Here is a 57,671-nt window from a genome sequence, read left to right on the forward strand (position 1 = left end):
AATTGTAAAAATGGACTTGTAGAATGGGAATTGATAAGAAATAAGGAGCTATAATGTTTAAAAAAGAATGGCAAAGTATTTTCAAGAATAAGTTTATGTGGTTAGTGTTAATTGGAATTAGCTTAATTCCAGCACTTTATAATGTTATTTTCTTAAGCTCAATGTGGGATCCTTATGGCAATGTTGATAACTTACCTGTAGCAGTCGTTAATAATGATAAGTCCGTTGAATATAACGGCAAAACTTTATCAATTGGCAAATCATTGGTTTCTAACATGAAGAAAACGGCAGCATTGGATTATCATTTTGTTTCCAGCACTCAAGCCAAAGAAGGCATTGATAATGGTGATTATTATTTAGTAATTACGATTCCAAAGGATTTTTCTAAGAATGCCTCAACGCTATTGACGGATAGTCCAAAGGAAATGGTCGTCGATTATCAAACAACACAAGGGCGTAGCTTTACTGCTTCAAAAATTGCCCAAAATGCAGTGACTGAGCTTAAAACAAAGGTATCAACACAGGTCACCGATTTATATAGTACAGCACTGCTTGAACAATTTGGGACAGTTGGTGAAGGGATGCAAACTGCTGCAGACGGCACAAAAGAATTAAGCAGTGGTACAGTTCAGTTAAAGGATGGTAGTCAAGTCATTGCGACAAATCTTGATAAATTATCATCAAGTAGCCTGACCTTTGCAGAAGGTACGAAGACATTGGAGGTTGGGTTAGATACATACCTAGCAGGCGTTACAAAAGTCAATTCAGGCGCCACGCAAGTTGCAAATGGTACTGCTCAATTAGCTGAAAAAACACCTGCCTTGACAAGTGCCGCATCACAATTAGCAAGTGGCAGCTCAACATTAAATAGCGGCTTGTCTCAATATACAGCTGGCGTAAGTTCATTAGCAACAAGCTTACAAAATTTATCTAATACTGTTTCTAGTGACAATGTGCAAGAATTACAAGCTGGATTAACTAAATTACAAGCAGGGATTGATAATTTAAATGCTAGTGTATCTACAGGAGATACCTCAAAAGGCATAGCCAGCTTGCAGGCGACACTTGCCTTGATGACTAATTTGGCAAATCAAATGCAACAGGAAGTTGATAAAATTTCAACGATTAATTATCCTGCATTAGCTACATCGGCAGTTCAGAATTTGGAATCGTCTTCAGCTTACATTAATGCAAGTGATGAAGCTAAAGCAGCGATGGTTCAAGCGGTTAATGATTCCATCAATTCACAAGCAGCTACAGACCAAAGTAATGAAGAAATAAAATCATCACTGACGGGAGAAATCAATGGCTTAAAAGCTTATATTACAGGCGTGACAAATGGTTTGAGCAATCTTACGGTTGGCCTTCAGCAAGGCACTACTGCCTTAAATGATGGTGCTAAAGTTGCGCTACCCGGTGCAAATCAATTCATTACTCAAGTTCAAACGGCTTCAACAGCACTTACAGCAGGTGCAAATCAATTAAATATAAATTCTAGTCAATTGACTGATGGTTCAAGCAGCTTAGCCAGTGGTTTATCACAGCTTAATCAACAAGTGCCAGCTTTAGCATCGGGAATTAATCAATTAAACTCAGGCGCGAGTCAGGTTGCTGATGGTACTCAACAATTAGTAATTAATGGGCCAACGTTAAAATCTGGTGTTAGCCAGCTCACTTCAGGTGCTTCTCAAATTTCGAGTGGGGCAAGTCAATTGTCTGACGGTGAAAATGAAGTAGTGACTAATTTAGGTAAGGTTGAAAGTGGTTTAAGTGTACTAAACACTAAATTGACCGATGGCGCTGATAAGATTAGCACGGTTAATACTTCTACTGACTCAGCCAAGGCGATTGCTGAACCGGTTAAAGCTGATCATACCGATAATGATAAATTAGCGAACAACGGTACTGGGATGGCACCTTATATGATGTCGGTTGCCTTATTTGTCGGAATGATTACCTCTTGTATGATTTTCGATGTTTATAAGCCTAAAAAACAACCAACCTCCGGTATTGCATGGTGGACAAGTAAGATTTCCGTACTTGCGCTAGTTTCACTTGTACAGTCACTTTTAGTATATGGTGTTGTTGTTGGTATTCTCGGCTTACAACCAGTCTCACATCTTGGCGTGTTAGTGTTACTTGTCTTGCAATCACTCGCCTATATGTCCATGATTGCCTTCTTTACAGTTGCACTTGGCAAGATTGGTGCGTTCTTAATGCTAATCTTTATGATTTTACAATTAGGTGGCTCAGGCGGCACATACCCAACGATTTTATCGAATAACTTCTTTATTTCAATCCATAAATTCTTACCAATGACTTATGGCGTTGATGGTTTAAGAGAAGCAATCTCAATTGGTGGTTCGATAGCAGGACCGATAGCCGTGTTTATTTTTATGATAATTGTATTCAGCTTATTACTGATTTCATATTATCATGTTAAAGCTAGAAGCTTTTCATTTTCGGATACACGCTTGGAGGACTCAATTCAATAATTCTGATTACTGCAAAATGTAAACAAGGTATACTTTTAAGGTATACCTTGTTTTTTTGACTCTACTATAAATTGGAAATTGGTCTGATAAATATTTCAGTTCATTCTTTATCGGTCTAATTTGGTATTGTTTTTTGAAACAATACCGATATCGCAACAAAGCGCGTTTTAAAAGCATGGAGTCAAGGTATTTATAAATTGAGCAAGGCTGTTAATCGATTGAATTAGCCAAGGTAAAGACTATATTTTTAAATAATAATTTAAATAAAAATCGTTATTTTTGTTTTATACTTTAATGATATAATTGAAATATTGAATGAGATGTCAGTTTGGGTGAAAGGTCGATGGTGATTCGTATGCTGGGCGATATTATTAAAATAATCCTAATTATTATTTTTACTGTTATCTTTATTTGGTCATCAAGCCTTATGTTTAAATTTTGGCAGGATATTGTTGAGAGAAATCATGATGAAGGTGACAAATGAATTTCATGATAATTTCTGTAAATATTTTCAAAATCAAGCTATTTTCCATAAATATTTGAAAAATAAATTGTGAAAATGATAAAAATTTGTTATAATTGTACAGCTAGAGACTAAATTTTTAGGAGAAATTATTTTGAAATTAAGAGAAGATATTAGAAATGTTGCAATCATTGCCCACGTTGACCACGGTAAAACGACATTGGTGGACGAATTATTAAAGCAATCTGAAACATTAGATGGTCATACTCAATTAAATGAACGTGCGATGGATTCAAATGCCTTAGAGCAAGAGCGTGGTATCACGATTTTGGCTAAAAATACGGCAGTAAAATATAATGGCACTCAAATTAATATTATGGATACCCCTGGTCACGCGGACTTTGGTGGCGAAGTAGAACGTATCATGAAAATGGTTGACGGTGTTGTTTTAGTTGTTGATGCTTATGAAGGTACAATGCCGCAAACGCGTTTTGTATTGAAAAAGGCACTAGAACAAAATTTGGTGCCAATCGTGGTGGTGAATAAAATTGATAAGCCGTCAGCACGTCCGGAGCATGTTGTCGATGAGGTTTTAGAATTATTCATCGAATTAGGTGCAGATGACGATCAATTAGACTTTCCAGTGATTTATGCATCAGCAATCAATGGTACATCAAGCTTATCTGATGATCCAGCGAGTCAAGAAAGTACAATGAATTATGTTTTTGATACAATCATCGAGCATATTCCAGCACCAGTTGATAATTCTGATGAACCTTTACAATTCCAAGTATCATTACTTGATTATAATGATTACGTGGGTCGTATCGGAATTGGTCGTGTTTTCCGCGGTACAATCAAGGTTGGTGACCAAGTAACCCTATCTAAGCTTGACGGTTCAACTAAAAATTTCCGTGTCACTAAATTATTTGGCTTCTTCGGTTTAACTAGGGTTGAAATTAATGAAGCAAAAGCTGGTGATTTAATCGCAGTTTCAGGTATGGAGGACATCTTTGTTGGAGAAACAATTACACCGACGGATGCTGTTGAGCCATTACCAATTCTTCATATTGATGAACCAACATTGCAAATGACTTTCTTAGTTAATAATTCACCATTTGCGGGTCGTGAGGGTAAATTTGTAACCTCTCGTAAAATTGAAGAGCGCTTGGAAGCTGAGCTGCAAACAGACGTTTCTTTACGTGTTGATCCAACTGATTCTCCAGATAAATGGACTGTCTCAGGACGTGGTGAGCTACATTTATCAATCCTGATTGAAACGATGCGTCGTGAGGGCTATGAATTACAAGTGTCTCGTCCAGAAGTAATTGTACGTGAAATTGATGGTAAAAAGACGGAACCCTTTGAACGCGTCCAAATTGATACACCAGAAGAATACCAAGGCTCAATTATTCAATCACTTTCTGAACGTAAGGGTGAAATGTTGGATATGGTCAATGTTGGTAATGGACAGGTTCGCTTAATCTTCCTTGTACCAGCTCGTGGTCTAATTGGTTATACGACTGAATTTATGTCAATGACACGTGGCTATGGTATTTTAAACCATACCTTTGATCAGTATTTACCTTTGATTAATGAAACAATTGGTGGCCGTCACCGTGGTGCACTTGTTTCAATCGATACTGGTAAAGCAACTACCTATTCAATCATGTCTGTTGAAGAACGTGGTACAGTCTTTGTCACACCAGGGACAGAGGTTTATGAGGGTATGATTGTCGGTGAAAATGCACGTGATAACGATTTGACTGTTAATATCACTAAAGCTAAGCAAATGACTAACGTCCGTTCTGCAAATAAGGACCAAACCTCAGTCATCAAGACACCTCGTCAGTTGACCTTAGAAGAGTCATTAGAATTCTTGAATGATGATGAATATATGGAAGTGACACCTGAAACGATTCGTTTAAGAAAACAGATTTTAAATAAAGCGGAACGTGAAAAAGCAACCAAGAAAAAGAAAAAAGATTAAAATTTCAATGATGAATTAATAATTTTATTGAATATATAGAGAGGGATGGGAATTTTCCTGTCCCTTTTTTAAAATTTTGAAATGAAAGCTCTAAAGAATGATTGACTTAAATCGGATATCATTTGCTTTAATATTTTTAATAATAAGGAGTTACAGATGACATTAATGGAAGAGGTAAATAAGCGTCGAACGTTTGCAATCATTTCCCATCCCGATGCAGGTAAGACAACGATTACTGAGCAACTATTACTTTTTGGCGGTGCAATTCGGCAAGCTGGAACAGTAAAAGGTAAGAAAACGGGGAATTTTGCTAAATCAGACTGGATGGAAATTGAAAAGCAGCGGGGAATCTCGGTGACAAGCTCGGTGATGCAATTTGATTATGAGGGCAAACGGGTAAATATACTAGATACCCCCGGACATGAGGATTTTTCTGAGGATACTTATCGTACCTTAATGGCAGTAGATGCTGCGGTTATGGTGATTGATAGTGCCAAGGGGATTGAAGCGCAAACTAAGAAATTATTTAAGGTTGTTAAGGAACGTGGTATTCCAGTTTTTACTTTTATCAATAAATTAGACCGGGATGGTCGTGAGCCGCTTGAGCTTTTGGAAGAACTAGAAGAAGTATTGGGAATTGAAAGCTATCCAATGAACTGGCCAATTGGTATGGGGAAAGGCTTGGTAGGCCTATATGATATTTATCATAAACAAATCGAACTTTATCGAGCTGAGGATAATCAAAAATTTCTGCCGTTAGATGAAAAGGGTCAGCTTGCAGAAAATCACCCTTTGACTCAAAATAGTTTTTATAGTCAAGTGATTGAAGAAGTGGAGCTTTTAACAGAAGCGGGAAATGAGTTTGATGAAGCTAAGATTGAAGCTGGGGAATTAACACCTGTATTTTTTGGCTCGGCCTTAACCAACTTTGGTGTCGAAACTTTTCTGAAAACCTTCTTGAAATTTGCACCAGTACCTCATGCGCATAAAACACAAGATGGTAGCGAAGTTTCGCCGTATGAAGCTGATTTTTCTGGCTTTATCTTTAAAATACAAGCCAATATGAATCCAGCACATCGCGATCGCATTGCATTTTTGCGAATTAGCTCTGGTGAATTTACCAAAGGAATGGATGTAAACTTAGAGCGAACAGGTAAAAAACTAAAGCTATCCAATGTCACTCAATTTATGGCAGAGCAACGAGAAAATGTGCAAAAAGCCGTGGCTGGTGATATTATTGGGATTTATGATACTGGCAATTTTCAAGTTGGCGATACAATTACCTCAGGTAAATTGAAAATCAGATATGAGGAGTTACCAACCTTTACACCTGAGATTTTCATGAAAGTCATTGCAAAAAATGTGATGAAGCAAAAAAGCTTTCATAAAGGGATTGAACAGCTTGTGCAGGAAGGCGCAATCCAGCTTTATACGAATTATCAAACAGGTGAATATATGCTTGGTGCAGTCGGTCAATTACAGTTTGAGGTTTTCCGATATCGGATGCTGAATGAATATAATTCTGAGGTTGTGATGACACCAATGGGCAGTAAGCAGGCGCGTTGGATTAATCCAGAGCAGTTAGATGAGCGGATGAGTAGCTCACGTAATATTTTGGCAAAGGATCGTTTTGGTGAGCCTTTATTCCTATTTGAAAATGAGTTTGCGATGCGCTGGTTCCATGACAAGTATCCAGAGGTTGAGTTAACCGCGAAGATGTAAGGACTGCTTTGAAATCGGATGATTGCTGAAATATTGTAAGCACTTAATAGTAATTAATTTTAAAAATAGCCAAGACCATAATCAAAGTTATGGTCTTTTTTTACTCTATGGTAGGTGATAAAAGTCACATTTTGTATACTTGATTCCATGTTATATTTGAAGTAAAAAAGGTTGGTAATGAGATGGATGAATTAAAAGAGGTTAAAATAAATAACCTTTTAGAGCCATATTTTTTCCAAAAATTAATTAAACTAGAAGAAGAGTTTTTAGCTTTCTTTGATGCTTATGATTATAGAAATAATCCCAAAATTACGAGTATAGTAGGAAAATATAAATTAATAGCTAGATATAGAAAAAATATCGCTCGAACTGATTCTTTAAAAAATGATGTACACCATTGTATCAAAGAAATCCATGATGCTGTTATAAGTGATGTAAAGGTAAAATTTTTAATTTGTAATAAAAAAAGCTTGATGATGAGAGATGGTCAAAGTATTGATAATGCAATTAGACTTTTAACAGCTGATGCCGAAATAATTGAAGAAGATATTTATAAGCAGGTTGATACGATTATTCATTATATGCTGAATAATGCGATTGAGTCGGCGTTAAAGAAAGCTATTTTTAGATGGCAGCTGAAATAAGCAATTGTGGGCAGGTGCTGGGCATATATTTTTCTTGCAATGAGTGCCATGACCATGGGTAATTAAGGGAAATTGAGCATAACCTCCATATGATAACATGAGTAATTCTGTTTGTATGGGTAAGGGGCATCGTTAAATCGAATATTTTGCTAGGATGAGCTTTTACTTATATTTGCAGCTGCTTGAACAATTTATTCTAGGTAATCAATCCTTTTTATAATTATTTGGAGGCTTTTTGTTTGCTTACTTTTGATAAGTGAACTATGATACTAATCATAGTAAGAAAAATTTAGGAGGCAGTAAAATGACAAAAATTAGTATCTTTGGTAAAGGTAATATGGGGACTGCTATTGGTGGCAATTTTGAAGCTGCTGGGCATCAGGTATCATATGTCCAATCTGATACACCCAAAAGTCAACTTGGAGAGGTTGTAGTTTTTGCAGTACCCTATTCAGCAATTGAATCGATAATTTCTCAATATAGTGATGAATTGTCTGGAAAAATTGTTATTGATATTAGTAACCCAGTTGATTTTAATACTTTTGATGATTTAGTTGTTCCAGCAGACAGCTCTGCTGCATCAATTATTGCAGAAGCTCTACCTAATTCCAGAGTGGTAAAGGGGTTTAATACAACTTTTGCCGCAACATTATTGACAAAAAAGGTTGCTGGCGAGCATCAGACAACGGTACTTTTGGCCAGTGATAGTCAAGAGGCTAAAGAAACATTAACCAAAATTCTTGCTGGCAGTGGCTTAGCAATTATTGATGCTGGTGCTCTAAAACGTGCTAGAGAGCTAGAAGCATTAGGCTTTTTACAAATTTCCTTAGCGGCAAGTGAAAAAATTACTTGGAATGGTGGTTTTGGTATCTTTGATTAATTATTAATCAATTTATCTTAAACATTATTATTATTTTTCGTTATTGCCAAAATATAAATTTTAAATGGTTGGTAAAATTAACTACAAAAAATGCATCACAGCGATTAAAGCCGTGCTGCATTTTTTATTTAGCTAAATTGTGTTTGATAAAGCTTGGCGTAAAATGATTGCTTATTTAATAGTGAATCGTGGGTACCCTTCTCAATAATGTCACCATGATTCATTACTAAAATCAAATCAGCATTTTTGATAGTTGAAAGACGATGTGCAATTACAAAGCTTGTTCGACCCTTCATTACCTTTGCAATGGCTGTTTGAATATCCTGTTCTGTTTTGGTGTCAATGCTTGAGGTTGCTTCATCTAAAATCATTACCTTGGGATCAGCAAGCACAGCTCTTGCGATTGTTAATAGCTGCTGTTCGCCTTGTGAAACAATGCCGTCATCACTTGAAATAATAGTGTCATAGCCTTGAGGGAGCTTACGAATAAAACTATCACATTGTGCGATTTTGGCAGCTTCAATAATATCCTTGCGCGTTGCATTGGCTTTGCCGTAGGCGATATTATCAGCAACTGTACCTTTAAATAACCATGTATCTTGTAGCACCATGCCAAAGCACTGACGTAAATCTTCTCTAGATAATTGATTAATATTAATACCATCAAAGCGTATTTGACCTGAATCAATTTCATAGAAGTGCATCAATAGGTTAACTAAGGTTGTTTTTCCAGCTCCCGTTGGACCAACAATCGCAATCATTTGATGCGGCTTTGCTTCAAAGCTGACATTTTTCATCAAAGGCTTATCCTTTTGATAGCCAAAGGAAACATTTGAAAAGGTGATTTCACCTTGTGGCTGTTTATCTAATTTTTTTAGATTTGGATAGATGGTATCCTCTTTTAAGTCCAAAATGGTATCAATACGTTCAATAGCTACTAAGGCACCCTGAAAGGCATTGACTATATATGAAGCATTACTAATTGGCTCTGAGATTTGGACGACATACTGTAAGAAGGCTTGGACAAGTCCAACCGTAATTAAGCCTTCAATTGCATATTGACCGCCTAGAAATGCAGCTAAAATAAAGGCAATCTGGTTAACGAAACGAATTGCAGGATAGATCGAAAAATTTATGAATTGTGAGCGCTGATTTGCTTTAAACTGTGCATCAATGTGCTTATCCATTTTTTCAATAAAATCAACCTCCTTACCAAAGGACTTAACTACCAAATTACCTGCAAGGGTTTCTTCGGTTGAATTGCTTAGTGTACTTAAGGTCATCATGTTATTGTGAAAAAGCTTTTGATTCCAGCTGGAGATAAAACCAGTTAACAGGCTACCAATTAATAGAATTGCAAAGACTAAAAAAGCCATTTTAATATTGATCATAAATAGAATAGCTATCCCTAAGATAATGATTAAGGCTGAATAGACAAATTGATTAAAGCCAGTAATAATTACTTCAGAAATTTTATCAACATCGGAGGTTGCTTTGCTGAGTAGCTCACCAACCTGATGATTATCATAAAATTTTAAAGGGAGCTTGGTCATTTTATCGGTTAATTTTTTTCTGAGTGAAAGTGTAACAGTCTCTCCGATTCTTGCCATTTGAAATTCTTGATAATAAACTAAGAGAAAATTAATCAAGGCAATTATTAAAATACTAATAATTGGTAAAAGAATTGTTGCTTGAATTGTTGACCATTTGTTAACGATACTTGCATCTTGCATAATTGCAATGACATCATCAATGACAATTGCCGAAATCCATGGAATGATGGCAAATAACAGAGTTGAAACAATGTTGGTCAGAATAGTTATAATAACGGGAATTTTATCTTCATTTAATAACGTTATAAAACTTACTATTGCTCGTTTGGTATCTTTCGGTTTTTCATAGCTTGTTTCTGTTACCTTTTGCTTTATTTTTTGGCGCTTCATTTTTTCACCTCCATCATGATGCCTTGTGTTTTAGCCAAATCCTGATAAAACTGATTAGTTGCTAATAAGCTTTCATGTGAACCACGTCCAACGATTTTACCATCATTTAGTACAATGATTTGATCTGCTGAGAGGATTGTGCTTAACCTTTGTGCAACAATAATCGTAATTTGCTTGGCTAAATAGGTCTTTAATTCAGAACGTAAAAGCGCATCCGTTGCATAGTCAAGTGCTGAAAAGCTATCGTCAAAAATATAGATACCAGCATTTTTGGCGAGTGCCCTTCCGATTGCTAAGCGTTGCTTTTGACCGCCAGAAAAATTTGTGCCGCCTTGAGTCACCTTAGTTTGAAATTTTTCAGGTAAGCCTTGGATGAAATCATTTGCTTGCGCAACCTTTGCCACCTTAATCATTTGTTCATTAGTTAAATCTGGACAACCAAATCGAAAATTATCCGAGATTGTACCGCTAAATAAAAATGCTCTCTGCGGCACATAGCTGATAACATGACGTAGTGTGTCAAGTGGCATATCACGAATATCAATGTCGTTAATCTTAATTGTACCTGCTTCAATATCATTTAAACGCAAGAGTGTTTTAACGACTGAGCTCTTTCCAGATCCAGTCCCACCAACAATTGCGATGGTCTCCCCAGCGTTTACCTTGAAGCTAATTGCGTCTAATATCTTTTTTTCTGCCCCACTATAGCGAAAATCAACATTATTAAAGCTTAGCTGTGTGATTGGTGTTATTTTTTCTGAAAGTGTTGCTGTAGGCATCATTTTGTCATGATCTGTTATTTCGCTTTTTGTTTCGATTACCTCTTGTATTCGATTAATTGAAGCGATGCCCTTTGGTACTTGGAAAAGAATTAGGGCAGACATAATCAATGTCGCAATGGTGGTTGTAGTGTATTCAATTAATGCTGTAATCGATCCAATTTCTAATACTTGATGAGCAACCAAGGACGAACCAATCCAAAGAATTAGCACCATTGCTAAATTCATTAAGCAAAAGGCCATTGGAGAGAGTAATGCAAAATGCTGATTAATCACGATATTATTTTGCGTATAGTCTTCAAAAGCGGTATCTACTCTTATTTTTTCTTTTTTGGAATTATCAAAGGCTCTAATTATCCGTACGCCAACAAAAAATTCACGTAAAACAAGGGTCATCTGATCCATTTTTGCTTGAATTTTTTGGATGTTTGGCAAAGATTGATTTAAAACATACCAGGTTGTTCCTAAGAAGATAAATATTGCCAGCAAAGGAATGATTGCCAAAACAGGATAAATATTTAATGTTAATAAGATGGCAATTAACGCCATGATTGGACTAGGTAAAATCATTTGTAAAAAGGTTAATAGAATTTGCTGGGCATTGACATTATCATTAGTAGTTCTAGTCACCAGTGAGGCAATACCAAAGTGATCAGTTTGATTGAGTGTTAATTTTTCAATCGTTCGGATCATTTTTTTACGGTTACTTTGCGCAAATTTTGATGAAAAATATGCCGAGAAATAGCTACCCAAAATACCAGCAATTGTCCCGATAATTAATATAATCAACATTTTGACAATAATCGTATTAAGCTGTTGATAGTTTTGTTTAAGAATGCCTTCGTTAATCAATTGTGAAACATAAAATGGAATGACTAACATTGCGAAGGTATTAATTGTAATAAATAAAATACTTAAAAATAATAATCCCTTGTTTTGTTTAATAAATTGTTTTAATAACTGCATGAATGTGCTGCCTCCGAATAATTTTAGCTTAGATTAAATTGTTAAGTGATCAAGCAATTTTTCATTAATTTTAATCAGCATTTTACGTTCCTCTGCTGTTAATTGGGCATAAGCTTGATATTCAAACTGATAAAGTGCCAAAAGAACTTTATCAGTGAAATTTTTGCCTGATTCAGTTAGCTTAACCATTTTTTGTCGCTTATTTTGTGCATCTTGCTCACGATATAAGTAGCCTTTTTTTTCTAAAGTATTGAGCATTGAATTGACAGTCTGCTTAGGCAATTGAAGTCGCTCTATAATTTGCTTTGGTGTGGTTTCTTCTCCTAGGTTAGAAATTACATATAGTGTCATCAATGAATTATTGGTCAAATGCTGCTTTTTTGCCCAATTTTCATAAACACTATTCATACCGAACCAAATGTGATAGCTTTTATCAATTGTTTCTTTTATATCCATATCAAGTATCCTTTCTGAATCTGGATTGGTCTTTTCTTTTAATTAAAAGCAAAATAGTCCGATATAGGACTATTTGATTCTAGCATATTGAAAATTTAAAATCAATCTTTGATTTTTACTTTATTAAGCTAAAATAAATAGGCATTGAAATCACTTCTTAAAGCGAAAATAAATTAAAAGCAAAATTGTAATATTAATAATTTGCATTGAGAATATTAGCATTAGCACTTAATTTATGTTAAAATTGTCTAGTCATTATTATAGAGTGCAGGTGATTATAAGCCTTTATAACTAATAAAGATTACTTATTTATAATGAATAAATAAGATTTGTTTTGATATAAATTTTTATGATTTAAATTAGATAGAATACTAGAGGAGATAAGTATGTACGACCAATTACAAGCTGTGGAAGATCGTTATGAAGAATTAGGGGAACTGCTGAGTGATCCTGAGGTGATTAGTGATACCAAGCGATTAATGGCTTTAACTAAAGAGGAAGCTAGCATCAGAGCAACCGTAACAACCTATCGTCGTTATAAGCAGGTGCTTGAAACAATTTCCGACTCAGAAGAATTATTATCAGAAAATTTAGATGCTGAGATGATTGAGTTAGCGAAAGAAGAGCTTAGTGATGCAAAGGCTGAAAAGCTTCAGCTGGAAGAGCAAATTAAAATTTTACTATTACCTAAGGATCCAAATGATGATAAGAATATTATTATGGAAATTCGGGGAGCTGCTGGTGGCGACGAGGCAGCATTATTTGCTGGTGATTTATTTGAAATGTATCAACGCTATGCAACGGCAGAGGGCTGGAAAACAGAGGTACTAGAAGCTAATATTACCGGTATTGGTGGTTACAAAGAAGTTATCATGATGATTACTGGTGATAATGTCTTTTCTAAATTAAAATATGAATCAGGCGCGCATCGCGTACAGCGTGTACCATCAACTGAATCGCAGGGGCGTGTGCATACCTCCACCGCAACTGTTGTTGTGATGCCAGAAGCAGAAGAGGTTGAAATTGAGATTGAAGACAAGGATTTAAGAATTGATATTTATCATGCCTCAGGTGCAGGTGGTCAGCATATTAATAAGACTGCTTCAGCCGTTCGTTTGACCCACTTACCGACAGGGATTGTGGTGGCAATGCAGGATGAAAGAAGTCAGTTGAAAAATCGTGAGAAGGCGATGAAGGTTTTACGGGCGCGCGTCTATGATCATTATGCAACAGCTGCCCAATCGGAATATGATGAAAATCGTAAAAGTGCGGTTGGGACAGGTGATCGCTCAGAGCGCATTCGTACCTATAATTTTCCGCAAAATCGAGTGACGGATCATCGAATTGGTTTGACAATTCAAAAGCTAGATCAAATCTTGGCGGGCAAGCTTGGTGAAATTATTGATGCTTTGATTGTTTATGATCAAACGAAGAAATTAGAAGCGCTTAATGGGTAATTTAAAGTGAAATATTACGAATTACTAAATGAGGGCTATCAGGTAGAGAGTCTGCTATTACATCATAAAAATTGGCAAAAAACTGATTTATTATTGAATCTTCAAAGCGAAGTGGATGAGGATTCACTTCGTTTTTTGGCTGAATCAAAGGGCTTACTTGCTGACGACTATCCCTTACAATATATTACGCACACGGTTCATTTTTTTGACTTATACTTATATGTTGATGAAAATGTTTTAATTCCGCGACCAGAAACGGAAGAATTGGTTGATTTAGTATTAAAGGATTTTGATGATAAGAAACGATGTGTTTTAGATATTGGCACTGGTAGCGGTGCAATCAGTCTAGCTTTAAAGGCTAATCGTCCAAAATGGCAGCTTACAGCAAGTGATATTTCTGAAAATGCATTGAAAATTACCAGAAAAAATGCAAAAAATCTCGATTTATCAATTGAAACAATTCAGAGTGATTTATTTGAAAAAATAGAAGGGAAATTTGATATTATTGTCAGCAATCCACCGTACATTAGCTTTGATGAGCTCGAATTGATGGATGCAAGTGTCATTAAATACGAGCCAGATTTAGCTTTATTTGCTGAAAATCAAGGCTTGGCAATTTATCAAGCAATTATTTTGCAAATGAAACCCCACTTAACCCCCCAAGCTTGCGTATACTTTGAAATTGGTTTTGCACAAGCTCATGCAGTGAGTGGGCTATTAAAGCGAGCTTTTCCAACGAGTGAAATTACGGTATTAAAGGATTTATTCGGCAAAGACCGAATGGTAAGGATGAAATTAGATGACTGAAATTTTAAAGGCAAATTCCGTAGGTATTGATAAAGCGGTTCGTTTTCTTAAGGCAGGTGAGCTAGTTGCTTTTCCAACAGAAACGGTTTATGGATTAGGTGCACCTGCGACTGATTCGGCAGCTGTCAGGGCAGTTTTTCAGGCAAAGGGACGCCCAAGTGACAATCCTTTGATTGTTCATGTTTCTAATTTATCAATGGTTGAGCGTTATGCAAAAAAAATCCCGAAAGTTTTCTATCAATTAGTAGAACAATTTTGGCCGGGTAGCTTAACCTTAATTCTGGAGGCCAAGAATTTACCTGATGAGGTCACTGCTGGTTTATCAACGGTTGCTTTTAGAATGCCTGATTCTCAATTAACCCTTAATCTAATAGAACAGCTTGGCACACCAATTGTTGGTCCATCTGCTAATACTTCTGGTAAGCCATCACCAACCAAGGCGGCTCACGTTTTTCATGATTTAGACGGTAAAATATCGGCAATTTTAGATGGTGGTAGCGCAAAGATTGGTGTGGAGTCAACGGTAGTTGATTTGACGGGCAAAACGCCCTTAATTTTACGACCGGGAAAAGTGACACTTTCTGATTTGAAAGTCATTTTACCTAAATTAGAATATGATAGACATCTGATTAGCGATGAGGAAATACCAAAGGCACCGGGGATGAAATATCAGCATTATTCGCCTAGCGTGTCAGTATTTATGGTAACAGGCGCTGAAATTTCAAGAATACCTGACCAAGCAGATTTAGCGATAGTGGCGGATGAAAGCTTCCTATCGAATTTTAGGCATGCCCATACTTTTGTCCTATCAAATAATCAGTCAATTGAAATGGCAACCCGTAATTTATATCAGGCCCTGCGTCAATTTGATCAGTCGGGCATTTCAGCAATTTTTGTTGAGGTTTATGCAGGTGAAAATGCAAGGGCCTATATGAATCGTTTGCAAAAGGCGAGTGGTGGTAAAAGCTTTACAGATTTTCATATCTAAAAATCGCAAATTATAAAAATATTTGTCATTTAAATTCATTATAAAGTTATCAATAGATAAAAAATGATGTGATAAAAGCTGATTAATGACATAGAAAGGGGCGCTAAAGCGCTCCTAGGTCGCTTATAAAAGTTTAGTTCAATTACATACCATGCCGACTAACTGCCTCAAATTTCAGAATGAAATTTGAGGCAGTTAGTCGGCATGGCAAAAAACGCCATTATAATTATTTTTGCTTATATTCACATTTCAAAACAAGCCGTTTACGCCCTTTTCCTAAATAGCTATGGTATTGAAAGCAAGCTAGCGGCAATGTACCTTAGCAGATTTTCCACTTAGGCGTTGACTGTTTGCTGCCATAATGTTACCTGTTAATTACGAATGTTAAACCAAGAGGACTGGACGTATGTCGTAGTCTTAGAATAGACAAAGTATACTTTCAAAGTATGCTTTTTTTGCGGTCTACAATGAATTGGGCTGATAAATATTTCGATCCATTCTTTATAGGTCTAATGTGGAATTGTTTATCGGAACAATCCCAGTTTCACAATAAAACTACAATATTCAAAGTAGCCTTGAGCAGCACAAAATGTGCTGGCGCACAATATAGACAAATGCTCGATTATATTTCGGACATTTCTTTACATTTTGGGACTGGACGTATGTCGCAGTCTTTTTTTATTTTTCTATTGAGCATATTGATTGCCAAAATGATAGTTATTTGCTATCACTCGTCAGCTCAATTACTATTATTCAACCATTTTATCAAGTGTTACACTTTATTTTAAGTTCGAACGGAAATTATAAAAAAATTAAGAAGCTTTTAAAAAATCAAATTAATTAGGTCTAAAGGGGAGTGTTGTTATGAAAAAAAGATTCATATCGGGATTAGCTACTGTTATTTTATTTTCTACTGCTGGTTGTGGTAGTTCAGAAAAAACTAGCTCAGCTGATACAGGCGAAAAGGAGGAGGTAGCAATCACTAATGTTAGCTATGATCCGACCAGGGAGCTTTATGAAGCCTATAATCAGGCGTTCCAAAAATACTGGCAGAAAAAAGAAAATCAGCAGGTGGAAATCACACAGTCCCACGGGGGGAGTGGAAAACAGGCAAATTCAGTTATTGAAGGTAATGAGGCCGATGTCGTGACCTTAGCTTTGGAACAAGATGTGACCAGTATTGAAGCAGCGGGCTTGATTGATGAGGGGTGGAAAAAGTCGTTTCCAGAAAATTCTTCGCCATACACCTCAACGATTGTTTTTCTAGTTCGCAAGGGCAATCCTAAGAATATTAAGGATTGGGATGATTTGACTAAGGAGGGGGTCGGCGTAATCACACCAAATCCTAAAACATCAGGTGGCGCGAGATGGAATTATTTAGCTGCATGGGCCTATGCCAATGAAAAATATGCTGGGTCAGAGGCTAAAAATATTGCCTTTGAAAAATCCTTGTATCAAAATGTTTTAGTTTTAGATTCAGGTGCTCGCGGGGCAACAACGACCTTTGTTGAAAATGGTCAGGGAGATGTATTAATTGCTTGGGAAAATGAAGCGTATCTATCACTAAAGGAGCATCCAGAGGATTATGAAATCATCACACCGAGTATTAGTATTAAAGCGGAGCCCTCAGTTGCAGTTGTCGATGAAATCGCTAAGGAACGTGGCACAGAAAAGGTTGCAAAGGCTTATTTAGAATATTTATATTCAGATGAGGGGCAAAGAATTGCGGCAGAAAATTACTATCGACCAACAAATAAAAAAATTGCTGAGGAATATGCAGATCAATTTGAAGCAATAAAGCTGGTACAAATTGATGATAAATTATTTGGTGGCTGGGCTAAGGTTCAAGAGAAGCATTTTAATGATGGTGGTATTTTTGATCAAATATATGCAAAATAGCTTGGAGGATAGGGGGACTAGATGCGATTTAGCCTAAAAAAAAATCGAGTTGTACCGGGCTTTGGTATTAGCCTTGGTATCACTATGACCATGATTAGCCTGATTATTTTAATTCCAATGATTTCTATTTTTTTACAAACCTCAAAAATTGGCATTGATGAATTTTGGCGAATTGCTATGAGTAAGCGAGTCGTATTGAGCTATTTATTAAGTGTAAAAACTGCTTTTTTTGCAGCATTGATTAATACCGTTTTTGGCTTGATTTTAGCATGGGTTTTGGTACGGTACAGCTTTTTTGGCAAACGTTTTATTGATGGTTTAGTAGAGCTACCCTTTGCTTTACCAACTGCCGTTGCAGGTATTTCCTTAGCCAATCTCTATTCAGATAAAGGGTTTATGGGACAGCTTTTATTACACTTTGGGATTAAGGTTTCTTATACAGAGCTCGGCATTCTAGTGGCAATGACCTTTGTTACAATTCCCTTTGTCGTTCGTGAGGTTCAGCCAGTGCTTGCAAAGCTAGATCCAATCTATGAGGAGGCAGCAAGTGTGATGGGAGCGACGCCATTTCAAATTTTTAGCCGAATTATTTTTCCAGAATTGAAATTCCCTCTGTTTATTGGCTTTAGTCTAGCCTTTGCTAGAAGTATGGGTGAATATGGTTCAGTCGTTTTTATTGCTGGCAATCAACCCTTTAAGACAGAAATTCCATCATTGCTAATTGCAAGTCAATTAAATGAGCACTCGTATTCAGGTGCCACTGCGATAGCTTTAGTATTGTTAATCTTCAGTTTTTTAGTAATGATTGTGATTAATTTAATTCAGCATCAAATGCAGCGATTTGTGAGGTGATTAGAAAATGAAGAATAAAACCTTTACTCAATATTTGCTCATTACGCTTGCAGTAATTTTTTTAGTAATAATGTTAATTTTACCTCTATTTTTCGTGATGACGAGTGCCTTAGGTAATGGATTTAATGCCTATCTAGCTGCTATTTCTGACGAGTATACCTTAAAGGCCTTAAAGCTGACTTTGGTAACAACTCTGATAACGATTATTGTCAATATTGTTTTTAGTCTGGCAGCAATTTGGCTATTGTTTAATTTTCAATTTAAAGGAAAAAGCTTATTAATCAGTATTATTGATATTCCTTTTGCGATTTCACCAATTGTAGTTGGTCTATTTTATGTTTTAACCTTTGGTAGAATCGGCTGGCTATTCCCTCTCGTTGATTTTTTAGGACTTAAAATTATCTTTGCTTTGCCTGCTGTAATTTTAGTGACCATTTTTGTTACGCTACCATTTATGACACGTGAGGTACTTCCTGTTTTGGAGGCTCGAGGTAATGAAGAAGAGCAAGCTGCAGCCATTTTTGGTGCATCGGCAAGCTATATTTATCGAAAAATTACGCTACCTCATATTAAATGGCCTCTGATCTACGGCTTAGTCTTAACTACTGCCCGTGCTTTAGGAGAATATGGCGCAGTTTCAATCGTCTCGGGCAATTTAAGAGGAAAAACGGTGACGGTTCCGTTACAGGTTGAGCTGCTTTATAACGAATATCAGTTTTCTGCTTCGTATGCTGTTGCCTCGATTTTGGTGATTATCGCAATTATTATTTTAATTATTCGTAATGTCGTCGAGCATAAAAGTCAACATTCAATGAAGTGAACAAAATAAAAAATAGGAGTTATTAATGTCAATCAATTTGCAAGAAATTAATCAAAGGGACAGTCAAGGCATTATTGAACAGCTTTTACAGCTAAAGCAGCGTTCAATATGTACGACAAATTTTAGACCATTTGAGGCAGTATTAATCCATAGCTTAGTCCAATATGAGCCTAAGCTACCGATTATCTGGATGGATAGTGGCTATAATACAAAGGAAACATATGTTTTTGCTGATAAATTAACGCAGAAGCTAAATTTGAATTTAACAATTTACCATCCACAAGTATCAAAGGCACATTATCAAGCCATCCACGGTGAACAGCTTCCGGTGATTGATACACCAGAGCATGATCAATTTACCCAGCTAGTAAAAATTGAGCCATTTGAACGTGCATTAACGGAGCAAAAGCCAGAAATTTGGTGGACAGCCTTGCGCGCTGAGGATTCGGCAGTTAGAGCCAATATGAAAAAGGTTGCAATTAATCAGGATGGCTTAATTAAGGCGGCACCATTACTAGAGTGGACTAGCCAAGACATGTGGCAATATTTACAAGCTCATGACTTACCAAATAATGACCACTATTTTGACCCAACTAAAGTGAATGAAAAACGAGAATGTGGATTGCATTTAAAGCATTAATTTAATAGCTAATTTATTAATTTTAACAGCTAGAAAGGGTGGCGTAATGTATGTTGAATTAAAGGGCGTCAATAAAAAATATGGTGACTATCCAGCAAGCCACGATATAAATTTTGGTGTAAAAAAAGGGCAGCTTGTTGCCCTATTAGGACCATCTGGAAGTGGTAAGACGACTATTTTACGCATGATTGCTGGACTCGAATCGGCCGATAGTGGTGATATTTTGATCAATGGAAAGCGCATCAATGATTTAACCGCAAGTAAGCGTGAAATTGGCTTTGTGTTTCAAAATTATGCGCTATTTCGTTACATGACCGTCTTTGAAAATATTGCCTTTGGCTTATCAGTTAAAAAATATTCTAAAAATGAAATTAAGGCAAGGGTTGCTGAATTAATTGAGCTGACTGGTCTTAGTGGCTTAGAAAAACGTTATCCAAGCCAGCTTTCTGGTGGACAAAAGCAAAGGGTCGCCTTTGCGAGAGCACTTGCACCTAAGCCACATGTTTTATTATTAGACGAGCCATTTGCAGCGGTTGATGCGAAGATTAGAAAAGAGCTTAGAACGTGGTTAAAAGCAGTGATTCAAAAGATTGGTATAACAAGTATTTTTGTAACTCATGATCATGAGGAGGCGATTGAGGTCGCTGACGAAATTATTGTGACAAACAAAGGTCGGGTGGTACAGCAGGCGACGCCATTGATAATCTATCAGCAGCCCAAAACGCCCTTTGTTGCGCAATTTATTGGTGAAAGCGACGTCATTAATAATATTAACCGATTAAAAGGCTTTGAGTCTGTTACTGAGGATGCTAAGGCGGTCGTCCGTCCAGAGTTTATTCAGCTTTTTAAAAGAGATGAGCTAGTGCAATACGAAGCCTCAGTTGAGTTAGGAATTGTTGAGTCAGTTAAATTTAGGGGCTCATTTTTAGAAATATCAGTAGCAGTAAAGGGGATACACTTGGTTACAAATCGTTCTTTAGAGAAGGCTATATTTGAATGTGGAGAAACTGTTCAGGTTTTTATCTATCGTCTTTATGTTTTTAATGAGACAGAGGCTTCTGTCATTGAAAATCCAAATACTCGCCTGTCTATCCTAGGTAGTGGTTTATAAAGTGTTGGACACGGTTGGTAGAAAAACAAATATATTAGTGCCATTGGTAGCTAATAAAATCCAGTCTAAAATACGCATCATACCGAATAGCTGAGAGATACAGTTAGAGGTGGCGAAATTTTCCGATTGGTGAGATTAATCAAGAAATTAATGCATAATTAACAAAATGTAGAAGGTGAAAATTGTGAATCATTTAGATCAATTAGAAGCAGAAAGTATTTATATTTTGCGAGAGGCCTATAAAAAGCTAGGAAAATTAGGGATGCTTTGGTCAATCGGTAAGGACTCAACGGTATTATTGTGGTTGACCAAAAAGGCATTTTACGGTCATACCCCCTTTCCCTTTATTCATGTTGACACGACGTATAAAATACCTGAGATGATTGAGTATCGTGATCGTGTCGCTAAGGCGCTTAATCTTGATTTAATTGTTCACACTAATCAAGTCGCAATTGACGCGGGGATGAATCCTAGCGAAGGGCGATTGAAATGCTGTGCGGCCTTGAAAACAGAAGGCTTAAACCAGGTTACTAAAATTTATGGCTTTGAAGGCTTGATCGTTGGTGTGCGTCGTGATGAAGAAGGCAGTCGCTCTAAGGAGCGCGTGTTTTCAGAACGAAATCAGGCGGATAAATGGGATTATACCAAACAAGCACCAGAGCTTTGGAATCAATATAAGACTGACTTCCCAAAGGGCAATCATATTCGAGTCCATCCATTATTACAATGGACGGAATTAGATATTTGGGAATATATTCAGCGTGAGCAGATTCCAATTATTGACTTGTATTTTTCTAAAAATGGGAAGCGATACCGTAGCTTAGGGTGTGCGCCCTGTACGCGACCGATTGAGAGCCGAGCGGGAAATGTCGCAGAGATTATTGAGGAATTAAAAAATACGAACGTTGGAGAACGAGCAGGGCGAGCGCAGGATCAGGCAGATACTTATGCAATGCAAAAGCTGAGAAAAGAAGGCTATATGTGATTAAGCTTTATATATGGCGAAGCGAGTTGTCTTGTAGGTTATTAATAATAAATATATTTGATATAAATTAGATAAAGAGGAATTCATGGCGAAGACATCGTTAAATTTAGTGGTTGTTGGTCACGTTGATCATGGTAAGTCAACAGTCATTGGTAGATTATTGCATGATACAGAATCGTTACCACAAGGGACAATTGATAAGGTTAAACGAATTGCTAAGGAAACTGGCAAGCCGTTTGAATACGCCTATTTATTGGATGCCTTTGAAGAGGAGCAGCAGCAAGGGATTACTATAGATATTACACAAATTCAATTTCAAACTAAAAATCGAGCGTATTTGATTATTGATGCACCAGGACATGTGGAATTTTTAAAAAATATGATTTCAGGTGCAGCAAGTGCTGAAGCGGCATTCCTGATTGTTGATGTTCAGCGTGGTGTTGAAGAACAGACTAAGCGTCATGCCTATATGCTTAAATTATTAGGTATTCAAAAGGTCTATGCAATTTTCAATAAAATGGATTTAACAGGTTATTCAAAAAATAGGTTCAAGCAGGTTCAGCTTGATTTACAGCAATTCATCAAATCACTAGATTTTGAAATACTTGACTATATTCCGATTTCGGCATTTTATGGTGAAAACATTTTGAAGCAAACTGGTGTCATGCCCTGGTATACTGGCAAAACTCTGATTGAGCTTTTAGATTCAATTGAAAAGGATGCAGATATTGCAAATCAACCACTCAGGTTGCCAATTCAGGATGTTTATAAGTTTGATGATCGTCGGATTATTTCAGGCCGAGTTGAATCTGGGACACTTAGTGTTGGCGATACGATTCAAATTTTTCCAGAGGGTCGAACAACAGTTGTTGAAGGCTTTGCCTATTGGCAAAAAAAGGATCAAAAGCAAAGGGCATTACCTGGTGAATCAATCGGGATTACCGTTAAAGATGAATTTTTTAATAATCGTGGTGAAATAATTACCAAGACTGATACAGCACCAATTGTAGCTAATGCCTTTTCTGCAAATATATTCTGGATGGGCAAGGCACCATTAATTAAAAATAAGCGTTATAAATTAAAGCTTGCTACTCAAGAAATTTATGGAGAGGTTGTTAGAATTGAAAATGTTTTGGATGCTTCAACGCTTGAACAATTTGAAAATGCAAATCAAGTTAAAATCAATGATGTTGCCGAGGTCGTTTTTGCAACTGAGCAAGCAATCGTTTTTGACGCATTTAAAGATTTCAGTATTACTGGTCGCTTTGTGATTATTGATGGCTATGATGTTTCGGGAGGTGGCACCGTTGCTGAGCAAAGAATTCTTGGTGAAGCAGCGCTTAAGGGAATTAATATTACAAATAACGAAAAGCTACTCGCATTGCATGCCTTTGATGAATATTTCATCTATCAGGGTGGTAAGATCGAAAGTGAGGCTCAGCAGAAATTATACCATCTCGGTGAGCAGATAACCTTAAAAGGAGCTACTTATCATTATCCAGCTAATTTTGATATTTTGGTGATTAATGAAAAAACAGTAGTTTCTGTTCGCAACGGACATTTTGACGCATTCTTGCCCTTGGAAGTATTTGAATTTTCTAAATTTCCTCTAATTAGTAGTGATGGCTTTGCGATTGAAATTACCAGTCAATCAGATTTTCTACAATTTTTAGATGAATATCAATACTTAGAAGGTAAAAATAAAGCTCATTTTTATAATAAATGGCTCAGCTTTGAAAAATATCGTCAGCTTTATTTTAGTGATAATTACTATTTAATTTAAAATCTGGTATTAAAAACAGCTGGTTAAGGCAAAGCGTATCGTTTTGGCTTGATAAGCCTCGCTGCTTGATATTAAAGGCGCTTTTTTACTTCTTTATATTTTTCTATGATGAAAAAGCTTAATCGATTAACCTGAAAAATGATTATTTATCAAGTGGCTGGAGGTCAAAAATCATTTTTATCATAGTAATAGCTGCAATCTCGGTCAATTTTTTAGGAGGTATTTATGTCATATATCGCAACCTGGGCGAACGAAAAAATTAATAAAAATGAAATTGCCAAGCTTGAAAAAGATGGCTTAGCGGTTTTTGATGATTTACCTGAATTGGTTAAAAGACCATTTTCTGAAATTTCCAAGGATTATTTTATGTATTTTAAGTATGCTGGTTTAACTGTTCAAAAACCACAGACCGATGGCTTATTCATGATGCGAATTAAGCTACCAGCAGGCATAATTAATAATGAGCAAGGCAGAAAGCTAGTTGAAATTGCTCAAAAATATGCACATGGTATTGTAGATATTACAACTAGACAGTCCGTCCAATATCATCACATCCCCTTTGCCAAACTGACTCAAATTTTTGCCAGCATTGAAAGCGTTGGTTTAACAACGAGAGGTGCCGAGGGTGATATTAACCGTAACGTGATTGGTAACCCTTTAGCAGGTATTGATGAAAATGAATTATTTGATGCAACTTCCACTTTATTAGCTGTTCATAAAAAATTCCAAGAAAATACAGATTTTTCAAATCTACCTCGAAAGTTTAAAATTTCAGTTAGCAGTAATTATTATAATTCGGCAAATGCTGAAATTAATGATTTGGCATTTTTTCCAGCAACAAAGCAAATTAATGGTCGTAATTATAAGGGCTTTGGGGTAAAGGTAGGCGGTGGCTTGGGTGCCAAGCCTTATTTGGCAAAAACCCTAGATTTATTTGTGAAAAGACATCAAGTTGTAAAGGTTTCAGAGGCGGTAGTTGCTCTTTATCGAGATTATGGCTATCGTCGTAGTCGGTCAAAGGCTCGTTTGAAGTTTTTAATTGAGGACTGGGGTGTTGAAAGATTTAGTGAGGAATTGAAAAAGCGCGTCGGTAAGCTTGAGAGCGCTGGCGTCAATCGAGTTATTGGTTGGAATAATGGTCTTGTCTTAGGGGTTCATCAGCAAAAGCAGCGTGGTTTTTCTTACATCGGTGTTAGTGTCCCTACTGGAAGGCTAGAGGCAGTTGATTTAGCTAGCTTTGTAGCAATCGCAAAGCAATATGGTACAGGTGAAATTCGCTTTGATCACTCGCAAAATTTAATCATTCCATTCTTACCGAATCAGCAGCTATCAACAATTATTAAATTACCTATATTTGCTAAATTTCCAATTGAAACTTCACGTTTTCAGGATTATGGTCTGACATGTACTGGAAATGAATTTTGCAATTTAGCTTATACTAATACTAAAAATATTACACGTGATTTACTGGCGCATTTGGACGAAAAATATCAGCTTGAGCAACCAATCCGTATTATTTTGACTGGCTGTATGAATGCCTGCGCGCATCGAAATATAGCAGATATTGGTATTCAGGGCATTGCGGGGCGTGATGTTAATCGTCAACCAATTGAAACCTTTCAAATTGCAATTGGAGGAAGTCTATTAGCTGGTGGTCATTTCAATGAAGAAATCAAAGGCAGGGTGCCAAAAAGCCTCCTCATCCCAGTAATTTCAGATCTAGTAGGTCTGTATTTAAAAGAACGAATCCAGAATGAAAGCTTTTATCAGACCTTTCAACGCACGGGAACTGAGCCTTTTCAAAATCAATTGATAGAAAGTTTGGCTGCCTATGAATAAAGTCTATTTAATTGGTGCCGGCAGTGGTGATCCTGAGCTATTAACCTTAAAGGGCTTACGTCTGCTGAAAAAGGCAGATGTTGTTATATATGATCGCTTAGCAAATCCAATTTTATTATATTTAACTAATGAGAATAGTGAGCTGATTGATGCTGGAAAGTCTCCGGCTGCGCATAAGCAAACACAAAATCAGATTGAAGCACGACTCATTAAAGAAGCTCGTTGTGGCAAGCAGGTTGTTCGATTAAAGGGCGGTGATCCTTCAATTTTTGGGCGGGTTGGCGAGGAGCTATTAGCCTTAAGAGCAGCAGGGGTGGCTTATGAAGTGGTGCCGGGCATAACGGCAGCCAGTGGAGCCAGTATTTACGCTGATATTCCAATCACCCAGCGCCAAATTGCCGAGCGTGTTTTAATGATTACACCACGACAAACCCTAGTTGATTTATTTGAAACAGATTTTAAAAAAATATTAAGAGATACAACGGTTGTTTTGTATATGGGCGTTTCAAGCTTAGACCTTGTTGCGAGTATTTTAAGAAAACAGCAAGTGGAAAAAACTATGCCGATTGCAATTATTGAAAATGGGACACGAGGCTATCAACGGACTTTGACAACTAAATTAGCTGATTTTGAAATGTTAATTAAGAATCAAGAGATTATCAATCCAGCACTAATTATTATCGGTCGTGCAGTAACCGTTCGTCAAGGCGAGAGCTGGTTTGAGAGCCTGCCTAAATTTCAAGAACAGCTATTAGTCGTGACTGACCAAATACCGACCTTAGCTGAAATTAGTGAATATACTAGCGAGGGAGCAGATGTTTGGTTCACAATTGTTGGTGCTAGACGTCAAGCACGCTTTAATTCACTTGATAGAGAAAATTTAAATAGAAATTTTTCAGAAATAATTTTGAAAAATAATGCAACAATTGAAGCCTTAGAAAAGCTAAAAAAACAGCTAGGAGTGTAATTTGGAAAAAAAACAAGCAGCCATTTCTTTTCAAAAAATAGTATTGATTATTGCCACGACGGTTTTTTCATTTTCAAGCTCTACAACTGCTTTTTTTACGATGGGCTTGCATGCAGTGCCTTGGCTTGCTATGGCAGCTATTTTTTACTTTGTACCCTTTGCAATTATTAATTCCGAATTTACAAGTGCCTATCCCAATTCTAAGGGTAGTCTTTATCAGTGGCTTTCAGAAAATCTGTCACAGCGTCTTGCCTTTATAACCAGCTTTATTTGGTATTCAAGCTACTTTATTTGGATGATGAGTCTATTTCTAAAGCTTTGGATTCCATTCAGTGTGCTTATTTTTGGTTACGATATTTCAAAATTGACAACTATTTTTGGTGTATCAACGAAATGGGTCTTAACAATTTTAAGCTTAATCGGCGTTTTGATAATGACATGGATTATTAATCATGGCTTTATTAAAATTATCCGCTGTCTTTATTTAAGCGGTATTTTAATGGTTGGTTTAGTTGCTTTGACTGTCATAAGTAATTTAATTTTGGCAATTAGGCATCCAGAACAAATTTTACCAAATTTGAGCAGCAGTATTAATACTGGTAGTTTTTTTGAAACTCAGAATTTAACGGGTATTTTATCACAATTGCCTTTTTTTATTTTTGCAATTACTGCTTTTGGGGGCTTAGATACCGTTTCTAGCTTAGTTGATAAGCTAGGAAATCAGCAAAATAAATTTTCTAAGGCGGTTTTATTAGGTGGCTTCTTTGTTTTATTATTATATTTTTTGGATATTCTGAGCTGGGCTATTGGCAGTAATTTTGCTTCTGTTCGCCAGTTGACTAATCAGCATTTGGGTAATTTAATGTATGGCTTAATGTCCCTATTGTCAAATGAGCTCAGTCAGTCCTTTAAGCTTTCTGCAAAAGGCACACATATTTTAAATCAGGCTTATATTCGTTACACTGCTTTGACTTTATTTACAGCATATATTGGTCTATTGGCAACGATTGGCTACGCACCGCTTAAGGTATTGATAAGTAGCACGGGGACTCATTTTTTTCAGCCACGCTTATACCAAGAAAACCGCTATGGTGTCTTGAGTCGCGCAATCAATATTCAAGCAGCTATCATCAGCCTTTTTGTTCTTGCGTTATCATTGGGGACACCTTTTATTAGTTCAATGTATAATCAGCTGACCCTAATGACAAATTTATCACGAAGCCTGCCTTATTTTTTGATTGCCCTTGCGTATCCATTTTTTAAGAGAAATTTTCAAGGCCATTATCTCAATATCATTCAGAAAAAATGGCAAATTAGATTATTAATGTGCTCGGTCATGCTGTCCATCTCGTTGGCGATTGTTTTTGAAATTTATGCCACCTGGTTAGATGAAGGCTGGTTGAGTGTGTTCTTTTTATTAGTTGGTCCAGTTGGTGCTTTCTTAATTGCCAATCAGCTTTATCAGCGTAAAATTTTAAAGGAACAGTCAACAATTCAGCTATTAAAAAATTGAACAACGGAGGTTATCGATGAAAGCAGTTATTTTTGTAGTACATGGTAGTCAAATTAGACAAAAAAATAAGGCATTAGCAAAATTAATTAATCAAGCCTCAGAAAGCTTGGCTGATTACGCAGATTTCTATCAAATTGCTTATTTAGAAAGACAGCGTGATACGATTGAGCTTGTGATAAATCGGATTGTGAAGACAGGTGCTAAAGAGCTGATTATTATACCTGTTTTATTATTTCCTGCCTTGCATGCATTAGTTGATATTCCTATTCAGGTTAAAGCTGCCCTTCGTGGATTACCTGAGATTACAGTAAAGTTTCTAAGAACGTTTGGCGAAGCGCAGTCCGTTTTTGAAATATTGCTTGATCGAATTCAAGAAATAGATAGTGATTTTTCAAATGCTGAAATTATTTTATTGGCACATGGTACGCGTCACTTTGCTGAAGCTGAATTGGGCCTTGCAAGAGTGGCAAATAAATTAAGTGAATACACTGGTAAGGTTGTTAAGCCTGTTGATTTTCTGGGTAAGAGAACCTATCGGTCAATAATTGAAACAAATCTTCAAAATTCAATTCCACAGGTTGTCTTGCCATTTTTTATTTATGATGGTGTTCTTGTTCAAAAGATTTATCATAGTGTGCAAGCGCTTAGTCCATCAGAAGCAATTCCATTTGCTGAAACACTTGCCTTAGATCCACGCATTGTTTCTGCTTTGGTCAATGTGATTCAAGAGGAGCAGCAATTTGATACCAATTTTGTTAAGCTTACGACATAAAAAAGTAATTATTATTGGTGGCGGTCGGGTTGCGACACGTAAGGCTCAGCGCTTGGTGACTGAAACTCAGGTGATTGTGATTGCTGAAGAGGCGACTAATGAGCTTAGATCACTGGCTTCACTTAATCGAATTAAGTTAAAGCTAAAGAGCTATGAAACAGCAGATATTACTGAAGCAGATTTGATCTATATTTGTACAGATAATCCTGCTGTTAATCAGCAAATTTTAGCTGATGTTAGACCAAATCAATGGCTAAATGATACAACACAGAAACATAATTCGGATTTTTTTTCGATGGGCGAGATTGAAGCGAATGAGGTTACGATTGCTTTGACAACAGCTGGAAAAAATCCTAAGCAAACAAAGCAGATAAAAAGACAATTGCAAAAGCTTTTCTCTGTGGCGGCGCACTCACAAATTGATAAAAAATAATTGCATATCAGTTGTTTTATGAATGCCTTTTCATGATAATGGGTATATGCATAATGGAAGTGTAAATTTTAATGCGAAAAATAAAAATTGGAACAAGAGAAAGTCCATTAGCAATTAAGCAGACACAAATTGTAATCAATCTATTACAAGCGCAGCATGGCTTATTTGATTATGATATTGTTGGTACTAAGACATTGGGTGATAAATTAACCCAGTTTTCACTGAAGGAGATTGGCGGCAAAGGTGTCTTTGTTAAGGATATTGAGGCCGCGCTTTTAGTTGGTGAAATTGATATTGCGATTCATAGCTTAAAGGACATGACCTATTCCTTGCTAGAGGGCTTAGTTATTGGTGCTTATCCCAAGCGAGGCTCAGCTTTTGATGTAATTATTTTTAATCATCCTGATTACCAGCTTGAAACCCTACCAGCAGGTAGTGTGATTGGCACGAGTAGTGTACGCAGAGAAATGCAAATTTTGGAACAGCGACAAGATGTTGTGATGAAGGATGTGCGTGGCAAGATTGAAACGCGCCTGGAGAAATTAGCAGCTGGTGCCTATGATGCACTAGTTCTTGCTGAGGCTGGATTAGAAAGGCTTGATTATTTGAAGGCTTTGAATTATCAACGCTTATCGAAAGACCACTTCATTCCAGCCATTGGCCAAGGTATTTTAGCGGTTGAATGCCGTAGTGAAGATTATGACATACTTGATTTTTTAAAGCCGATTAATCACCTTGAAACACAAATTGCCGCTGAAATTGAGCGAGAATTTTTGGGTATTTTAAATGGTAATTGTGAGATTCCAATTGCTGCACTTGCCAGAAAAAAAGCTGAATTTTGGCAGTTAGATGCATTTTTGGCCAAGAATCGTCAATCAGTAGGGCATCGATTGCATCTCCAGTCAGCTCAGCCGTTTGGACTTGGCAAGCTAGCTGCCAATAGACTATTGAAGCAGGTGGCTATTGAAAAACCATAAATAGATCATGTTAATGTTTACACTGAGTGATTGGAGTAGGGGGTGTTAATGATGAAAAGACTGTTATACACGGGAATTGCAAGGAATTTACGACAAAAAGCTGATTTTTTCTTAAAATACGGTTATTATATGATTGAACTGCCCTTGATTGAGATTGAAGCAGTTACTTTTGATTTTTCTGTAGCTTCAAAATCAAATTGGCTCTTTTTGACAAGTCAAGCGCCGCTTGAAATCTTGCCAACCAACTATTTAAAATCTCAAAAAATTGCTGTTATCGGTCAGCAAACAGCAAATGCACTTGCTGAACGTGATTTAAAGGCATCGTTAATTGCCGAAAAACCGACTAAGGAAGGCTTATTGGCAACTTTTACCGAAAAAATTCAGTGCGCTTCAATTTTTTATCCTAAAAGTGACTTGGCTGATGACTATTTAGAAACTGAATTAACGAAAAAGGGCTATTGTGTTGCTTCAAAGATTATTTATCGTAATCAATTACCCAAATATTCTGAGCAATCATTAGTTGCTTTAATTTTCTATAAGGATATTCGGACTATTTTTTTTAGTAGTCCATCAACCTGGGACAGATTTCGAACAATTACTGAAAAAAGAGGCGTTAGCTTAAGCCGATTTGATTTTGTGGCGCAGGGTGAGACAACGAAATTAAAAATTGTTTCAGACGGCTTTTCAGCTAGAGCAATGTCTGAATTATAAAGAGTCTGGAAAATAAATTCCAGACTCAGGATATAGACAAAGTATACTCTCAGAGTATGCTTTGTCTTTTTCGCTCTACATTGGAATTGTTTCTCAGCCCCCAGTTTCACAACAAAATGACTTCCAAATTCACAATGAAATGACAATATTCAAAGTAGTCTTGAGCTTTGAGCCTTTGAACTAAGTTTTTAAAACGCCCTTCAGTTGCTTGTAAAAGCAAGTTCAAATGCATATCTTTGTCACTAACTGACTCCATTTTTTGAAAATTACAAAAAATGTCGGAGAGTAAGTGGCAATGGTAAAAAGCAGCATAAGATGTACCACCACAGAATATAGATTAACGCTCGATTGTATTTCGGGCATTTGTCTACATTTTTATTATTTCATTTGGCTAAAAAATTCCCAGCAAAGCTTAGCGCTTTTCTTTGTTTTGGCTAGCTTAGTTTCACCAATTGGTACTAGGCGTTTATTATCAATAATAGTTATTAATAATGCTGCAATTGTGATTCGTTTTTTATCAGCAATTGAAAATTGATAATAAGTACCGTCCTGTTTTTCAAAGCGGAGTATTTTTCGGTTGAATTTATTAAATTTTAGATTCTGTTGCTCAAGACTGCCAGTAATTAACCAATTGAAGTGCGTCAGAAAGTAGGCGTTATGTTTTCCTTCAAGCAGCTGCTTAAGAGTTGCAATTTTTTTATTACGCGCACTAAGCTCAACCTCATCTTCAAATAAAAAATTTTTTTGCGCAGTTGAGATTAATTTTGTGCCATTTGGTAAGGTAATAAATAATTGTTTAGGAAAAATATTTATTAAATAGATGACTTGCTTATTTTCATCAAGCACTTTTAATTGATGATGTCGTATGAAGCTTTGATTTTCAATATAGAAAAGGGTCATTAAATCACCTCGAAATACTACAATTTGTCGATTACATTTATATTTTAACATAAACTAGAGGCTAGGCGTTGAATGGTGAAGAAAGATTAAAAAGTGTAAATATTGACTAAGACTTAGTAATTTTTTATAGCGCATGGGGCGCTAGTATGCTGCTATCGTTTTTAGCTTTAATTGATTATTCAAACTGTTTTTTTGTAAAGATAAAATAACTAATTTATAATTCGGAATTTTAGCCAACTTCTCTTTAATAAAGATAAATAAAGTTTTTCTAATTACATTTCAGAATATAATTGACGAATAAATAGGAGTAGTGATATTATTTATAATATATAGTAATGATAAATAATTATATTTACTATTATTATATGTTTTATCTATTTATTTTATGAATAGATGCGTGATTAGCGCACTTATAATTATCCATTGGAGGGAATCGTATGTCACAAATTAGTGTAACACCAGAAGAGCTGAAGCAACAAGCGCAAGTTTATATTAGTTCTAAGGAACAAATTGAACAAGCAATCCAAACAGTGAATCAAATGAACTCAACAATTGCTGAGGAATGGAAAGGTCAAGCCTTCCAAGCTTATCTTGAACAATACAATGAATTGTATAAGGATGTTCAAAAATTTGAAGAGCTTTTAGAAAATATTAATCAACAGCTTAATAAATATGCAGATACTGTTGCTGAGCGCGATGCTCAAGATGCACAAAGCTTTGGATTTTAAGATTGTTGAGCGCCTGATTAGGCGCTTTTTTTATCAAAAAATAGCTGTGCTCAGCTGGTGCTTATTTGTTTATGTTTGCCTCATGCTAATTAGCGGGATTACTGTATCTGCAGACAGTAATGGTGAATTAAACATTAATACTAATATTCTTTCCAATAATCAAAGTCAGCTTACTAATAATAGCGATTTTCCAATACGAGGTGCATTATTTTCTGACGAATTAAATGCTAGGTCTGATGAGATTAAAGCTGAAATGGAAAAGCCTAGTGGGATTATTAAGTCGATTAATTTTGATTCAGCTGAAGCTGATGAGACTTCAGATAATCAAGTGACAGAGCAGTTGTTTCAGGAATATCAGCCTCAGATTGTCAGTTCGTCATCTGATTTGAATAAGCAGCATTCCAATTGGTTAATAGCATTGCTCGTTGCAGGCTTTGTAGCTCTGATAATTTTAGGCATCTTTACTGGTAAATGGTGGGCAAAACGTAAACGGAGGGTGACGAGTGATTGAAATTACGCTTGTATTAAAACAAAAAGAATTGGATATATTAATTCCAAGTAAAATAACCTTTGGTCGATTAAGAGATTTGGTAAAAGAAGCATTGATAGAGAATGGTATCAAATTGCCAGCTGATTTTAAGCTAGTCATCCAAGATAAGACTTTTAAAATTGGATACTTTGATTTTATTTCGGACTTTGGCATTTCAAATGGGGATAAATTGGAAATTGAATTGGGAGAAGCAAATGAAGCTATTTAACGGTGAAGAAACGCTAGAATTAGTCTATGATAATCAAGAGATTAAGGTAACAATTAGTAAAAATCAATACCAAGCAGAATCATTAAAGGTAATTCAAGAATATACCGATGCTGAGGAAACTGAAAATGATTTAAATTTGAAATATCATTTACCAGAAGGTGCAATCAGCTTTTCCAATAAAGTATTGAGCTGTCGTACAAGGCTTGAAAAATTGCGATTAGCGGATAAAATCAGTCAATTAGCACCTTTGCTTGAAAAATATAAAATTCCTTTTATTCATCCGGAAAATATTTATTTTGATGGCGAGCATTTGATGGTTGTTCATTTTGGCCTGCAGGATATTTTGGCACCAATGAAAGCTGATAATCAGCTACTTTTGAAAAATATTAAAGCACTTATTTTAACTATTTTTAATTCAAAATTAGGCTATGAAAAATTATTGGATGGTAGTGTTGCGTTGAATGATAAGTTTGCACAGGCCTTAATCCCCTTAGAAACACCAGAGCAGGTTTTTAGCTTTGTTAATGCGGTACTAACTCAAGAAATACAGAAAACGAATCAAACACAACGCTTTGTTCCTAAAAAAAGCTATCGCTTTTATCGACTTGGCGGGATTTTGGCAATTATTATTGCAATCATTTCTGTTGGCTTTTTAGTTTACTTCTCTAAAACAAATCAACGCCAAACGGCAATTATTGACAGCCAGACGAGCTTTTTGACGAATAATTACGCTAAAGCACAGTCTACTTTAAAAGAATATAGTCCAAATAGTCTGCCAAAATCAGCAAAATATGTTTTGGCAATTTCAAGTATTAATTTAACGGATTTAACGGATACACAAAAAGAAAGTATTTTGAATAATATTTCAATTAAATCTGATGACAATACACTTGATTATTGGATTTATTATGGTCGTGGTAATTTTGATAAAGCGCTAAATCTTGCACAAAATTTAGGTGATGACCAGTTGACCTTACTTGCCTATGCTGACCTTTATCAAGCAACTAAGCTAGACGATAAGATGGATGGCGCAAAAAAACAAAAGCTTCTGGCGGATTACAAAAAGCAAATTGATGAATTAACAGAAAAACTTGGGAAGTAGGCAGCTATGACGATTTTTGATATGAATAAAGTAGATTCAACAAGCAATTTTTTCATTGATGAACGTTTAAATCCTAATCAATTGGAATTTGTTGTTTATGTATTAAATGATTCATTAATTAAAATTACTTTAACAAGTGAGGTACCCTTTGCTAATTATTTAGATTATAAATTTGGTATCATCAACGATAAGCTATTTATTAATGGAGAAAGTGTTTCAACAGGTCTTTATAACCTGGATGATTTACGTCTTCTGATTATTTCTAAGTCAACTGCCCAAACACTTTTTTTTACAATTGATTCTGCTCAGGATTTTGTGATTGGTCAAGCTGACTATGTTGGAATACAAGTACCAATTGATCTGACCATTATCATTCACCAGAACAAGCTGATTTTAGATGCTAAGGATACCTTTATTTATTTAAATGAAAATAAAATTCAAGGTCAGGCTGTTACTGAATTTATAACTGGTACCGCTATTTTAACTGAACAATTTTTATTAGAAAAACGGATGAATCAATGGAAAATTACATTTTTTTCGGCGGATTATCATTTGTCAATGTCTCAGCTATTACTTGAATTACAAAAAAGAGAGTTTCCAAAGGATTTTCCAGATTATCGACGGAGTCCTCGTTTAAACCTAGAGGTACCAACGGATAAGCTGAAGCTTCAGGTTATTGCTAAGGAGTCCTCGAAAAGTAAAAATAGCTTGTTAAAAATGATTGCTCCACCCTTGGGAATGGTTGTGATGACTGGTTTAACAACCTTTTTAAGTGGACGAAATCCAATCATGATGATGGGAATGGGAGCGATGAGCTTACTGACCGCTTCATTTACGGTTTCGCAATATTTTACAGAAAAAAAGGATTTAAAAATAGAGAATGAGCGGCTTAAAGCTGACTATGCATATTATCTTGTGAATACAGTGAATGAAATATCCAAGGCTTATGAAACGGAACGGGCAGTTTTAGATTTTCAACAGCCAGCACCAGAGCGCTTGGTTGATTTGGTTTTACATTATGATTCCAGAATTTATGAGCGTCAAACCTTTAATAAAGATTTTTTAAATATTTCCTTAGGAGAAAGTGATCAGCCTTCCAATTTAAAAATTGATAACGATATCAATCCAAAGGATTTGAGTGCAGATGCAAAACGGATTCAAGAGCTGACTAATCATTTTTCAACTCAGCGAACAGTAGCTACACCTATTAATTTATATGATCAATCCCTTGGTTTAGTTGGTCAGCAGGAAACCTTAACTGGCTTTGTTGAAACTCTATTATTTCAGACGGCCTTTTTCCATTCCTATCGCGATGTTAATTTCATTCATTTATTGCCAAAGGATACTTATTATGAGTTCTGGTATAAATGGCGACTACTGCCTCATTTTAAACTGCAAGAGCTCAATATGCGGGGGCTGATTTATAGTGACAAATTACGTGATGTTGTTTTAAATTCCTTTTATCAGCTACTCAACAAGCGTAAACAGGTATTAAATGAATCGGGTAAGGAAAAGCCTGAATTTTCACCACATTATATTTTGACCATATTTGATGATTCGATGCTTGCAGGTCATGGAATTAATGAATTGTTAGCTGAAAATATGAATGATTTAGGCGTGACAGTTATCTGGTGCAAGGAGTCGGTGAATCAGCTACCAGAAACCGTTACAAGCGTGATTGAAGTACCAAATAAGCTAACAGCAAAGCTGGTAACGGATCATGATGTCTATTTGGCTAAGCAATTTAAGCCATATCCAGTACCCGAGACACTGGAGAGAGCACTTCGGACTTTAAGTAACTTAAATCATCTGGAAGTAGAAAAAAATGCGATTCCAGAAAGTCTTAGTCTATTAGAGCAGTATGATGTGAAAACGATTGAGCTTTTAGAAATTAAGGAGCGTTGGACAAAGGCTGAGCCTAATAAATCAATTCGTTCTTTAATCGGTTGGCGTGGTAAATCAGATTATGTTTATTGGGATTTACACGAAAGGGCGCACGGTCCTCATGCTCTTGTTGGTGGTACAACAGGTTCTGGTAAATCAGAATTTTTAACAACCTATTTAATTGGTCTTGCAATTAATTTTTCACCAGAGGATGTTGGCATGCTGATTATTGACTGGAAGGGTGGCGGAATTGCCAATACGTTGGATAAGCTACCACACTTTATGGGCGCAATTACCAATTTAGATGGTGCGGGTACAGCGCGGGCTCTTGCCTCAATTAAAGCAGAGCTTGATAAACGGCAGCGAGAGTTTGCTAAACATGGTGTCAATAATATCAATGGCTATATGTCGCTATATAAGCAAAGAAATAACCCTAAGCCAGATATATCCTATCCAACGCAGCCCTTGCCTCATCTGGTATTAGTATCGGATGAATTTGCTGAATTAAAGGCCAACGTGCCAGAGTTTCTAGATGAATTGACCTCAGTTGCCCGGATTGGACGCTCGTTGGGTGTGCATTTGATATTAGCAACTCAAAAGCCAAGTGGTGTGGTTAATGATCAGATTGAAGCTAATTCAACCTCAAAAATTGCCTTGAAAATGGCGAGCACTCAAGACTCAAACGAGCTACTTAAAACGCCAGATGCAGCGCATATCACTAATCCGGGACGTGGCTATCTCAAGGTTGGTCAAAATGAGGTCTATGAATTATTCCAAAGTGGCTATGCGGGCGTGCCATACGACCCTGAGGCTCTAGCGGAGGAAAAAATCGATGAGCGCTTGTTTAAAATTAATGATTTGGGACAATATGAATTATTATATGATCCAGGTGAAGAGGTCATTCAAGGGAAGGATACTAGTGATTTGCCAACTCAGCTTGAGGCTGTAATTTCAGAGATTGAACAAATATTTGCTGACTCAGCGCTAGTTCATCCGGAAAAACCATGGCTGCCAAATCTGCCTGAATTATTGCCAACGCCGAAGGTTACATTAAGTAAGCAGCGTGATTTATCTGTGCCACTAGGGCTTTTAGATGAGCCAAGAGAGCAACGTCAGTCAGTCTATCATTATGATATTGAAAAAGCTGGCCATACGGCGATTTTCGCTAGTCCGGGATACGGTAAATCAACCGTTCTACAAACCTTAGTCTTAAATTTAAGTCAAAAAAATTCACCAGAGCAGGTTCAATTTAATCTATTAGACTTTGGTAATAATGGCTTATTACCGCTTAAAGATCTACCAAATGTCATCGACATTGTGACGCTTGAGGAAGATGAGAAGCTCCAAAAAATGATAGAACGACTTGCTAATATACTGGCAGCTCGTAAAAAGGATTTCAAGCTTGCTGGTGTTGCAAGCCTAAGTCAATATGAATTTAAAACTAAAAAGCAATTGCCAATTATAATTAGTGTGATTGATAACTACGATGGTCTGACTCAAAATGATAATCGAAAGGATAAGATTGATAATTTATTAATTCAATTATTAAGAGAGGGCGCAAGCTTAGGTGTCTATCTCATTTTAACTGCAAGTCGGACCGGTGCTGTCAGAATGAATATGCTGAGCAATATTGCAAGCAAGCTTGCTTTATTCTTGAATGATGAAAGTGAAGTTGCAACCTTAATGGGGCGTGAAAGAGTCTTGCAGGAGGCTATTAATGGACGTGGTCAAGTGCTGTTAGAGCTACCGACTGCAATTCAATTTTATCTGCCAGCAGCTGGTGAGGATGCATCCGAAATTTTGGAAAATCTTGAAAAGGAAGTTGCCGCACTTGATGAAGCGTGGCATGGTCTCAGACCAGAGAAGATACCGATGGTACCCGAAGAGCTTTATCTCAGCGATTTTCTTCAATATGAGTCAGTTAAGTCAATGGAGTCCAGTAATGGCTTGCCGTTTGGACTTTCATTAAAAACAACGGAAGCACTTGGCTTTTTACCGGGAATGCAGCCCTATTTTGTCTTTTCTTCTAAAGAGGATGAGCAGCAATTGCTATTCCAGCAAATGCTTATCAGACAAGGTGGCGCTTCTAAGCATGAGTTTTTACTCGCTGACTTTGATGGCAGCTTTGATGAGACATTAGATAGTCTCGCATTACCGAATAATTTTACAAAAATTAGTGATAAAAATGATGCCAAAGAAATTGTGACCGGCATTGTTGGCTATTTAAATCTTTCTAAGCGCAAAGAAAAAGGGACACCAATGACTTTAGTGATTGGTAATTTAACCGATTTTGTTGTACAAACGGGGATTAAAGCTGAGGATTTTGTCCTCGCCTTAAAGCACGCCTCAAAATCAGGGCTCGATTTTATTATCTTTACGCCTCATGATTATCTTGCGAAGTCATTTGATAGCGTTCCTAAGCTGCTTAGAGAAATGAAATTCACTGGTATCATTGGCGCAAGAGCTTATGATTCACCGTTAATTAAAGTATTAGGTTATTCACAAGAGCCAGAGCCAGCTTTAGATGAACCATATTTTGTAATGCGTGGTGGCTCAACCTATAGTCAGTTAAAATTGCCAAGAATTGATGAGAGGACTGTGTAAATGAGTAAGCAAGTAAAGCTATTACCCCTAGGTTCAGCCGTTAAAACGGATAAAGGCATTTTTATGATTGCTGCAAGAGGTTTACAAAAACAAAAGGATGGCAGTTTTTTAGCTGGTTACAAGGCAATTTCGCATCCAATGGGACTTGCCCAGCCGGAAATATTGATTACCGAAAAGGATATTGTAACAGTTTTGAAGCCTGGCTATGAGGATGCTGAAGATGAAGCGTTTAGTAAAAGTCAACAGGAGAAAGCCCTGAAGCCACCCATTAAGAAACCAGAGCCAGAGGTGGAGCCTAATTTTACAATTGATTTAAAAAGTAAGCCAGCAGCAGTACCAAGCAAGCCTACTCAGCAGCCAGAGCAGAGAGTGGTTAAACAGGCTTCTTTACATCCAAAGGATCCATTTTATAATTTGAGAAGGAGAGGTAAGTAGTATGTCAGAGCAAAAAGAATATTTAGCATTAGGCAGTATTGTAATTTTAAAAGGTGCAATTAAAAAGGTGATGATTATTAGTCGTGGTAATATTTTAAATGATCAATATTATGACTATGGTGCCATCCTTTATCCAGAAGGCATGGTTGACGAAAATATCGCTTATTTTAATGAAACAGATATTATTAAGGTTATTCATGAGGGCTTTCGTGATGAGGATGATGCGTTAATTTTAACAACACTTAGCGATGCCTATGCAGAATATGAAGCACAAGCAGAAGATCAACCAGAGGCTACTGAAGAGATATTGGTTGATGAGGCTGTAGTGAGTGATGATCCCTTTGCTCAAGTTAGGGATTGGGAGGAATAGCAATGAGTGCACAAGCAAATCTCAATAAAATTTATGAGCTAGACAGTGCAATCAGCAAATTAAAGGCAGTTAAAACCGAGCTAAGTGCATTTGATATGGACAAATATAAAACGGCCGGTAGTGGTCAATGGGCAGGTCAAAAGGCTAACCAGTTTTCAGATCAATTAGATAGTGCGAAAAGCAGCTATTCAAGTGCAAAGCAGCAGATTGAAGATGCAATTAGTGATTGCAAGAGTAAGCAACGCAGCTTGGCGGCATCAATTGATGCCATTAAGCATCCAATCATCTCAGCTCAAGCATGGTCAGCAGCACTATTTTAAAAGGAGAGCAGTATGTCAAAAACAGGTGTCAAAAGTGGTTATCATGATGAAACAATGAAAATAGCGTCTCTAACCTCTAAAGTCGCTGGTGTTAAGGACGGCTGGACAAGACATGATAATTTGAACACGACCCAAGCAGGGCGTGTTTCTAAAATCTATGCTGATTTTTCAAGTCTAGTTGCTTTGTACGGAAGCTTGGCGCAAAAAGATGTCAAGGAGTTTAATCAGCTTGGCGTTAATATTGAGGTTCAAGATGAGGAGGCGGCTAAGTGAGTGTCAAAAATTTTTATGCGGATAGCTGGCAGGCTCAGTCTCCGGGACTTTCCACAGGTATTAGCAATCGAAGTGAGGCATTGAGCCAGCTCCTCCAAGGCCTTCAGGTTTTAGTTGAAACAGACAAGATTTATGGTCAAGGCGCCGATGCAATGAAAAGCTATATTTCTGAAGTGCACGTCAGCCTTATCCAATCAATGCTAGTAACTTTAAATACCTTTCAGACAGCAGTTGGTGTTTACTGGGATGGTTATGGCGCTGTTGATGCGAATGGCAATTTTAAGCTTATTGTTGATGAATTAACAACGCATGCCAGTCAACTAGCTAGCGGCAAGACGAGTATTGACGGCTATGCCAGTCGTTTGCGTAATATCTCTAACTCGGTCAATCATCTTGTTTCACTTGGCAGTGCTGGTGCAAGCTCGCTTGATTCTGTCAAAAGTGATTTTGACTCGATGAATCAGACGGCAACCAATTTAAAAAACGCTTGGGAAAATCATGAGGCAAGCAGTTCAGGCTTTGATCAGGTTGAGGAAATGATTGCCAAATTAAAGGATTTAGTTAATAATGTTGGTAACGTGACCGTTGGTCAAGGGCGAAGCTATCAATCAGGTAGCTTTGGTCAGGCGTTAGATGGGGTCTCAAGCCTATTCTCGCGAATGAGCGAGTATTGTGAAGCAAACGAAAGCATTGCGAGTGATGCTTGGCAGTCAATGTTTAAAGGCTATGAAGAGGACGTCAAACGTGCGGCAGAGGCTAAGGCGAAAGAAGAAGCGAAAAAGGAATTGTTTTGGGCAGTAGTTGGTGCAGTTGTAGCGGGTGTTTTGATTGTAGCAACAGCAGGTACGGCAACACCGCTTGTAATGGCTGGCTTAGCACTTGATGGTGCATTAGCGATGAATCAATTGGTCGCAAGTGGAACCAAATTTGCGACAGGCAAAGAGTTTAATCCATTAGTAAAAGGCTTAACAGCTCTTGGCATGGATGAAAAACTTGCCAATACTACTGTAACTGTTGCTAATTTTGCGACCTTAGCTATCGGTGGTAGCGTTGGTCTTGTCAAACTAGGCAGTAAAGCGGTAAAATTGGCTAAGGCTGGTGAATTAACCTCAACAGTTGCGAAGAGCCTTAGTACAATTCCAAGACTGCCGGCTCAGGCAGGTCAATCAATTTTGACTCATTTTAATCAAGCCAAATCGAGTGCGTCAGCCTTTGGTAAAACCTTTATGACAGAGCTCAGCAAGGGCGGTGTTACAACCAGCATTAACGGTGCAGGCGACCTTACCAAAATTGGTAAGGCAACAGTTGCCGGTGCCAAGGAAGCCAAGAGTGTCTTCAAAGCAAGTGGTTCAACTAGCAAAACCCTCAGCCGAGTGATGGATGACGGTGCGGATATTAAGAAAGCTAGTGGGGTTGGAAAGATAATGAGTAATGCTGATGCTGAAAAATATGCTTTTGATGCAACGAAAGGTGCTAGTAATTCCGACTCAATTGTTTTAGGAAAGTTTGATGGTGGTGGACCAACAGCATATACAACTAAAGCTAAAGAAGTTGGGGCACAGTATTTTGAACTAGATAATTGGGACGAATTGAGTAAAATGTATAACGATAAAGAAATCTGGAAAATAAATGAGAAGTTCTTAGATATACAAATTGGTTCTGGAAGAGATATATATTTTTCACATAATCCGCTCGATTTTATTGGAGATGGTTCGTTTTATTCGCAAGAAATAGCCTATTTGCAAAATCATGGATTTGGGTTTGAAAAGATTGGAGACCTTTGGCATGTTATCAGGTGATGAAAAATTTATCAATAAATATTTTTTAGACTATACAAAAAATTCTTTTTCAAAGTATTTTGGGGAAAATCTTTTTTTGAAAAAAGAAGAGTTTTCCAACGACACTGCTGGCATGGGATTTTACAGATTAACTTATGAAAAAAATTCAAAATATCAAATTATTTTTGATTATGAAAGGTTGCGTTTTACAATTAGAATAAAATGGGGCGAAGCTACTTCAAACTTCTTCTCGCAGCATAAAGGATTACAAAATAATTTAGCAGAAAAAAATATAGATGAAGCTATTTTTGTTTTAAAAAATGATATTAGTAATGGTGAATTGGAGTTTTTTCAAATTACAAAAAAAGGTAAGATAAAGAAAGTTGAAAGGAAGCTTATTGATGATACAAAATTTTAACCTTGATAGGCAAGTTGATGAAAAATATTTGAATCATAGATTACAGGTGTTAAATTACACAAATAAAGATATGAATTTAGCACTTGAAAATAATGATCAAGTTTATATTGCACTGTTTGATATTCCTGTAGAAACAAGTATTATGGGTTTTCAGACTGAAACTCTGGCTTTAGTTTTTGGGTTAAATGTTCATCTTTATCATGGAAGCGGTTCTGCAATTACTAATTTAGAACAATACCCAGAGGTAATGAAAGCAATGCAATCTTTATTAATTAGTAGCTCTCAAGCATTGCCATATATGGAGTTAACTAAGGATAAGAACTTTTACAACAGTCAATGTGTAAGAGTTTATTTAAAAACAGAACAAGGGCTATTCTTTAGGGAGCTCTGTAAAAATGATAAAATCGATGCTTTTTTACAAGGTATGATGAATTATGTTTTAGATGAAATTACAAAAACTGGTGTATTGAAAACAAGATAAAAAAAGGCACTCTATAGTTTGGCGCATCCAAGATATCGAGTGTTGAATTAGTCAGCAGGAACTCACTATTCAAATTATCAATTTCTAAAAAATGTCTTAATTTCAAATCGGATTGATTTATAGTTTTCACACTTAGCAGTTGCTTGTTTGAGCAACTGCTATTTTTATATTTTAATCGCCATCAATTTGATTCTTGTTTTCCAGTTTCTACAGTTGTAACAGCTTCTTTTTAAAACGGCTCTATAATATATTGGACTGAAATATTTATCAGTTCAATTTATTATAGAGCCTATTTTTTTTCGCTAACTATCATAACCAACTGTTAAACAGTCGGTTACGTTTTTCTTCATTTTTTGTACCGCTAATGAAGTAATTTCAATTTATAGGTTATAAGCAACTTTAATATGAAAATTAGATTGCTAAATAATGAAAAGTAAATTAATATTTAGTTATAACAATTTGTGGCATATTATAAAAACACTTGACAGGAGCTTTTATCATGACTATCCTTGACCGCACCGCACCGCACCGCACCGCACCGCACCGCACCGCACCGCACCGCACCGCACCGCACCGCACCGCAGCGGATAATTTTGACTAAAATTGTCGTTTATTTGTTGCGCCCAGAATACTAGCCAAAAGCGTCAGCTGTAAGATTGCTGCCCTATTTGGCTGGTATTTCACGTTCACCACCAGAGGTAGGGTAACAATTAATAAGTAAGAATTAAAAAACAAAGATGAGAGTATGAGGAAAGGTTATGAAAATGAAAAAAATGATTACGAAAACAGTCGTAGCATTAAGCTTACTTAGTGCGGGTGTCGTTGCGACGGCAGTGGTTGTGCCGAGCGGGAATGTAGTCTATGCGGCGACTTTTAGCGAAGCAGAAGCTGCATTCAATGAGTTGAAGGCGTTAGTTTTGCAAGCGAGAGGTATTGATTCGTCTTTATATACAGAAGAATCCTACACAGCTTCTTATACTTCGGGAGAGTTTCGTCAGAATATCCCGTTAGCGCTGAATATGTATCAAGATATCACTACGGATAGTGGGCTTGATTTGTCTAATGATGAGATTTACCAATCTATAATATCTGAGGGTGGAGAACCAGCCGGATATTTAGATTGGCTTATTATTGTATATAATAGCGATAGCTCAATATTAACACAAGCTATTGCTGGTTTAGTCTTAAAAGATGCTGGTGGTTCAGATACAACAAACCTTAACTATTCAGGGTTAGAAAATGTATTAGCAAAATATGAAACACTGTCCGCTGAGCAGGTTGAATGGATTAGGACAAATGAAGTTCGATTTTTTGGTTCTGGATATACGCTTGAAGAAGAAATAGGAAAAATTCGTTGGGTAATAAATAATAAAGAATGGTACGAGGAAAATGCTGCTTCAACTGGTGCTTTTGGAAATGGTGGTCAAAGTTGGTTAGATTTTGAATCGGAATATTTTGGTAGTGTGATTGATGAAGCAATTTCAGCCATTCCGTCAACTCCTTACACCACCTTTCAAGACATCACTAGCTGTAGCACCGAAGCTCAATCGGCGATTGCTTGGCTCTTAGAAAATGGCATTACGACAGGGTACAATGCGACCACCTTTGCGCCGAAAAATACGCTGACTCGTGCTGAAATGGTAACCTTTTTATATCGTCTTGCGGGCAAGCCCGCCGTTGAAATTAACGATTTTCCAGATACGGCAGGCCTGAGTCAAGCGTTTCGTCAAGCGATTTCGTGGGCAAAGGAAACAGGTGTCACCACAGGCTACAATGCCACAACCTTTGCGCCAAATCAGCCAGTTTTACGCGAACAGATGGCGAGCTTTTTCTATCGTCTAGCAGGTAAGCCAACAGGTAATTTCAGTTATACTTTTGAAGATGTCTCAACCGCTAGTGCGCATAGTCAAGCGATTGGCTGGCTGTCACAGACTGGCATTACCTCAGGTTATTCGCCAAGCGCCTATGGACCAAGCGATGCCGTTACTAGAGAGCAGATGGCACTGTTTTTGAAACGCTATGCGGATAAGGTTGGTGTAAAAGCGAGCTGAGTTAATTGCGCCAAGTATCCCTACGACTTTGACTAGCTGGTGATACAGTGATGTGGGCAGTGTCAATCTGCTTACTTTATCTCAATTATATTGACTTAAGTCGTCTGGCTCTTCCTAATTTTGAAAAAACAAGAGAAACGGTGTTATTTGCGTAGCTCTTGTTTTTCTGCCGTTTTCTGAAGCTCGCTTGATTCTGTCAAAAGTGATTTTGACTCGATGAATCAGACGGCAACCAATTTAAAAAATGCTTGGGAAAGTCATGAGGCAAGCAATTTTGGCTCTGATATGTTGCGGTATACGATGTACAAGCTGTACAAAGCTTTGGCTTCAAAAAAATAAATAAATCAGCCTCTAGTCAAAGTGATGATGAATTGATTCTTGTATTTTTTTGGAAGAACTGAACAAGCATATTTCAAAATTTAAAATGACTGCGAACTCCTAAGCTCGAATAGAAATCTAACTTACTTAACTTAATATAAATAATAATTAATTTTTTTTGATTTTCTATTTTTTAGTAATAAAAAATAAAATAATTTTATATATTCTTTATTTTTTTATGATAATATATAGTTATTATGTAATATTATGTATTTTATATTTATTTTTTAAAGAATAGGAGTTACCATAACGATGAATCAGCAGCAGAAAGTGAGTAAATTTCCAAATAAATTTTATTTATTAAGTATTGCGGGAATTATTATTTTATTAATTATTTCGATTAGCTTGTTGTTATTTTTAAATAAAAAAACTGCAGCACCTGAAAAAAGTAAGAAGCCAGTTATTGCCCTAGTCAATGAGGATGAATCCTCTAATTTTAATCAGCAGACCTATAGTCTGGGTAAAAATTTCGTTGATTCGGTTTCTAACGATAATAACTATCAATGGCGAGTAGTATCAAGGGCAGTTGCCAGTAAAGCACTTGAGGATAAGAATGTAGATGCGGTTATTTATTTACCTAAAACCTTTTCTCATGATATATTAACGTTACAGGATATTAATCCAATAAAATCACAGGTTGAATATCAGATTCAGAAACAATCGGACACCTTATCAGATCGAATACTACAGGAAAAAATTGTGAATGTTATTTATGATTTTAATCAAACCGTTGTTAAGATGTATTATGGTAGTGTTGCTGGTAATATTGCAGAAGCAGAAAATCAAATGAATGGTTCCTTAGGTAAGCAAGAGAATTTAGTAACAAACTTATCTAATCAAGTGGATGTTCCCTTTAAGGAATCAATGACAAATTATATCACCTTTATTTCAGGCTCAAATAGCCTGAAAGGTATCAATCAAGCAAATGTTGCGTCACAAAACAGCTTTACAGAGGTGACTACGAATTTGCTTAATCAAACGAGTGAAAGCTTCAATAGTCAATTACCTCAAATTAATTCTTATTTTGATTTGCAAAAGAAAATTTCAGAAACAAATCTTACTAATAGTAATGGTGCGATTACTGAACAAGCTACTGGTGATGAAAAGTATTATTTTAATCAATATGATGGCTTTAATACCAATATGCTGACTAATTTGGCGGGCTTTTATAAAAATGATGAAGCAAGTGAGGCAAGCGGTCAGCTTGTAGAATTAACTCAAAAAATTAATGCTTACAATCAACTGATTTCGGCTGAAAAAGATAAGCTAAGCGATCAAGAAGTAACCTTAAAAGCCAAACGCGATGAGCTATTGACCTTAGAGCAAAAGCTGTATCAACAATTTTATAATCAAGCAGACTTGACAATTTCAATGGATAATTTTGATACGTCTATTGATCAGCTTATTTTAGATCCTACAAAAGAGGCACGATTGGCGCTAGCAGATAAAATCATTAATTCATTTAGCAATGATGACAATAAATTAGATCCTGTTTATACCAATCAATTAGCGGAATTAATAGGGGAAATTTCTCTAAATCCTGCTGACTATATGTTAGAGGATTTGGCTACTAATGGCTCACTGACTGAAGCCCAAAAGCAAGAGTATATCAATAAGCTACAAGTGATTAGTAATTATGCCAATCAATTTGGTATAACCACTAAAATCGGTACATCACTTAATGTGCTACCTCCGAATGATGTTTCAATTGACCAGTATGTAGATTCAACAATCCAGGTTAAAGTGCCGGCCAAGACTAAGTACATTTCAAATGTATTTCCATCGAATGTTAAGATTAATTCTATTGTAGATGGCGATTCAATGCCAGTCGCACCAAATTTAAATAATAGCGTGACACTGGATAATACAGCAGAAGACACTGCTTCAAAAACTTTTACATTGAATTTGAGGATTGATTTAAAAGATGTTTTAAATCAATCAGCTTCATCTTCTCTTAGCATAGACTGGACAAATGCTACAACTGGAAGTAAAGATTATCAAAGTAACCTAGAATTTGTTCTATCACTCAAAGATAGTCTAGCAGATTACAGTGCAAACGTTGGTATTAAGCAATTTTACACTTTTACGGATTATTTTAATAAAATTAATCAAATTACCAATCAAATTGCATTAATTTATGGTGAGCCTGGCTCGGACTATACGCGCTTCTTGAATGCATCAACCCAAAATGATTTTTTAGGAGATAAATTAAGACCATCAATTTATAATCTTTATAACAATATAAGTAAGAATAATGGAGCCATTGCTGACCGTTTGAGTGAGACTGATGTCAATAGTTTTAATGCATTAGGTCAACAAAATATTGAGGATGTTGTCAAAACGATTCAAACTTTAAATGATTCAATTGATAAGTTACAAGCTAATCAGACCCAGCTTAATAGTAATTTACCAGATGATTATTTTTCAAGTAATCTGACTTCATTATCTGGTTGGTATCGAGAAACGATGGAAAATATTGAAGTAAACTATCAGGCTTGGCAAAAAAATCAGGTCAATCAATTACCGATTAAAGACTGGAATAGCTATAATAGTGAAGAACAGGCCTTATATGTCGATAATAGTAATCAATTATATGAGCAAATTAATACCTTAATCACTAGTACGACTCAAGCGAGTGCTTCAACAACACAAAGCGCGCGTCAGGTTGAGGATAACTCTGCGAGCTTTGACGACCTAGTTGCGAGTGCGTCAAATACGCAGCAGACTGCTCAAAAGATTTCAAATAATGCTACTAATTTGACCTTAAGCGGTAGCCAAGATTTAGCGACTAGCCAATCATATTTTACTAATTTTTCTAAGACGCTTGCCAATACACGGACACAAGGTGTTGATACCAATCAGATTTATGATTTCTTTGTGAATCCAATCTCAGCCTTGGACGTTTCACCAAAGCAGACCGTAGTGACAGCAAGTCAAACTGATTTTAGATGGCCGATTGTTTTTGTTATCGGTGTTTTAGCTGGTGTGCTGTCGATGCTCGGTCTCAACTGGTTAAATAAGAGAAGACCACCAAAAAATAATTTAAATGTTTTATAAAATAAAATGATTTTTATCGAATAATTAAATATTAAAAGAGCACTGTTATTTTTAGTGGTGCTCAAAATGCAGACAAAGCATACTTTACAAGTATGCTTTGTCTTTTTAGCGTTACAATTAATTAGACTGATAAATCTTTTGGTCCATTGTTTACTGATTGAATTTGGATTGGGACATAAGTCATCCGGTCAGACAGAAAGCGTCTGACTGAATAAACGAATGACTCGTCTATTTTTCACAGTTTTAATCAGAGATAGAAAGCAATTTGTTTGACGGGCTTTCTCTCTCAAAACTGTTCAAATAGATACGTCATCCGGTCAGACAGAAAGCGTCTGACTGAATAAACGAATGACTCGTCTATTTTTCACAGTTTTGATTAAAGAGAGAAAGCACCTTTTTTACGTTGTTAAACGTCTTTTGTCCCACCTCCAATCCACAATAAAACGACAGTATTCAAAGCAGTTTTGAATAACGCAAAAAGCAGCACAAAATGTGCTGCCACAGAATATAGATAAACACTCGATTATCCTTTTGGCATTTGTCCATATTCTGAACACTGGTATTTATAGCATTTTTTTTCAAAAATTTATGCAGCTCTTCTAAAAATTTTCTGAAAATTTACAAGTTATTCGCTTATTAACAAAAAAATCTTTACAACTTTTCGATATAATCAGAAAGCAATAGCAATTATTTAAGGAGGCGAAAGATGAAAAAGCACCGTTGGCTGATAGCCATCATTTTATTTTTGGGTAGTATTGGTATTAGTTGGTTTTCTAATCCAGTTCAAGCGGAGGAAACAGCAAATACGCAAACATTGATTGAGCAAAGCAGCGATTGGCAATATTATTATCAAAGTGCAGACCAGTATCCAGGCAATGAATGGCTACAGCCAAATTATGATGCCACAGCATGGCAGACTGGACAAGCGCCAATCGGCTACAGTACCAAAGCAACCGTTCAAACAACGATTGATTATGGCAGTGATAAAAAAAACAAATATCCTGTTGCATTTTTTAGAAAAAGCTTTGATGCCAAAATTGATGCGGCAAATAAGGACTACTTTAATACGCTTGTTTTAGACTATAAGCTTGATGATAGTGCGGTTATTTATATCAATGGACAGGAAGTTAAACGAATTAATTATCCATCAGGCGTTGCACCAGATTTTACCACCTATTCCAATCAATTAGGGAATGATGGTAATGACTTTGAACAAGCTAGTGTCGACTTATCAAACGTAACGCTTAAGGAAACTGGTAATGTTGTCGCTGTTGCAGTATTCCAACAGTCTGGCTCTAGTTCAGATTTGGTATTTGATTTATCCTTATCCTTACAACAGACAGAAGCGCCAAATCCAGCGGTCAGTCAAAAGCCAACAAAAATGAGTGTTACCTTTTATGGTGATACAGCGACCTCTAAGAGCTTTACTTGGCATACCTTAGCGACGGCAGGCAGTCAAATCCGATATATCGCTTCAGCAGCTGAACCAGCAGATTTTACTAACGCTTCAGTAGTTGAGGGAACAGAAACCTATTCCGAAGAGCTAGCCGATTTCGTTCATAAGGCTGTCCTAACTGATTTACAGGCCGGTACAGCTTACTGGTATCAAGTAGGCGACGCATCGACAAATCAATGGAGTGAGCCAGCACAATTTACAACGTCAGCTACTTCCAACTCACCATTCCATTTTTTATTTTTTGATGATACTCAGGGCTCTGACGCCTATGACTATGAAATAGTTGCTAAAACCTTTAACCAAGGCTTAGCGACTGCACCAAACGCTAGCTTTATTATTCAGGGCGGTGACTTAGTTAATAATTCAAATAATATTGAGCAATGGCAAGATTTATTTGGTAAACAGCAAGCTATTTGGAGTAACCACACAATTATGACAGTATCAGGCAATCATGATACTTATAATAATACCTTCTATAATCATTTTAATTATAATGCGCCCTCTACTGGCGTTCAAAGCCATGGGGTTTATTATTCTTATGATTATCAGCAAGCACATTATGTCATGCTAAATACAAATGATATTGTTAATAATCAGCTAAGCTCGACGCAGGTCGCTTGGTTGACCAGCGATATTGAGCAGGCCAAGGCAAATGGTGCAAAATGGGTGATTGTTACAATGCATAAAGGCACTCAAACAGTCGCTAATCATATTTCCGATAGCGATGTTGTGGGCATGAGAAAGCAATTACAGCCACTTTTTGATCAGCTGGGTGTTGATTTGGTCTTACAGGGTCATGATCATACCTATGCAAGAACCAACCAAATGGGAGGAGAAGTCCCATATGAGGATACAGAATATCAAGAAATTGATGGCGTTCAAACGGCTGTCAATCCTAAAGGAGCTGTTTATCTGACGAGTGATTCTAGTGGTACTAAGTTTTATAATATGCAGTCAGATGATGTAATTGCGCAATATGGTGTTTATCCAGCAATTAAAGGTCAAGAATTTAAACAAATGTTTACTGATATTGCGATTGTGGATGATCGTCTAGTTTTAAAATCATATCTTTATGATGCTGAAGGCACTGGAGAAGTATCTTTATATGATAGCTATGCGATTCAAAAGCAAGAGCCAGTTGAAATTGCTGCTATTGAAGCACCAGCAGCAATTACTGTTCCTTTTGGAACAGCCGTTGAAAAGCTGAGCTTGCCTGTAACGGTCAAGGTAACACTTAATGATAAAAGCGTGATTGATGTACCAGTGACTTGGACAACAACAGGCTATGCAGCAAATCAAGCTGGAATGGTCCAGCTTACAGGTATCTTGGACTTCTCGAAGACGGACTATTCAGCTTTATCAGGCACAACTAGCATTGATGTTACGGTGGCGGATAAGCCAGCAGAATTGACACTCACTTATCCAAAGGGCGAAAAGGATGAGTTAAAGGTTGGCGAAAGTATCACAATAGTTCCGTCAATTGAAGATGGTCAAGTAGGTGAAGCTGGCTGGCAATGGGATAAGGATTTCTTCAGTGCGACCTTTAATTCACCTGCAACCTTTACGGCATTAAAAGCAGGTAAAACAACCGTATCTTACACGAGTGCAGCTGGACAGACTGTTGAGAAAACCTTTACGATTGTTGAGGCTGTGCCTACAAGCTCTGATGTGCCAAATGCTAGTACGCAAAATAATATCAATCAAAATATTAATACGAATGTTGCACAGGTAAAATCAGCTAAGGCTTTACCAACGACAGGCGAAAGCAGTACAGCTAGTATAGCGATTGCTGGTATTCTGTTGATGGTTACGGTTGCTGGTATTATAACAATGAGGCGGAAAATTAAAGAATTATAAATATTATTTGTATCAATAAATTTAAACTGAGAGGGTGGGTTACCTCTCAGTTTTTTTGGGATTGTATTATTAATCAAGCAAAATTATTATAAATATAGTTTATAAGCTATTCATTGTACAGCGTTTACTCTAAGTTGTAAACTATTAGATATAGGTCACAAATGATGTGCGATGTATGTTAGCTGATTTTGCGACTGAAGTGATAATTAAATGAAATAAAATAAGGTAGCTTGATTAAGGAGGCAGTAAGAGATGGTTTATCAAATCACTAATCCGTATACAAATCAAATAGAAAAGGTCTATTCAAATCAAGGCGCGAGCGAGATTGAAGCAGCCTTGCAAAAGGGAGATCAGTTATATAAAAGCTGGCGTAATACTTCCTTTGAGAGTAGAGCTGCCAATCTGAACGCAGTGAGTCAATTATTTAAGAAAAAGGTTGATGAAATTGCAACGGTTATAACACGTGATATGGGGAAGCGCTTTATTGAAGCGCAGGGTGAAGTTTTGATTTCAGCTGAAATTGCTCAATATTATGCAGATCATGCGTCAGAATTTATGGCAGTACGCCCTTTTAAATCAAGAATGGGGGATGCACAATTAGTCCCTAAACCCATCGGTGTTTTAATGGCGGTAGAACCATGGAATTTTCCGATTTATCAGTTAATGCGTGTTTTTGCTCCAAATTATATATTAGGTAATCCAATGCTTTATAAGCACGCTAGTAATACACCTGGATCTGCTGAAGTATTTGCTGAGCTTTTGATTGAGGCGGGAGTTGAGGTAGGTGCTTGTACTAATCTTTTTATTGATTATGAACAGGTTAATCAGATTATCGCAGATAAGCGTATTCAAGGTGTAGCCTTGACAGGCTCTGAGCGAGCGGGTGCCTTGATTGCCGCTGAAGCAGGTAAGAATTTAAAGCGAAGCTCTTTAGAATTGGGGGGCAGTGATCCTTTTGTGATTTTACATGATGCGGATTTATCAGAAATTGAAAAGATTGTTGGTCAAGCACGTTTGTACAATGCTGGTCAGGTTTGTACCTCATCGAAACGCTTTATCGTGACGAATGACAATTATGAGGCAATTGTTAAAATGTTAAGTCATGCCTTTTCAAAGGCAGTTATGGGTGATCCCTTTGCTGCTACAACCACCCTTGCCCCTTTAAGTAGCTTAAAGGCTAAAAAAGACTTAGTGAAGCAGGTTGAAGCAGCACTTTCTAACGGTGCTACCCTTGCTTATGGTGATATGTCTAAAAATCAAGGTGAGGATTGTTTCTTTTCACCAGTCATTTTGACTGACATTACGCCAGGTAATCCAGCCTATTATCAAGAATTTTTTGGACCTGTCGGTCAAATCTATCAAGTAGCGGATGACGATGCGGCAATCGCACTTGCTAATGATTCAAACTACGGTTTAAGTGGTGTCTTATTCTCAGGCGACTTAAACCGAGGTATTGATTATGCTAAACGAATTGAAACAGGCGGCGTTTTTGTCAATAGCTATGGTGGTACCTTACCAGAATTACCCTTTGGCGGTGTTAAACGCTCCGGCTACGGTCATGAGCTAAGCGAATTAGGCTTTGAAGCCTTTATGAACCCTGAGCTAATCGTGGCCAGAAGTACACCGATTGACTTGGACAATGCCTTTGGCGGCTTCCTGTAAAAAATAATAGTTAATTAAAGACCATTAAAGCGTATTGGCGTTTTAATGGTCCTTTTTTAATTTCTGAAAGTAGCGCTTAATATAATTGATAAAATATTCAAAGTGCTCAGTGGCTTCCTCTTTTCGCTGTATTAAATAAAAATCACGCGTATACTTTTCAGATAAGACTTGATAAGGTATTGACTTAACAGCACGTTTAGAAATAATTGAGCAGCCAAAGCCTTGTTCAAGCAACTGTGTAATAATGCTATTATTTTGAATTTCAATTGTAGCCTCATTAATATTATTTTCTTCGATGTACTGTTTGGTATAGTAATAAACGCCTGAGGTCGCTTCACGGATTAGCCACGGCCCCTTATTTTGATTCCCAGCTAGCACTAGCTGATCTGAAATTAAGGTTGTTCGGATGATTTTTTTTGAATTGATTGGTTTTTCGATAAAACCGAGATTGATTTCATGCTGCTCAAGTGCATGGTGCACTTCAAGTGAATTCATTAGCTTAATTTTAAAGTGAATATTTGGGAATTTGAGATATATTTCTTGGAATAAATCTGGTAAAAGATAGCTCGCAAAGGTATGGGAGGCACCAATTGTATAAGATATTGAATGACCTCTCTGCTTATTAAGTAAGATTTGAATTGCCTGCCAATCATCTAGCATTTGAATGGCCTTTTGGTAGAGGATATCGGCCTGCTGTGTACTGACAACCTCCCTTCGTCCATTACGGATAAATAGCTGAGTTTTTAACTCCGCCTCAAGCTGCTTAATTTGACTTGAAACAGTTGGCTGTGCAAGAAATAATAATTCTGCTGTTTTGGAAAAGCTTCTCGTTTCGTAGACTAATTTAAAGGTTTCAAGGTTTTTAAACAAAATAACACTTCCATTAATTTTTTTGATTGTAACTATTATAACAATTAATAATATTGATATAAATTAAAAGTTATAATTATTTTAGAAATGAGGGTTTATGTAATGAAATCATTATTAAATTTTGAAAAAAGCTTAAAACAAATTTTGCCTGGCTTAGCTTTAAGTTTTCTTGTGGCGATTATGTCGAAATGCTTAGCTATATTTTTGCCAGCAATAGGCGGTGCAACAATCGCTATCTTTTTAGGTATTTTTTTAGGAAATGTTTTTTTTAAGCAATCCGTTTGGGAAGCAGGTACCAAGTTTTCTGAAAGTAGGCTCCTCGAATTATCAGTTGTACTTTTAGGCTTGACGGTGACATTTAAGACGATTGGCGAAATTGGTTTAACAGGGTTATTTTATATCATCATGATGATGCTTTTAATTATTATTATAACGATTTGGATTGGTCAAAGGCTCGGCTTTTCTAAGAGCTTCAGCCTTTTAATAGCAGGTGGGAATGCTGTTTGTGGTTCTTCAGCGATTGGTGCGATTGCCCCAGCGATTCAAGCTGACGATGAGTCTAAAGGACAAGCAATCACTCTAGTCAATTTACAGGGTACTGTTTTAATGCTTCTGATGCCAGTTATCGGTTATTTACTATATGGTAACAATATTTTAAGCAAGAGTGCTTTAATTGGTGGGACCTTGCAGTCAGTCGGTCAAGTTGTTGCTAGTGCTAGCTTAATTAATCCTCAGCTTGTTGATTATGCAATGCTGTTTAAAATAACTAGAATTTTATTTTTAGTAGCTGTTGTGATTAGTTTTCAAAGAGTGACAGAAGTTAATAAAGCAGAAAAAAGCCGCTCTTCAAAAATCAAATTACCGTTACCGTGGTATATCATTTGTTTTTTAGTATTATGTATTATAAATAGTAATTTTAAGCTAGACAACTGCCTAAACATTACTGCCCATCAGCTAAGTAGCTGGTTTGAAATTACAGCACTTGCAGCGATTGGGCTACGTTTAAATTTTGCTAAATTTATCAAAGCAGGCCTGCGATTTCTATTTTTGGGCATTTTGATTTGCCTAATTCAAATTATTTTAGCTGCCGTTTTAATTTATCTTTGGCAAATCCATTAACAATTAGTCAATAATGGTGTACAATTAACAACGTAATTTTACTCTATTAAAATGAACAGCTTTTATCGTTCATCGTTAATTGTAAAGGTCGTGAACTTATGGAGAGTCAAGAAATGCTGATTGCTAGAAAATTTAAACATTTTCTTCATGAGAGTAGAGAGTATTTGAAAAAAATGGGTGTCAGTCCACCAGAGGGGCAAAATTTATTATTGATGAATTTGATTCATCATGATGGCATGACACCAACAGAAATTGGTGAAAGAATGCATATTCGCTCAGCGGCAGTAGCAGAGCTTTTAAATAAACTCGAAAAAAATGAACTGATTAAGCGAGAGCAGGATCGCAAAGATCGACGACGAACAAGGGTATTAATCACAGAATTGGGACGTGAAAAGGTGCGTCAAATGCGTCCCAATAAAGAAATCTTACTGAATTTATTTTCTGGCTTGGAACAAGAGGAAATTGATCAGCTAGAGCATCTTATCGACAAGCTAAGAGCTAGTCTGGATGAGAGGATGAAGTCTGACAAGGATTTTTCCCATAAGAATAAATAATAAAAAATTAAACAAATCTTAAAGATTTGTTTAGTTTTTTATTTATCAGGTAATGTATTGATTAATAATTTTTTTGTTAACTTTTTTTGAAGAATTATGGCTTGACATAATTTTCATCCAGCGTTAATATATCTCAGTACCAAGATATTTTTTTGTTTTTAAAGGTTGTGAATCTGGTCTTAACTATCGATGGTCTGAGCTCAGAATAGTCAACATTGAAAAGAAAATTAGTTTTAGTAGAAATGGAGCAGGAAACTTGAAGATTTTTAGATATTTAAAGCCTTATTGGTATGTCTTAATACTCGTTTTAGGCTTACTAGGTGTTCAAGCCTTTAGTGATTTAAGCTTACCAAATTTAACAAGCGATATTGTCGATACTGGTATTATGCAAGGCGGTATTGAATCGGCAACACCGTCTGAAATCAGAAAAGATAGTTTGGCAACACTTGAGCTGTTCATGACGGAAAAAGAACAGGCTACAGTAGAAGCAAATTATCAACTCAATGAAAAGGGTATTTATAAGCTAAAGGAAAATGATGACACCTCTGAATCAAAGCTAGAAAAGTCATTTGAAATGCCCATGCTGATTGTTAGTCAGTTGAGTCAGGAAAAGGATCAGAGTAAAAATCTGACAACGATTATAGCTGCATATCAAAAGGGCTTGATGACCAAAGAGGATTTATTGAAAATTAGAGTACAAGCAGATGAGAAGGCGGAGGATATTTCTGATTCGACCTTAAGGCAGTCAGGTATTGCTTATGTAAAAGCTGAGTATAAAGCTTTAGGTAAGGATTTAAAGCAAATTCAAATGAATTATATGCTTTTAACTGGTGCTAAAATGATTGGCTTAACCTTTCTCTCAGTAGTTGCCTCAATTATTGTTGCACTCATTGCTTCATATTTGGCAGCATTAATCTCTAAGAAGCTCAGAATTGACCAGTATGAACGAACACTTGAGTTTTCTAATGCTGAAATGAATCAATTTTCAGCGGCATCATTAATCACTCGAAATACAAATGACATTCAACAAATCCAAATGGGCTTGGTTTTAAGTATCCGTTTAGTGCTTTATGCGCCTATACTTGGTTTAGGCGGTATATATATGGTTATGAAGACCGAAACCAGCATGGGCTGGATTGTTGGTGTGGCCGTTGGTTTAGTTCTGCTAATTGTTTTACTTTTAGTAGGTACTACAATGCCTAAATTTAAAAAGCTACAAAAGTTAGTTGACCGTGTCAATTTAGTTTCTAGAGAAATATTGACTGGCTTGCCAGTAATTCGTGCCTTTAGCCGTGAAAAGTTTGAAGAAAAACGGTTTGACCAAGCGAATGAGAATTTGATGAAAACACAATTATTTGTTAATCGGGCAATGACACTAATGATGCCATTGATGATGCTTTTAATGAATGTCGTTTCTGCGATGATTGTTTGGTTTGGTGGGCACAATATTTCTGATGGCACGATGCAGGTAGGTGACATGATGGCATTTATTACTTATACAATGCAGATTGTCATGGCATTTATGATGCTTTCAATGGTTTCAATTATTTTACCACGTTCAAATGTTGCTGCTGAACGTGTGGATGAGGTAATTAATACTAAGCCCTCAATCATTGATCCTAAAAATCCAGTTAAATTAGTGCAGGGCATTAAGGGGCTTGTTTCATTTGAAAATGTCAGCTTTCATTTTCCAGATGCAACTGAGAATGTATTAGAGGATATCA

Annotated in this window: 48 protein-coding genes (2 of these 48 running past the window's edge); 43 read left to right on the forward strand and 5 right to left on the reverse strand. The window is 36.5% G+C overall.

Features of this window, described 5'->3' with window-relative positions:
• The 7 genes from HOY35_RS02400 to HOY35_RS02430 form a co-directional block, all read left to right on the forward strand.
• Positions 1-54: the end of an Rrf2 family transcriptional regulator gene (locus HOY35_RS02400; protein ID WP_172210413.1), read on the forward strand. Its footprint begins 471 nt before the window's first position; only the last 54 of its 525 coding nucleotides appear in the window; its start codon lies beyond the left edge, outside the window; the stop codon is at positions 52-54.
• Positions 54-2,495 (forward strand): YhgE/Pip domain-containing protein, encoded by a 2,442-nt coding sequence (locus tag HOY35_RS02405; protein ID WP_172210414.1) that lies wholly within the window; start codon positions 54-56, stop codon positions 2,493-2,495. The genes HOY35_RS02400 and HOY35_RS02405 overlap by 1 nt, the downstream gene beginning before the upstream one ends.
• Positions 2,496-2,838: 343 nt before the next feature.
• Positions 2,839-2,979, forward strand: coding sequence for a hypothetical protein (locus HOY35_RS02410; protein WP_172210415.1), 141 nt, complete (start codon positions 2,839-2,841; stop codon positions 2,977-2,979).
• A 130-nt stretch (positions 2,980-3,109) separates the two neighbouring features.
• Positions 3,110-4,948 (forward strand): translational GTPase TypA, encoded by a 1,839-nt coding sequence (gene typA / locus HOY35_RS02415; protein WP_172210553.1) that lies wholly within the window; start codon positions 3,110-3,112, stop codon positions 4,946-4,948.
• A gap of 156 nt (positions 4,949-5,104) precedes the next feature.
• A complete protein-coding gene (locus HOY35_RS02420) occupies positions 5,105-6,670 on the forward strand; it encodes a peptide chain release factor 3 (RefSeq protein WP_172210416.1) in 1,566 nt (521 codons plus the stop codon).
• 182 nt (positions 6,671-6,852) lie between these two features.
• On the forward strand, positions 6,853-7,314 hold the full coding sequence (locus tag HOY35_RS02425) for a hypothetical protein (protein ID WP_172210417.1): 462 nt from the start codon (positions 6,853-6,855) through the stop codon (positions 7,312-7,314).
• A gap of 304 nt (positions 7,315-7,618) precedes the next feature.
• On the forward strand, positions 7,619-8,194 hold the full coding sequence (locus tag HOY35_RS02430) for an NADPH-dependent F420 reductase (protein WP_172210418.1): 576 nt from the start codon (positions 7,619-7,621) through the stop codon (positions 8,192-8,194).
• Positions 8,195-8,322: 128 nt separating this feature from the next.
• On the opposite strand, the gene HOY35_RS02435 is transcribed toward HOY35_RS02430, so the two are convergent.
• Genes HOY35_RS02435 through HOY35_RS02445 form a run of 3 tightly spaced genes read right to left on the reverse strand, consistent with a single transcriptional unit; the run spans position 8,323 to position 12,338 of the window.
• The gene (locus tag HOY35_RS02435; RefSeq protein ID WP_172210419.1) at positions 8,323-10,137 is read right to left on the reverse strand and encodes an ABC transporter ATP-binding protein; all 1,815 of its coding nucleotides are present in this window, start codon (positions 10,135-10,137) and stop codon (positions 8,323-8,325) included.
• Positions 10,134-11,882, reverse strand: a complete 1,749-nt coding sequence (locus HOY35_RS02440; protein ID WP_172210420.1) for an ABC transporter ATP-binding protein — start codon at positions 11,880-11,882, stop codon at positions 10,134-10,136. Before HOY35_RS02440 ends, HOY35_RS02435 begins: the two co-directional genes overlap by 4 nt.
• A 33-nt stretch (positions 11,883-11,915) precedes the next feature.
• Entirely contained in the window at positions 11,916-12,338 is a 423-nt protein-coding gene (locus HOY35_RS02445; protein ID WP_172210421.1) for a MarR family winged helix-turn-helix transcriptional regulator, read from the reverse strand.
• Between the two features lie 386 nt (positions 12,339-12,724).
• Between HOY35_RS02445 and prfA the strand changes: the two genes are divergently transcribed.
• The 17 genes from prfA (at position 12,725) to HOY35_RS02530 (ending at position 30,892) form a co-directional block, all read left to right on the forward strand.
• A complete protein-coding gene (gene prfA, locus HOY35_RS02450) occupies positions 12,725-13,795 on the forward strand; it encodes a peptide chain release factor 1 (protein ID WP_172210422.1) in 1,071 nt (356 codons plus the stop codon).
• 6 nt (positions 13,796-13,801) lie between these two features.
• On the forward strand, positions 13,802-14,602 hold the full coding sequence (prmC, locus tag HOY35_RS02455) for a peptide chain release factor N(5)-glutamine methyltransferase (protein ID WP_172210423.1): 801 nt from the start codon (positions 13,802-13,804) through the stop codon (positions 14,600-14,602).
• Positions 14,595-15,590, forward strand: a complete 996-nt coding sequence (locus HOY35_RS02460; RefSeq protein ID WP_172210424.1) for an L-threonylcarbamoyladenylate synthase — start codon at positions 14,595-14,597, stop codon at positions 15,588-15,590. The genes prmC and HOY35_RS02460 overlap by 8 nt, the downstream gene beginning before the upstream one ends.
• Positions 15,591-16,454: 864 nt before the next feature.
• A complete protein-coding gene (locus HOY35_RS02465; RefSeq protein WP_172210425.1) occupies positions 16,455-17,489 on the forward strand; it encodes a sulfate ABC transporter substrate-binding protein in 1,035 nt (344 codons plus the stop codon).
• A gap of 21 nt (positions 17,490-17,510) precedes the next feature.
• Positions 17,511-18,341 carry a sulfate ABC transporter permease subunit CysT gene (gene cysT, locus HOY35_RS02470; protein WP_172210426.1) on the forward strand — a complete coding sequence of 277 codons (831 nt, stop codon included), beginning with the start codon at positions 17,511-17,513 and terminating at the stop codon, positions 18,339-18,341.
• A 7-nt stretch (positions 18,342-18,348) separates the two neighbouring features.
• Positions 18,349-19,161: a sulfate ABC transporter permease subunit gene (locus tag HOY35_RS02475; protein ID WP_172210427.1), complete on the forward strand. Its 813-nt coding sequence runs from the start codon at positions 18,349-18,351 to the stop codon at positions 19,159-19,161.
• A gap of 25 nt (positions 19,162-19,186) precedes the next feature.
• Positions 19,187-19,801, forward strand: coding sequence for a phosphoadenosine phosphosulfate reductase family protein (locus HOY35_RS02480; protein WP_172210428.1), 615 nt, complete (start codon positions 19,187-19,189; stop codon positions 19,799-19,801).
• 46 nt (positions 19,802-19,847) lie between these two features.
• A complete protein-coding gene (locus tag HOY35_RS02485; protein ID WP_172210429.1) occupies positions 19,848-20,912 on the forward strand; it encodes an ABC transporter ATP-binding protein in 1,065 nt (354 codons plus the stop codon).
• Between the two features lie 184 nt (positions 20,913-21,096).
• The gene (gene cysD / locus HOY35_RS02490) at positions 21,097-21,897 is read left to right on the forward strand and encodes a sulfate adenylyltransferase subunit CysD (RefSeq protein ID WP_172210430.1); all 801 of its coding nucleotides are present in this window, start codon (positions 21,097-21,099) and stop codon (positions 21,895-21,897) included.
• 85 nt (positions 21,898-21,982) lie between these two features.
• On the forward strand, positions 21,983-23,680 hold the full coding sequence (locus tag HOY35_RS02495) for a sulfate adenylyltransferase subunit 1 (RefSeq protein WP_172210431.1): 1,698 nt from the start codon (positions 21,983-21,985) through the stop codon (positions 23,678-23,680).
• A 225-nt stretch (positions 23,681-23,905) separates the two neighbouring features.
• Entirely contained in the window at positions 23,906-25,519 is a 1,614-nt protein-coding gene (locus tag HOY35_RS02500; protein ID WP_172210432.1) for a nitrite/sulfite reductase, read from the forward strand.
• Positions 25,512-26,486 carry a uroporphyrinogen-III C-methyltransferase gene (cobA, locus tag HOY35_RS02505; RefSeq protein ID WP_172210433.1) on the forward strand — a complete coding sequence of 325 codons (975 nt, stop codon included), beginning with the start codon at positions 25,512-25,514 and terminating at the stop codon, positions 26,484-26,486. The genes HOY35_RS02500 and cobA overlap by 8 nt, the downstream gene beginning before the upstream one ends.
• A gap of 1 nt (position 26,487) precedes the next feature.
• The gene (locus tag HOY35_RS02510; RefSeq protein ID WP_172210434.1) at positions 26,488-27,999 is read left to right on the forward strand and encodes an amino acid permease; all 1,512 of its coding nucleotides are present in this window, start codon (positions 26,488-26,490) and stop codon (positions 27,997-27,999) included.
• 16 nt (positions 28,000-28,015) lie between these two features.
• Positions 28,016-28,771 carry a sirohydrochlorin chelatase gene (locus tag HOY35_RS02515; RefSeq protein ID WP_172210435.1) on the forward strand — a complete coding sequence of 252 codons (756 nt, stop codon included), beginning with the start codon at positions 28,016-28,018 and terminating at the stop codon, positions 28,769-28,771.
• Entirely contained in the window at positions 28,740-29,204 is a 465-nt protein-coding gene (locus HOY35_RS02520; RefSeq protein WP_172210436.1) for a bifunctional precorrin-2 dehydrogenase/sirohydrochlorin ferrochelatase, read from the forward strand. Before HOY35_RS02515 ends, HOY35_RS02520 begins: the two co-directional genes overlap by 32 nt.
• Positions 29,205-29,275: 71 nt before the next feature.
• Entirely contained in the window at positions 29,276-30,181 is a 906-nt protein-coding gene (gene hemC / locus HOY35_RS02525) for a hydroxymethylbilane synthase (RefSeq protein ID WP_172210437.1), read from the forward strand.
• 48 nt (positions 30,182-30,229) lie between these two features.
• Positions 30,230-30,892 carry a uroporphyrinogen-III synthase gene (locus HOY35_RS02530; RefSeq protein WP_172210438.1) on the forward strand — a complete coding sequence of 221 codons (663 nt, stop codon included), beginning with the start codon at positions 30,230-30,232 and terminating at the stop codon, positions 30,890-30,892.
• A 378-nt stretch (positions 30,893-31,270) separates the two neighbouring features.
• Here HOY35_RS02530 and HOY35_RS02535 read toward each other — a convergent pair whose 3' ends face one another.
• Positions 31,271-31,792, reverse strand: coding sequence for a hypothetical protein (locus HOY35_RS02535; protein WP_172210439.1), 522 nt, complete (start codon positions 31,790-31,792; stop codon positions 31,271-31,273).
• Between the two features lie 437 nt (positions 31,793-32,229).
• Here HOY35_RS02535 and HOY35_RS02540 point away from each other — a divergent pair, with 437 nt between their 5' ends.
• The 16 genes from HOY35_RS02540 to HOY35_RS02615 all read left to right on the forward strand — a co-directional run bounded on the left by HOY35_RS02540 (position 32,230) and on the right by HOY35_RS02615 (position 53,404).
• Positions 32,230-32,520: a WXG100 family type VII secretion target gene (locus tag HOY35_RS02540; protein ID WP_172210440.1), complete on the forward strand. Its 291-nt coding sequence runs from the start codon at positions 32,230-32,232 to the stop codon at positions 32,518-32,520.
• On the forward strand, positions 32,510-33,031 hold the full coding sequence (essA, locus tag HOY35_RS02545; RefSeq protein WP_172210441.1) for a type VII secretion protein EssA: 522 nt from the start codon (positions 32,510-32,512) through the stop codon (positions 33,029-33,031). Before HOY35_RS02540 ends, essA begins: the two co-directional genes overlap by 11 nt.
• A complete protein-coding gene (locus HOY35_RS02550) occupies positions 33,024-33,278 on the forward strand; it encodes a hypothetical protein (RefSeq protein WP_172210442.1) in 255 nt (84 codons plus the stop codon). Before essA ends, HOY35_RS02550 begins: the two co-directional genes overlap by 8 nt.
• Positions 33,265-34,380 (forward strand): type VII secretion protein EssB, encoded by a 1,116-nt coding sequence (gene essB, locus HOY35_RS02555; protein ID WP_172210443.1) that lies wholly within the window; start codon positions 33,265-33,267, stop codon positions 34,378-34,380. The genes HOY35_RS02550 and essB overlap by 14 nt, the downstream gene beginning before the upstream one ends.
• A gap of 6 nt (positions 34,381-34,386) precedes the next feature.
• Entirely contained in the window at positions 34,387-38,868 is a 4,482-nt protein-coding gene (gene essC / locus HOY35_RS02560; RefSeq protein WP_172210444.1) for a type VII secretion protein EssC, read from the forward strand.
• A complete protein-coding gene (locus tag HOY35_RS02565; RefSeq protein ID WP_172210445.1) occupies positions 38,869-39,303 on the forward strand; it encodes a DUF4176 domain-containing protein in 435 nt (144 codons plus the stop codon). It abuts the gene before it with no gap.
• A 1-nt stretch (position 39,304) separates the two neighbouring features.
• Positions 39,305-39,673 carry a DUF4176 domain-containing protein gene (locus HOY35_RS02570; RefSeq protein WP_172210446.1) on the forward strand — a complete coding sequence of 123 codons (369 nt, stop codon included), beginning with the start codon at positions 39,305-39,307 and terminating at the stop codon, positions 39,671-39,673.
• A 2-nt stretch (positions 39,674-39,675) separates the two neighbouring features.
• On the forward strand, positions 39,676-39,993 hold the full coding sequence (locus HOY35_RS02575; RefSeq protein WP_172210447.1) for a hypothetical protein: 318 nt from the start codon (positions 39,676-39,678) through the stop codon (positions 39,991-39,993).
• A gap of 12 nt (positions 39,994-40,005) precedes the next feature.
• Positions 40,006-40,266, forward strand: coding sequence for a hypothetical protein (locus HOY35_RS02580; RefSeq protein WP_172210448.1), 261 nt, complete (start codon positions 40,006-40,008; stop codon positions 40,264-40,266).
• Positions 40,263-42,065, forward strand: a complete 1,803-nt coding sequence (locus tag HOY35_RS02585; protein WP_172210449.1) for a T7SS effector LXG polymorphic toxin — start codon at positions 40,263-40,265, stop codon at positions 42,063-42,065. Before HOY35_RS02580 ends, HOY35_RS02585 begins: the two co-directional genes overlap by 4 nt.
• The gene (locus HOY35_RS02590; protein WP_172210450.1) at positions 42,052-42,462 is read left to right on the forward strand and encodes a hypothetical protein; all 411 of its coding nucleotides are present in this window, start codon (positions 42,052-42,054) and stop codon (positions 42,460-42,462) included. The genes HOY35_RS02585 and HOY35_RS02590 overlap by 14 nt, the downstream gene beginning before the upstream one ends.
• Complete coding sequence (locus HOY35_RS02595) at positions 42,446-42,943, forward strand: hypothetical protein (RefSeq protein ID WP_172210451.1); 498 nt, start codon at positions 42,446-42,448, stop codon at positions 42,941-42,943. Before HOY35_RS02590 ends, HOY35_RS02595 begins: the two co-directional genes overlap by 17 nt.
• Before the next feature lie 758 nt (positions 42,944-43,701).
• The gene (locus tag HOY35_RS02600; protein ID WP_172210452.1) at positions 43,702-44,994 is read left to right on the forward strand and encodes an S-layer homology domain-containing protein; all 1,293 of its coding nucleotides are present in this window, start codon (positions 43,702-43,704) and stop codon (positions 44,992-44,994) included.
• Between the two features lie 630 nt (positions 44,995-45,624).
• Positions 45,625-48,429 (forward strand): type VII secretion protein EsaA, encoded by a 2,805-nt coding sequence (esaA, locus tag HOY35_RS02605; RefSeq protein ID WP_172210453.1) that lies wholly within the window; start codon positions 45,625-45,627, stop codon positions 48,427-48,429.
• Between the two features lie 706 nt (positions 48,430-49,135).
• On the forward strand, positions 49,136-51,742 hold the full coding sequence (locus HOY35_RS02610) for a fibronectin type III domain-containing protein (RefSeq protein WP_172210454.1): 2,607 nt from the start codon (positions 49,136-49,138) through the stop codon (positions 51,740-51,742).
• A gap of 252 nt (positions 51,743-51,994) precedes the next feature.
• Entirely contained in the window at positions 51,995-53,404 is a 1,410-nt protein-coding gene (locus tag HOY35_RS02615; protein WP_172210455.1) for an aldehyde dehydrogenase family protein, read from the forward strand.
• A gap of 42 nt (positions 53,405-53,446) precedes the next feature.
• On the opposite strand, the gene HOY35_RS02620 is transcribed toward HOY35_RS02615, so the two are convergent.
• The gene (locus HOY35_RS02620; RefSeq protein WP_172210456.1) at positions 53,447-54,274 is read right to left on the reverse strand and encodes a LysR family transcriptional regulator; all 828 of its coding nucleotides are present in this window, start codon (positions 54,272-54,274) and stop codon (positions 53,447-53,449) included.
• Positions 54,275-54,376: 102 nt separating this feature from the next.
• Between HOY35_RS02620 and HOY35_RS02625 the strand changes: the two genes are divergently transcribed.
• The 3 genes from HOY35_RS02625 to HOY35_RS02635 form a co-directional block, all read left to right on the forward strand.
• The gene (locus HOY35_RS02625) at positions 54,377-55,393 is read left to right on the forward strand and encodes a YeiH family protein (protein WP_172210457.1); all 1,017 of its coding nucleotides are present in this window, start codon (positions 54,377-54,379) and stop codon (positions 55,391-55,393) included.
• Between the two features lie 98 nt (positions 55,394-55,491).
• Entirely contained in the window at positions 55,492-55,947 is a 456-nt protein-coding gene (locus HOY35_RS02630) for a MarR family winged helix-turn-helix transcriptional regulator (RefSeq protein WP_172210458.1), read from the forward strand.
• A gap of 256 nt (positions 55,948-56,203) precedes the next feature.
• On the forward strand, positions 56,204-57,671 hold the 5' portion of the coding sequence (locus tag HOY35_RS02635; RefSeq protein ID WP_172210459.1) for an ABC transporter ATP-binding protein. It continues 686 nt past the right edge of the window; the window shows 1,468 of its 2,154 coding nt (coding positions 1-1,468); its start codon is at positions 56,204-56,206; its stop codon lies off the right edge, out of view.

The sequence above is a fragment of the Enterococcus sp. MMGLQ5-1 genome (genome assembly GCF_013155265.1).
GTDB lineage: Bacteria > Bacillota > Bacilli > Lactobacillales > Streptococcaceae > MMGLQ5-1.

What these genes read in the sequence shown, in the direction of transcription:
- HOY35_RS02405 (WP_172210414.1), top strand. Translation starts at nt 54, where the DNA reads ATGTTTAAAAAAGAATGGCAAAGTATTTTCAAGAATAAGTTTATGTGG.
- HOY35_RS02410 (WP_172210415.1), top strand. Translation starts at nt 2,839, where the DNA reads ATGGTGATTCGTATGCTGGGCGATATTATTAAAATAATCCTAATTATT.
- HOY35_RS02420 (WP_172210416.1), top strand. Translation starts at nt 5,105, where the DNA reads ATGACATTAATGGAAGAGGTAAATAAGCGTCGAACGTTTGCAATCATT.
- HOY35_RS02425 (WP_172210417.1), top strand. Translation starts at nt 6,853, where the DNA reads ATGGATGAATTAAAAGAGGTTAAAATAAATAACCTTTTAGAGCCATAT.
- HOY35_RS02430 (WP_172210418.1), top strand. Translation starts at nt 7,619, where the DNA reads ATGACAAAAATTAGTATCTTTGGTAAAGGTAATATGGGGACTGCTATT.
- HOY35_RS02435 (WP_172210419.1), bottom strand. Translation starts at nt 10,137, where the DNA reads ATGAAGCGCCAAAAAATAAAGCAAAAGGTAACAGAAACAAGCTATGAA.
- HOY35_RS02440 (WP_172210420.1), bottom strand. Translation starts at nt 11,882, where the DNA reads ATGCAGTTATTAAAACAATTTATTAAACAAAACAAGGGATTATTATTT.
- HOY35_RS02445 (WP_172210421.1), bottom strand. Translation starts at nt 12,338, where the DNA reads ATGGATATAAAAGAAACAATTGATAAAAGCTATCACATTTGGTTCGGT.
- prfA (WP_172210422.1), top strand. Translation starts at nt 12,725, where the DNA reads ATGTACGACCAATTACAAGCTGTGGAAGATCGTTATGAAGAATTAGGG.
- HOY35_RS02460 (WP_172210424.1), top strand. Translation starts at nt 14,595, where the DNA reads ATGACTGAAATTTTAAAGGCAAATTCCGTAGGTATTGATAAAGCGGTT.
- HOY35_RS02465 (WP_172210425.1), top strand. Translation starts at nt 16,455, where the DNA reads ATGAAAAAAAGATTCATATCGGGATTAGCTACTGTTATTTTATTTTCT.
- cysT (WP_172210426.1), top strand. Translation starts at nt 17,511, where the DNA reads ATGCGATTTAGCCTAAAAAAAAATCGAGTTGTACCGGGCTTTGGTATT.
- HOY35_RS02475 (WP_172210427.1), top strand. Translation starts at nt 18,349, where the DNA reads ATGAAGAATAAAACCTTTACTCAATATTTGCTCATTACGCTTGCAGTA.
- HOY35_RS02480 (WP_172210428.1), top strand. Translation starts at nt 19,187, where the DNA reads ATGTCAATCAATTTGCAAGAAATTAATCAAAGGGACAGTCAAGGCATT.
- HOY35_RS02485 (WP_172210429.1), top strand. Translation starts at nt 19,848, where the DNA reads ATGTATGTTGAATTAAAGGGCGTCAATAAAAAATATGGTGACTATCCA.
- HOY35_RS02495 (WP_172210431.1), top strand. Translation starts at nt 21,983, where the DNA reads ATGGCGAAGACATCGTTAAATTTAGTGGTTGTTGGTCACGTTGATCAT.
- HOY35_RS02500 (WP_172210432.1), top strand. Translation starts at nt 23,906, where the DNA reads ATGTCATATATCGCAACCTGGGCGAACGAAAAAATTAATAAAAATGAA.
- cobA (WP_172210433.1), top strand. Translation starts at nt 25,512, where the DNA reads ATGAATAAAGTCTATTTAATTGGTGCCGGCAGTGGTGATCCTGAGCTA.
- HOY35_RS02515 (WP_172210435.1), top strand. Translation starts at nt 28,016, where the DNA reads ATGAAAGCAGTTATTTTTGTAGTACATGGTAGTCAAATTAGACAAAAA.
- hemC (WP_172210437.1), top strand. Translation starts at nt 29,276, where the DNA reads ATGCGAAAAATAAAAATTGGAACAAGAGAAAGTCCATTAGCAATTAAG.
- HOY35_RS02530 (WP_172210438.1), top strand. Translation starts at nt 30,230, where the DNA reads ATGATGAAAAGACTGTTATACACGGGAATTGCAAGGAATTTACGACAA.
- HOY35_RS02535 (WP_172210439.1), bottom strand. Translation starts at nt 31,792, where the DNA reads ATGACCCTTTTCTATATTGAAAATCAAAGCTTCATACGACATCATCAA.
- HOY35_RS02540 (WP_172210440.1), top strand. Translation starts at nt 32,230, where the DNA reads ATGTCACAAATTAGTGTAACACCAGAAGAGCTGAAGCAACAAGCGCAA.
- essB (WP_172210443.1), top strand. Translation starts at nt 33,265, where the DNA reads ATGAAGCTATTTAACGGTGAAGAAACGCTAGAATTAGTCTATGATAAT.
- essC (WP_172210444.1), top strand. Translation starts at nt 34,387, where the DNA reads ATGACGATTTTTGATATGAATAAAGTAGATTCAACAAGCAATTTTTTC.
- HOY35_RS02565 (WP_172210445.1), top strand. Translation starts at nt 38,869, where the DNA reads ATGAGTAAGCAAGTAAAGCTATTACCCCTAGGTTCAGCCGTTAAAACG.
- HOY35_RS02570 (WP_172210446.1), top strand. Translation starts at nt 39,305, where the DNA reads ATGTCAGAGCAAAAAGAATATTTAGCATTAGGCAGTATTGTAATTTTA.
- HOY35_RS02575 (WP_172210447.1), top strand. Translation starts at nt 39,676, where the DNA reads ATGAGTGCACAAGCAAATCTCAATAAAATTTATGAGCTAGACAGTGCA.
- HOY35_RS02580 (WP_172210448.1), top strand. Translation starts at nt 40,006, where the DNA reads ATGTCAAAAACAGGTGTCAAAAGTGGTTATCATGATGAAACAATGAAA.
- HOY35_RS02590 (WP_172210450.1), top strand. Translation starts at nt 42,052, where the DNA reads ATGTTATCAGGTGATGAAAAATTTATCAATAAATATTTTTTAGACTAT.
- HOY35_RS02595 (WP_172210451.1), top strand. Translation starts at nt 42,446, where the DNA reads ATGATACAAAATTTTAACCTTGATAGGCAAGTTGATGAAAAATATTTG.
- HOY35_RS02600 (WP_172210452.1), top strand. Translation starts at nt 43,702, where the DNA reads ATGAAAATGAAAAAAATGATTACGAAAACAGTCGTAGCATTAAGCTTA.
- esaA (WP_172210453.1), top strand. Translation starts at nt 45,625, where the DNA reads ATGAATCAGCAGCAGAAAGTGAGTAAATTTCCAAATAAATTTTATTTA.
- HOY35_RS02610 (WP_172210454.1), top strand. Translation starts at nt 49,136, where the DNA reads ATGAAAAAGCACCGTTGGCTGATAGCCATCATTTTATTTTTGGGTAGT.
- HOY35_RS02615 (WP_172210455.1), top strand. Translation starts at nt 51,995, where the DNA reads ATGGTTTATCAAATCACTAATCCGTATACAAATCAAATAGAAAAGGTC.
- HOY35_RS02625 (WP_172210457.1), top strand. Translation starts at nt 54,377, where the DNA reads ATGAAATCATTATTAAATTTTGAAAAAAGCTTAAAACAAATTTTGCCT.
- HOY35_RS02630 (WP_172210458.1), top strand. Translation starts at nt 55,492, where the DNA reads ATGGAGAGTCAAGAAATGCTGATTGCTAGAAAATTTAAACATTTTCTT.